The organism is Alkalidesulfovibrio alkalitolerans DSM 16529 (assembly GCF_000422245.1).
Classification (GTDB): domain Bacteria; phylum Desulfobacterota; class Desulfovibrionia; order Desulfovibrionales; family Desulfovibrionaceae; genus Alkalidesulfovibrio; species Alkalidesulfovibrio alkalitolerans.
Genome location: NZ_ATHI01000005.1, coordinates 223,809 through 280,534, shown reverse-complemented (window position 1 = coordinate 280,534; position 56,726 = coordinate 223,809). Strand labels below are relative to the sequence as shown.

Annotated in this window: 49 protein-coding genes and 1 tRNA gene (2 of these 50 cut by a window edge); 27 read left to right on the top strand and 23 right to left on the bottom strand. The window is 65.7% G+C overall.

Features of this window, described 5'->3' with window-relative positions; translation table 11 throughout:
• Positions 1-245 carry the final stretch of an RDD family protein gene (locus tag DSAT_RS04275; protein WP_020886362.1) on the top strand. The gene continues 247 nt to the left of window position 1, outside the view, so the window shows 245 of its 492 coding nt (coding positions 248-492); its start codon lies off the left edge, out of view; the stop codon is at positions 243-245.
• A 273-nt stretch (positions 246-518) separates the two neighbouring features.
• On the opposite strand, the gene DSAT_RS04270 is transcribed toward DSAT_RS04275, so the two are convergent.
• The 3 genes from DSAT_RS04270 to DSAT_RS04260 all read right to left on the bottom strand — a co-directional run bounded on the left by DSAT_RS04270 (position 519) and on the right by DSAT_RS04260 (position 2,441).
• Positions 519-818 (bottom strand): hypothetical protein, encoded by a 300-nt coding sequence (locus DSAT_RS04270; protein WP_020886361.1) that lies wholly within the window; start codon positions 816-818, stop codon positions 519-521.
• Positions 819-828: 10 nt separating this feature from the next.
• A complete protein-coding gene (locus DSAT_RS04265) occupies positions 829-2,154 on the bottom strand; it encodes a radical SAM/SPASM domain-containing protein (RefSeq protein WP_020886360.1) in 1,326 nt (441 codons plus the stop codon).
• Positions 2,155-2,364: 210 nt separating this feature from the next.
• Positions 2,365-2,441: transfer RNA gene (locus tag DSAT_RS04260), tRNA-Arg, on the bottom strand.
• A gap of 421 nt (positions 2,442-2,862) precedes the next feature.
• On the opposite strand from DSAT_RS04260, the gene DSAT_RS04255 reads away from it, so the two are divergent.
• The 7 genes from DSAT_RS04255 (at position 2,863) to DSAT_RS14790 (ending at position 11,528) form a co-directional block, all read left to right on the top strand.
• The gene (locus tag DSAT_RS04255) at positions 2,863-3,369 is read left to right on the top strand and encodes a Fur family transcriptional regulator (RefSeq protein WP_020886359.1); all 507 of its coding nucleotides are present in this window, start codon (positions 2,863-2,865) and stop codon (positions 3,367-3,369) included.
• A 12-nt stretch (positions 3,370-3,381) separates the two neighbouring features.
• The gene (gene rbr, locus DSAT_RS04250; protein WP_020886358.1) at positions 3,382-3,957 is read left to right on the top strand and encodes a rubrerythrin; all 576 of its coding nucleotides are present in this window, start codon (positions 3,382-3,384) and stop codon (positions 3,955-3,957) included.
• A 102-nt stretch (positions 3,958-4,059) separates the two neighbouring features.
• On the top strand, positions 4,060-5,331 hold the full coding sequence (locus DSAT_RS04245) for a bifunctional folylpolyglutamate synthase/dihydrofolate synthase (RefSeq protein ID WP_020886357.1): 1,272 nt from the start codon (positions 4,060-4,062) through the stop codon (positions 5,329-5,331).
• Between the two features lie 15 nt (positions 5,332-5,346).
• On the top strand, positions 5,347-6,777 hold the full coding sequence (selA, locus tag DSAT_RS04240) for an L-seryl-tRNA(Sec) selenium transferase (protein WP_020886356.1): 1,431 nt from the start codon (positions 5,347-5,349) through the stop codon (positions 6,775-6,777).
• A gap of 14 nt (positions 6,778-6,791) precedes the next feature.
• Positions 6,792-8,186 (top strand): aminopeptidase, encoded by a 1,395-nt coding sequence (locus DSAT_RS04235; protein WP_020886355.1) that lies wholly within the window; start codon positions 6,792-6,794, stop codon positions 8,184-8,186.
• Positions 8,187-8,376: 190 nt separating this feature from the next.
• On the top strand, positions 8,377-9,504 hold the full coding sequence (locus DSAT_RS04230) for an FIST signal transduction protein (protein WP_020886354.1): 1,128 nt from the start codon (positions 8,377-8,379) through the stop codon (positions 9,502-9,504).
• Entirely contained in the window at positions 9,504-11,528 is a 2,025-nt protein-coding gene (locus DSAT_RS14790; protein WP_020886353.1) for a response regulator, read from the top strand. Before DSAT_RS04230 ends, DSAT_RS14790 begins: the two co-directional genes overlap by 1 nt.
• Positions 11,529-11,563: 35 nt before the next feature.
• Here the strand turns inward: DSAT_RS14790 and rnhA are convergent, their stop codons facing one another.
• From rnhA to fba, 4 genes are all read right to left on the bottom strand, one after another.
• Positions 11,564-12,040: a ribonuclease HI gene (rnhA, locus tag DSAT_RS04220; RefSeq protein WP_020886352.1), complete on the bottom strand. Its 477-nt coding sequence runs from the start codon at positions 12,038-12,040 to the stop codon at positions 11,564-11,566.
• Positions 12,037-12,552 (bottom strand): hypothetical protein, encoded by a 516-nt coding sequence (locus tag DSAT_RS04215; RefSeq protein ID WP_020886351.1) that lies wholly within the window; start codon positions 12,550-12,552, stop codon positions 12,037-12,039. Before DSAT_RS04215 ends, rnhA begins: the two co-directional genes overlap by 4 nt.
• Positions 12,553-12,642: 90 nt before the next feature.
• Positions 12,643-13,635 carry a type I glyceraldehyde-3-phosphate dehydrogenase gene (gene gap / locus DSAT_RS04210; RefSeq protein ID WP_020886350.1) on the bottom strand — a complete coding sequence of 331 codons (993 nt, stop codon included), beginning with the start codon at positions 13,633-13,635 and terminating at the stop codon, positions 12,643-12,645.
• Positions 13,636-13,694: 59 nt separating this feature from the next.
• Positions 13,695-14,618: a class II fructose-1,6-bisphosphate aldolase gene (gene fba / locus DSAT_RS04205; RefSeq protein ID WP_020886349.1), complete on the bottom strand. Its 924-nt coding sequence runs from the start codon at positions 14,616-14,618 to the stop codon at positions 13,695-13,697.
• A gap of 224 nt (positions 14,619-14,842) precedes the next feature.
• Between fba and DSAT_RS04200 the strand changes: the two genes are divergently transcribed.
• Together DSAT_RS04200 and DSAT_RS04195 are read left to right on the top strand one after the other, a co-directional pair.
• Entirely contained in the window at positions 14,843-16,138 is a 1,296-nt protein-coding gene (locus DSAT_RS04200) for a hypothetical protein (protein WP_020886348.1), read from the top strand.
• Positions 16,138-19,305 carry a beta-phosphoglucomutase family hydrolase gene (locus DSAT_RS04195; protein ID WP_020886347.1) on the top strand — a complete coding sequence of 1,056 codons (3,168 nt, stop codon included), beginning with the start codon at positions 16,138-16,140 and terminating at the stop codon, positions 19,303-19,305. Before DSAT_RS04200 ends, DSAT_RS04195 begins: the two co-directional genes overlap by 1 nt.
• 294 nt (positions 19,306-19,599) lie before the next feature.
• Here the strand turns inward: DSAT_RS04195 and DSAT_RS04190 are convergent, their stop codons facing one another.
• From DSAT_RS04190 to DSAT_RS04180, 3 genes are read right to left on the bottom strand one after another with little or no spacing between them, the layout of a single operon-like run.
• Positions 19,600-20,154 (bottom strand): epoxyqueuosine reductase QueH, encoded by a 555-nt coding sequence (locus DSAT_RS04190; RefSeq protein WP_020886346.1) that lies wholly within the window; start codon positions 20,152-20,154, stop codon positions 19,600-19,602.
• A gap of 18 nt (positions 20,155-20,172) precedes the next feature.
• Entirely contained in the window at positions 20,173-21,642 is a 1,470-nt protein-coding gene (locus DSAT_RS04185) for an Rne/Rng family ribonuclease (RefSeq protein ID WP_020886345.1), read from the bottom strand.
• Between the two features lie 51 nt (positions 21,643-21,693).
• Positions 21,694-22,650: a radical SAM protein gene (locus DSAT_RS04180; protein ID WP_020886344.1), complete on the bottom strand. Its 957-nt coding sequence runs from the start codon at positions 22,648-22,650 to the stop codon at positions 21,694-21,696.
• Between the two features lie 69 nt (positions 22,651-22,719).
• Between DSAT_RS04180 and DSAT_RS04175 the strand changes: the two genes are divergently transcribed.
• From DSAT_RS04175 to DSAT_RS04150, 6 genes are all read left to right on the top strand, one after another.
• Complete coding sequence (locus tag DSAT_RS04175; protein WP_020886343.1) at positions 22,720-23,718, top strand: tRNA (adenine-N1)-methyltransferase; 999 nt, start codon at positions 22,720-22,722, stop codon at positions 23,716-23,718.
• An 11-nt stretch (positions 23,719-23,729) separates the two neighbouring features.
• Positions 23,730-24,926 (top strand): MFS transporter, encoded by a 1,197-nt coding sequence (locus DSAT_RS04170; protein WP_020886342.1) that lies wholly within the window; start codon positions 23,730-23,732, stop codon positions 24,924-24,926.
• Positions 24,927-25,022: 96 nt separating this feature from the next.
• On the top strand, positions 25,023-25,367 hold the full coding sequence (locus tag DSAT_RS04165) for a hypothetical protein (protein WP_020886341.1): 345 nt from the start codon (positions 25,023-25,025) through the stop codon (positions 25,365-25,367).
• A 121-nt stretch (positions 25,368-25,488) separates the two neighbouring features.
• On the top strand, positions 25,489-28,122 hold the full coding sequence (locus DSAT_RS04160; RefSeq protein WP_020886340.1) for a TIGR03960 family B12-binding radical SAM protein: 2,634 nt from the start codon (positions 25,489-25,491) through the stop codon (positions 28,120-28,122).
• Positions 28,123-28,200: 78 nt separating this feature from the next.
• On the top strand, positions 28,201-28,470 hold the full coding sequence (locus tag DSAT_RS04155; protein WP_020886339.1) for a hypothetical protein: 270 nt from the start codon (positions 28,201-28,203) through the stop codon (positions 28,468-28,470).
• A 191-nt stretch (positions 28,471-28,661) separates the two neighbouring features.
• Positions 28,662-31,364: a M16 family metallopeptidase gene (locus tag DSAT_RS04150; protein ID WP_235695917.1), complete on the top strand. Its 2,703-nt coding sequence runs from the start codon at positions 28,662-28,664 to the stop codon at positions 31,362-31,364.
• Between the two features lie 245 nt (positions 31,365-31,609).
• Here the strand turns inward: DSAT_RS04150 and DSAT_RS04145 are convergent, their stop codons facing one another.
• The 3 genes from DSAT_RS04145 to DSAT_RS04135 all read right to left on the bottom strand — a co-directional run bounded on the left by DSAT_RS04145 (position 31,610) and on the right by DSAT_RS04135 (position 33,738).
• Positions 31,610-31,864 (bottom strand): hypothetical protein, encoded by a 255-nt coding sequence (locus tag DSAT_RS04145; protein WP_020886337.1) that lies wholly within the window; start codon positions 31,862-31,864, stop codon positions 31,610-31,612.
• 73 nt (positions 31,865-31,937) lie between these two features.
• Complete coding sequence (locus tag DSAT_RS04140; protein WP_020886336.1) at positions 31,938-32,378, bottom strand: protein-export chaperone SecB; 441 nt, start codon at positions 32,376-32,378, stop codon at positions 31,938-31,940.
• Positions 32,379-32,775: 397 nt separating this feature from the next.
• Complete coding sequence (locus tag DSAT_RS04135) at positions 32,776-33,738, bottom strand: omptin family outer membrane protease (RefSeq protein WP_020886335.1); 963 nt, start codon at positions 33,736-33,738, stop codon at positions 32,776-32,778.
• A 262-nt stretch (positions 33,739-34,000) separates the two neighbouring features.
• On the opposite strand from DSAT_RS04135, the gene DSAT_RS04130 reads away from it, so the two are divergent.
• Positions 34,001-34,777 carry an SDR family oxidoreductase gene (locus DSAT_RS04130; protein WP_020886334.1) on the top strand — a complete coding sequence of 259 codons (777 nt, stop codon included), beginning with the start codon at positions 34,001-34,003 and terminating at the stop codon, positions 34,775-34,777.
• Positions 34,778-34,780: 3 nt separating this feature from the next.
• Here DSAT_RS04130 and DSAT_RS14785 read toward each other — a convergent pair whose 3' ends face one another.
• Positions 34,781-35,908, bottom strand: a complete 1,128-nt coding sequence (locus DSAT_RS14785) for a GGDEF domain-containing protein (RefSeq protein WP_020886333.1) — start codon at positions 35,906-35,908, stop codon at positions 34,781-34,783.
• A gap of 186 nt (positions 35,909-36,094) precedes the next feature.
• On the opposite strand from DSAT_RS14785, the gene DSAT_RS04120 reads away from it, so the two are divergent.
• The 3 genes from DSAT_RS04120 to DSAT_RS04110 all read left to right on the top strand — a co-directional run bounded on the left by DSAT_RS04120 (position 36,095) and on the right by DSAT_RS04110 (position 37,831).
• Positions 36,095-36,628: a hypothetical protein gene (locus DSAT_RS04120; RefSeq protein WP_020886332.1), complete on the top strand. Its 534-nt coding sequence runs from the start codon at positions 36,095-36,097 to the stop codon at positions 36,626-36,628.
• 23 nt (positions 36,629-36,651) lie between these two features.
• Entirely contained in the window at positions 36,652-36,876 is a 225-nt protein-coding gene (locus tag DSAT_RS04115) for a hypothetical protein (RefSeq protein WP_020886331.1), read from the top strand.
• A gap of 118 nt (positions 36,877-36,994) precedes the next feature.
• Positions 36,995-37,831, top strand: coding sequence for a hypothetical protein (locus DSAT_RS04110; protein ID WP_020886330.1), 837 nt, complete (start codon positions 36,995-36,997; stop codon positions 37,829-37,831).
• 57 nt (positions 37,832-37,888) lie between these two features.
• Here DSAT_RS04110 and DSAT_RS04105 read toward each other — a convergent pair whose 3' ends face one another.
• From DSAT_RS04105 to DSAT_RS04095, 3 genes are read right to left on the bottom strand one after another with little or no spacing between them, the layout of a single operon-like run.
• Positions 37,889-40,099, bottom strand: coding sequence for a PP2C family protein-serine/threonine phosphatase (locus DSAT_RS04105; protein WP_020886329.1), 2,211 nt, complete (start codon positions 40,097-40,099; stop codon positions 37,889-37,891).
• Positions 40,100-40,152: 53 nt separating this feature from the next.
• Positions 40,153-42,669 (bottom strand): ABC transporter permease, encoded by a 2,517-nt coding sequence (locus DSAT_RS04100; RefSeq protein ID WP_020886328.1) that lies wholly within the window; start codon positions 42,667-42,669, stop codon positions 40,153-40,155.
• A complete protein-coding gene (locus DSAT_RS04095) occupies positions 42,666-43,364 on the bottom strand; it encodes an ABC transporter ATP-binding protein (protein ID WP_020886327.1) in 699 nt (232 codons plus the stop codon). The genes DSAT_RS04100 and DSAT_RS04095 overlap by 4 nt, the downstream gene beginning before the upstream one ends.
• Positions 43,365-43,479: 115 nt before the next feature.
• Between DSAT_RS04095 and DSAT_RS04090 the strand changes: the two genes are divergently transcribed.
• The 6 genes from DSAT_RS04090 (at position 43,480) to phoU (ending at position 49,890) form a co-directional block, all read left to right on the top strand.
• Complete coding sequence (locus tag DSAT_RS04090; RefSeq protein WP_235695916.1) at positions 43,480-44,040, top strand: arylesterase; 561 nt, start codon at positions 43,480-43,482, stop codon at positions 44,038-44,040.
• Between the two features lie 113 nt (positions 44,041-44,153).
• Positions 44,154-45,773 carry a DNA repair protein RecN gene (locus DSAT_RS04085; protein WP_020886325.1) on the top strand — a complete coding sequence of 540 codons (1,620 nt, stop codon included), beginning with the start codon at positions 44,154-44,156 and terminating at the stop codon, positions 45,771-45,773.
• A gap of 157 nt (positions 45,774-45,930) precedes the next feature.
• Positions 45,931-46,614 carry a response regulator gene (locus DSAT_RS04080; RefSeq protein ID WP_020886324.1) on the top strand — a complete coding sequence of 228 codons (684 nt, stop codon included), beginning with the start codon at positions 45,931-45,933 and terminating at the stop codon, positions 46,612-46,614.
• 2 nt (positions 46,615-46,616) lie between these two features.
• Positions 46,617-48,380, top strand: a complete 1,764-nt coding sequence (locus tag DSAT_RS04075; protein ID WP_020886323.1) for a sensor histidine kinase — start codon at positions 46,617-46,619, stop codon at positions 48,378-48,380.
• Between the two features lie 66 nt (positions 48,381-48,446).
• Positions 48,447-49,208, top strand: a complete 762-nt coding sequence (pstB, locus tag DSAT_RS04070) for a phosphate ABC transporter ATP-binding protein PstB (protein ID WP_020886322.1) — start codon at positions 48,447-48,449, stop codon at positions 49,206-49,208.
• Positions 49,209-49,224: 16 nt separating this feature from the next.
• Positions 49,225-49,890, top strand: a complete 666-nt coding sequence (phoU, locus tag DSAT_RS04065; protein ID WP_020886321.1) for a phosphate signaling complex protein PhoU — start codon at positions 49,225-49,227, stop codon at positions 49,888-49,890.
• Between the two features lie 186 nt (positions 49,891-50,076).
• Here phoU and DSAT_RS04060 read toward each other — a convergent pair whose 3' ends face one another.
• Positions 50,077-51,123, bottom strand: coding sequence for a TOBE domain-containing protein (locus DSAT_RS04060; RefSeq protein WP_020886320.1), 1,047 nt, complete (start codon positions 51,121-51,123; stop codon positions 50,077-50,079).
• A gap of 236 nt (positions 51,124-51,359) precedes the next feature.
• On the opposite strand from DSAT_RS04060, the gene DSAT_RS04055 reads away from it, so the two are divergent.
• Positions 51,360-52,301, top strand: coding sequence for a sulfite exporter TauE/SafE family protein (locus DSAT_RS04055; RefSeq protein ID WP_020886319.1), 942 nt, complete (start codon positions 51,360-51,362; stop codon positions 52,299-52,301).
• A gap of 30 nt (positions 52,302-52,331) precedes the next feature.
• On the opposite strand, the gene DSAT_RS04050 is transcribed toward DSAT_RS04055, so the two are convergent.
• From DSAT_RS04050 to DSAT_RS04030, 5 genes are all read right to left on the bottom strand, one after another.
• Positions 52,332-53,576 carry an HD domain-containing phosphohydrolase gene (locus DSAT_RS04050; protein ID WP_020886318.1) on the bottom strand — a complete coding sequence of 415 codons (1,245 nt, stop codon included), beginning with the start codon at positions 53,574-53,576 and terminating at the stop codon, positions 52,332-52,334.
• Positions 53,577-53,777: 201 nt separating this feature from the next.
• Positions 53,778-54,737 carry a hypothetical protein gene (locus DSAT_RS15575; protein ID WP_020886317.1) on the bottom strand — a complete coding sequence of 320 codons (960 nt, stop codon included), beginning with the start codon at positions 54,735-54,737 and terminating at the stop codon, positions 53,778-53,780.
• Between the two features lie 17 nt (positions 54,738-54,754).
• A complete protein-coding gene (locus tag DSAT_RS04040) occupies positions 54,755-55,714 on the bottom strand; it encodes a tetratricopeptide repeat protein (protein ID WP_020886316.1) in 960 nt (319 codons plus the stop codon).
• 42 nt (positions 55,715-55,756) lie between these two features.
• On the bottom strand, positions 55,757-56,488 hold the full coding sequence (locus DSAT_RS04035) for a hypothetical protein (RefSeq protein WP_020886315.1): 732 nt from the start codon (positions 56,486-56,488) through the stop codon (positions 55,757-55,759).
• A protein-coding gene (locus DSAT_RS04030) for an early set domain-containing protein (protein WP_020886314.1) crosses the window boundary here: on the bottom strand, positions 56,472-56,726 show its end. It continues 336 nt past the right edge of the window; only the last 255 of its 591 coding nucleotides appear in the window; its start codon lies beyond the right edge, outside the window — the gene reads right to left on this strand; the stop codon is at positions 56,472-56,474. Before DSAT_RS04030 ends, DSAT_RS04035 begins: the two co-directional genes overlap by 17 nt.

The following is a 56,726-nucleotide window of genomic DNA, read 5'->3' as shown; positions in this document are numbered from 1 at the left end:
GGTACTATGCCCTGCAGGAGTCGTCGGCCCACCAGGCCACCTTCGGCAAGCGGATGATGGGCATCGTGGTCACGGACATGGACGGGCGGCGGCTGAGCTTTGGCCGCGCCACGCTGCGCTACTTCGGCAAGCTGCTTTCCGGCCTCATTTTCCTGCTGGGCTACCTCATGGCCGCCTTCACGCCCAGAAAGCAGGCCCTGCACGACTACATCGCCGGGACCCTGGTGGTGCGCAGGCCCGACTAGCAGACCGCTGCACACGCGCCACACGCATCAAGGCGGGACATGAGCCCGCGAGTGCCGCCCAGGCGCGAAATCCCAGGCGCGAAATCCCAGGCGCGAAATCTCTGGAGAGAAAACACACGGCCGCCCCGGAGTAATCCAGGGCGGCCGTTTTTTCACACCGCGTTCCTGGTTCGCCCGTGTGGGCGCAAAAATATGGCGCGTGGACCGCGCAACAGGTTCGCGGACGCTTCGCTCCCGGCAGAACATGGGCTGTCGGATGTCGTGGGGATTGCGCTAAAGATTGACCTCTACGCCGCGCTCCTTGAAAAACTTGATGATCGGTTCCTTGTTGGAGAGAATGAATTCCTGCAGAACGTCGAACCGGCCCGATGTGAGTTCGTCGAGCTTGCCGAGGTTCTTTTGCCCACAGCATCCTTTGTCGTTGCAACACCCTTGGTCGCGACAACATCCCTGGTCGTAGAAGCATCCGCAGTCCGATGCCAGGCCGCCCGGCACGCCTGTCAGCGAGTTGCGCAGGCGCGTGAACTCCTCGCGAATGATGTCGCGAACCGCCATTTCCATTCTTGCGTCCATCTTGTCCTCCTCATGCATGGTGAAAGAATTTTTGCAGCCATTCCTCATTGCCAAGACAGCCCCCAGCGCAGACCTGACTGTATTCGCAGCAATCGAGTCTGGAACGCAAGGATTGCATTGGTTTGCTGTGCCACAGATCAAGCAAGGGGGATTCGCGAACGTCGCCGAGGTCGATGCCGGTGCAATGGCAAGGCTTGGCGCGGCCTTGCGCGTCTATGTAGAGCAGGTTTCTTCCCGCCGGGCAGCCGTAGAACGCGGCTGTCTTCGATATGCCGTCGTAGGGCGGGAAACCGCCCGCGCTTATGTCCACGCAGTTGCCGAAGGCCACGCGCAAGCCGCCAAGCTGATCGGCGATTTCCCGTTTTTCGTCCTCGCCCCAGGTCGAAAGGTTCAGGGCCCTACCCTCGGGGGTGAGCACCAGGAAGCGCAGTTCGGTTATGCCCAGATCCTTGGCCAGTTCGACCATGGCCGAAATCTCGGTCGCGTTTTGTCGCATGACCGAGAAGGAGATGTTCAGCGAGGCCACGCCCTCGTCGCGCAACAGCGAAAGCGCGCGCACCGCGCGCTCGAATGCGCCTTTGCGACCGACAATGGCGTCGTGCGTCGCGCTTTTCGCGCCGTGCAGGCTGACCTGGACCGATCCGAAAAGACGGGCCATCTTGTGCGCCAGCGCGGCGTCGACCAGCCAGCCGTTCGTGCTCGTCGAAAGGCTCTTGACCCCGGCCACTCGCGCGATCAGGGCCAGTTCGATGAATTCGGGATGGGTGGTGGGTTCTCCTCCCATGACCGTCAAGTTCGGTACGCCGATTTCCGCAGCTTGTTCGATAATCCGGATGTAGTCCTCAAGCGTCATGCTTCCCTGCCTTGCCTCCGGAGACGCCTCCCGGGAGCAATGAATGCATCGCAGGTTGCACTTTGTGGTGATATCCATCTCGATCTTCTGCGGAATGTAGGAGAACCACGTCAGGTTCCGATTCTCATACAACCGTGAAAACTCGTTCCCAGCCTCATGGGTGATCAATTTTCCGCTGCCACCGTTTCCGGTTCTGATGACGCCGTATCTATGGAGGTGTTCGAGCTCTGTGAGGTCGTCTGGGGATCGTGCGATTTCATGCGCGCTTTTTCCAGAACTTGCTTCCCGGAGCAGACGCAAAGACGAAACGCAGAAGACACCCTGGCTTCCTTCGACGAGAAATCCCGAGTGTAATTCATATGCATCCATATCGTCTGTAAGATGGAGCGGGGCGTGGACATCGGCAAATGGGAGTCTCTCGCGGACTTCTATGAGTTCTTGAAGTGTGCATGGTAGAAATTGTTCATGGCTGAATGGGAACATGATTTTCTCCCATATAAAGCATGATGAACATGCTTTATGGTGCGTATATAGGCACTATTATTGTAAGATATTATACATTAATAACTGTCTTCGTCAAAGAAATTTGAGGAACGTGATGTATTCTTCTGGTAATGAAGCTGCCCATTTGGCAGCGTAAAAAATAAATGCAGGCGTTTCCGTGTTCACAGAAACGCCTGCATTGTGATGGCGTGGCGCGCCCGGGAGGATTCGAACCCCCGACCAAGAGCTTAGAAGGCTCCTGCTCTATCCACCTGAGCTACGGGCGCGTATGGTTTGGCGCGGCGGCATTCCCGACCGGAGCGGCCTGGGGTGCCATTTTGCCGCCTCGGGAAGGCCGATGGGGCATGCTACACCGATTCCGCCCCAGGGCGAAAGCGGGGAAAATCCATAAACCGGGCGGGGGAGGGCGGTCAAGGCGGGAATGCCGCGCGCCTCGTCACCAATATGCACGGACGAGCCTTTACCCAGGACCACGACCGATCCTCCAAGGAAGCACCTCCATCGTTCGCGGGACGAGCCGCCTTTTTTCGACCTTTCTCACTTTTTTGGATGTGCGGAAATTTATTCATAAATTGCGCGATGATGCCTTGCCTAAAACGCTCCGGAAGAAAAAAGCCGCTCTTTTTTCAAAAAGTTGTTGACAAGAATCATTCTTATTTTAGAATGAATCCAACAAATGAGCACGACATGAACCAGACCACGCACGAAAACACCACTCAGGGCCGGGCAGGCCGGATGATCGAGTGCATGCGGCGAAGCGGGCTTCGCGTCACGCCGCAGCGAGAGGCCATCGTGCGCCTCCTGGCCGATGACTCCTCGCATCCGAGCGCCGAATCGGTGCATGCCCGCGCGGCCCTGGAACTGCCCTGGATGAGCAAGGCCACGGTCTACAACACCCTGAACAGCCTGATCCAGGCCGGGGTGATCCAGGAACTCGACCTCGGCCACGAGCGCCGCTTCGACGGCCGCACGGACGAGCCGCACGCGCACCTCGTGTGCCGCGTCTGCGGCCGCATCGAGGATGTCGATCTGCCCGAGGGGTTCGACATCGCGGGCCTGGCCGACGCGGGCACAGGCTTTCGCGCCGAGCACGTCCAAGTCAAGCTCACCGGGACATGCCGCGCCTGCGCCGCAGGACCCGAAGCCAGCCCCTCCCCGTGCCGCCGCGCCGGGGGACACATACAACCACGCTAAAGGAGAGCACACATGAAATCCCTGAAGAACACCCGCACCGAACGCAACCTTCTGACCGCCTTCGCGGGCGAGTCCCAGGCGCGCAACCGCTACACCTTCTTCGGCAGCAAGGCCAAGGGAGAAGGTTTCGTGCAGATCGCTGACATCTTCGTCGAGACGGCCGAGCAGGAGAAGGAGCACGCCAAGCGCCTCTTCAAGTTCCTGGAGGGCGGCGAAGTTGAGATCAGCGGCGCGTTTCCGGCCGGAATCATCGCCGACACGCGCTCCAACCTCATCGCTTCGGCCGAGGGCGAGCATCACGAGTATTCAGAGATGTACCCCGGCTTCGCAAAGATCGCCCAGGAGGAAGGCTTCGACGAAATCGCCAAGGTTTTCATGAACATCGCCGTGGCTGAGAAGTTCCACGAGCGCCGCTTCCTCGATTTCGCCGCGAACATCAAGGAAGGCCGCGTCTTCAAGCGCGAGGTCGCGACCACGTGGCGCTGCCGCAACTGCGGCTTCGTTCACGACGGTCCCGAGGCCCCGGATCTGTGTCCGGCCTGCATCCATCCGCGCGCCCACTTCGAGCTTTTGGCCACCAACTGGTAGAACACGCCTCCAAGCGCCTCACGCCTCCACCCGCCCGGCCCGCCACAGGCCGGGCGGGCCTTGCTTCCGCCCTCGCCCGCATGTAGAGCGCCCAAAGACGCCATGCCAAAGCGCTTCGCCACATACGACGCACTGCTGTCCCATCTGGACGCCCTGGGCCTGTTCCACATGGATCTTTCGCTCGGCCGCATGGAGCGTTTTCTCGAACGGACGGGCCTCTCGCGGCCGCCGTTTTACGCCTTGCACGTGGTCGGCACCAACGGCAAGGGTTCCACCTGCGCCTTTCTCGACGCACTCTTGCGCGCCCACGGCGTCGAGACCGGGCTTTACGCCTCGCCGCACTTTTGCGACGTGCGCGAGCGCGTCAAGCGCGACGGCCGTCCCCTCCCGGAGGATGCGTTCCTCGCGGCCGCCAACCGCATCGCCGAACCGGCCGGGGAGCTTGGCCTCACATATTTCGAATTCCTGACCGCCCTGGCGCTTTCCGCCTTCGCCGCCGCTCCCGCCGCTCCCGCCACTCCGGACGACCCCGGCAGCGAGCCGGTGCGCGCGGCCGTGCTGGAGGCGGGCCTGGGCGGCCGCTTCGACGCGGTCACGGCGCTTTCACGCGATCTGCTCGTCTTCACTTCCATCGGCCTGGACCACATGAAGGTGCTCGGGCCCGACATCGCGAGCATCGCCCGCGACAAGGCCGGGGCCATGCGGCCGGGCCTGCCGGTGCTCTGCGCGCGGCAAGAGCCCGAGGCCATGCGCGAACTCGAAAACCAAGCGCGGCTCCTCGGCTGTCCTTTGGAGGTCGTCGAGCCATTGCCGCCGGGCACGCCGCTTGGCCTTGACGGGCCGCACCAGCGCCAGAACGTGGCCCTGGCCCTGGCCGCCTTCCGCCGCGCGGCCGGGCCCTTGGGCGTTTTGTCCGACCCTAAGGCCGAGGCCCGCGCCCTGGCCACGGCCTTTTTGCCGGGCCGCATGCAGCGCGTGCCCGCTGGCGAGGGACATGCGGCCCTCATCCTCGACGGCGCGCACAACGCGCCGGGACTCGCGGCCCTGGGCGCGGCCCTTGAAGAGTCGGGCCAGCGGCCAGGGGCCGTGGTCTTCGCCTGCTTCGCGGACAAGGACGTGCAAGGCCTCGCGCCGTTGGTGCTCGCGCTCAGCGAGGGGCCGGTCGTGGTGCCGCGCCTGAACGTTTCCGGCCGCGAGAGCGACCACGCGGCCGTGGCCCGGATCATCGGGCCGCGCGCCGTGCCCGTGGCCTCGCTGGACACGGCCCTGGCCCTGACCGCCGAACACGGGCTGGTGCTGGTCTGCGGCTCCTTGTATTTGCTGGGGGAGTTCTTTACAAAACACCCTCGGCTGTTGCTTCCCCCGCACGACTGAGCCAAAGGAGCCTGCGTGTCCGCGCTCTTCCGACACCTGCCGTCCATGGACCGCCTTTTGCGCCACCTCGCGGACGATCCCGAGTTGTCCGCCCTGCCGCGCGCCCTGGTGCGCGACTTGGCCGACGCCTTTCTCGACCTCTTGCGCGAGGAGATCAGGGCCGGGGCGGTGCGCGACGAATCCGACCTGTCTATGGAGCGCCTTTTGCCGCGTCTGCTCGCCTTCGTGCGCAGGGGGGCGAGGCCGCATTTTCGCCGCGTGCTGAACGCCACGGGCGTGGTCATCCACACCAACCTCGGCCGCTCCTGCCTGGCCGAGGCCGCGACGCGGGCCGTGACGGACGCCTGCCGCAACTACTCGAACCTGGAGTTCGACCTTTCCACGGGCGCGCGCGGCAGCCGCTACGCGCACGTGGAGAAGCTCATCTGCCGCATCACCGGGGCCGAGGCCGCCCTGGTGGTCAACAACAACGCCGCGGCCGTGCTCATCGTCCTGGACACCCTGGCCAAGGGCCGCGAGGTCGTGGTCTCGCGCGGGCAGCTCGTGGAGATCGGCGGCTCCTTCCGCATCCCGGACGTGATGCGCCGCTCCGGGGCCGAACTGGTCGAGGTGGGAGCCACCAACCGCACCCACCTGCGCGATTACGAGCAGGCCATCACCGAGAACACGGGCATGCTGCTCAAGGTGCATTGCTCGAATTTCCGCATCATCGGCTTCACCAAGGAGGTTCCGCTGGAGGACCTCGTGTCGCTCGGCCGCGCGCGCGGCATCCCCGTGGTCGAGGACCTGGGCAGCGGCAGCTTCTTCGATTTCCGCCAGGCCGCGGGCCTGTCCCTGGAGGAGCCCACGGTGCAGCGGACCGTGGCCTCGGGCGCGGACATCGTGACGTTTTCGGGCGACAAGGTTCTGGGCGGGCCGCAGGCCGGAATCATCGTGGGCCGGGCGGAATGGATCGACAAGATCAAGAAGAACCCACTCAACCGTGCCCTGCGCATCGACAAGATGACCCTGGCCGCGCTGGAGGCCACGCTGCGCCTTTACCTCGATCCCGAGCGCGCCCGGGCCGAGATACCGACCCTGGCCATGATCACGGCCGCGCCAAACGAACTGCGCGCCAAGGCCCGCGCCCTGGCCGCGCGGCTGCGCACGGCGCTTGCCGGGCTGGCCGGGGTGCGCGTCGCGCCGGGCGTCTCGCGCGTGGGCGGCGGCTCGTTCCCCGAGTTCGACCTGCCCACGAGCCTGGTGGAGCTGACCCCGGCCGCGCCCGTGCGCGCGGAGAACCTGCGTCAGGCGCTCCTGGCCACGGACCCGCCGCTCGTGGGTCGCGTGGAGCGCGGCGCGCTCATGCTCGATCCCAGAACCCTTCGCCGCGACGAATTTCCCCTGGTCGCCGAAGCCCTTGCCCAGGGCTTCGCCGCCGCGACCCCTAATCCGGACAATCCCTAAGGAGCGAACGCCGCATGGCCGCCAAGAAAAAGACCCCCGAACTCGAATCCAAGCCCCGCTCGGCGTGGGACGTGTATGCAACCCCCAAGCACCGCAAGGCCATGGACAAGCTGGCCGACGACTACATGACCTTCCTCACGGCCTGCAAGACCGAGCGCGAGACCGTGGACTACGCCCGCGCCCTGGCCGAAAAGAACGGCTTCTCCGAGGACGCCGCGAGCGGCCGGTGGTTTCGCGTCATGCGCGGCAAGACCATCCTCCTGGCCCGCCGGGGCAAGCGGCCCCTGTCCGAGGGCTTCCGCCTCGCGGGCGCGCACTGCGACACCCCGCGCATCGACCTCAAGCAGCACCCGCTCTTCGAGGAGGTGCAGGTGGGGCTGGCCAAGACCCACTACTACGGCGGTATCCGCAAGTACCAGTGGCTGGCGCGGCCGCTGGCCCTGCACGGTGTGGTGGCCCTGAAGGACGGCCGGGTGGTGGAGGTGGTGCTGGGCGAGGACCCGCGCGATCCCGTCTTCACCATCGCAGACCTCCTGCCGCATCTGGCCCGCAAGCAGGCCGAGCAGAAGCTCTCCGAGGCCTTCGACGCCGAAAAGCTGTCCATCGTGCTCGGCCACATGCCCGCCCCGGCCGAGAAGAAGGACGACGAGAACGGCAAGGGCCGCGTCAAGAAGACCGTGCTCACGCTTCTCAACGAGCGCTTCGGCATCGTGGAGGACGACTTCTACAGCGCCGAGTTGCAGGCCGTGCCCGCCGGGCCCGCGCGGCTCGTGGGGCTGGACGGATCGCTCATCGGCGGCTACGGCCACGACGACCGCATAAGCTGCTTCGCCTCCCTGCGCGCCCTGATGGACGCCAAAACCCCCGAGCACACGCAGATCGTCATTCTCTGGGACAAGGAGGAGATCGGCTCGGACGGCTCCACCGGCGCCAAGTCCATGTTCTTCGAATACTGCCTCGACGAGCTCATCGAGGCCTGGGAGCCCAAGACCAAGGCCCGCACCGCGCTCATGAACGCCAAGGCCATCTCGGCCGACGTGCACGCGGCCGTGGACCCGGAGTACCAGGAGCTGCACGAGCGGCTGAACGCCTCGCTGCTGGGCTACGGCCCCACCTTCTGCAAGTTCACGGGTCACGGCGGCAAGTACATGGCCAACGACGCCCACGCCGAATACGTGGGCTGGCTGCGCAACCTTCTGGACGGCGCGGGTATCCCCTGGCAGATGGCCGAACTGGGCAAGGTGGACCAGGGCGGCGGCGGCACCGTGGCCAAGTATCTGGCTGCCTACGGCATGGACATCATCGACTTCGGCCCGCCCATCCTGTCCATGCACGCGCCCTTCGAACTGGCCTCCAAGGCCGATTTGTACGCGACCACCCTGGCCCTGACCGCGTTTTTGAAGTCGTAGGGCTTTCTTCTCAACGAGGCGCGGGTTTTCCCGCGCCTCCCTGCCGAGCCTTGCGCTCTGCGTGTTCCTGTCGCAATTGCAGGGGCTTGCGTTTCGGGCTATCCAGAAGCAGACCACGGCGTCGTCGCGGGATGATCGAAGGAGTCGGACCTTTTCGCTCGCCGACCGCGTCGTTTGACGGGAGGAAGCCATGAAAGCGGGCGCGTCGTTCAGCGGGCACGAGGAGTCCCTTGCCGCAGGCCGTGAGGCCGCAAAATGCGCCGTGGCGGCTTGCGGCCCACCGGTCCTGACTCTCGTCTTCATCACGGACGCTTATGACCCGGAGCAGGTTCTCGCCGGGGTCCGGGCCGTCGTGGGTTCCTCGCGCATCGCGGGGTTTTGCTGCGGCGGTGTGATCACCGCCGCAGGACTTCACTCCCAGGGCGTGGGCGTTTTGGCCCTGAACGGTGATTTTGAGGCCGTGACCACCCTGCAGAACGATCTTGGCCGCGATCCCTACGGCATCGGGCAGAAAGCGGGGCGCGCGGCCCGCGAAAGCGGGCTTTCGAGCGGCACCGCAATCGTCATGCCCGACGGGTTCCAGGCCAATCTGCCGAAGATGCTGCGCGGCCTCTACAGCCAGCTCGGACCGGATTTCCAGTACATCGGCGGCGGCGCGGGCGACAACCTCAAGTTTTTCCAGACCCACCAGTTCACGGAACAAGGCGTGTCCCGCGACGCCCTGGCCGTGACTCTTGTGCACGGGCTTGAGGTCGGCGTGGGCATCGGGCACGGCTGGACCCCCATGGGAGACCCCTTGGCCATCAGTCGGTCCGAGGACAAGCGGGTGTACGAGATCAACGGAGCGCCCGCGTTTCAGGAGTATGCCCGGCGTCTGGGCTTGGGCCAAAGGGATCGGTTCGCCTACGCGGCCATGGAACATCCGCTTGGATTTCCGAACATTTCCGGTCAGTTCGTCATCCGAGACCCGCTACGGGTCAACGACGACGACAGCATCGACTTCATTACGGAGATACCCTCGCAGGCCGTGGGCTACGTGATGGAATGCAGCATAGAAGGGCTCATCGACACAGCTAGGAAGGCCGCTCGGGCCGCCATCCTTCCCGGCGGGAAGCCGATGTTCATGCTGCTTTTCGACTGTATTTCCAGAGCGATGCTCATGGGAGACAGGTTCGACGAGGAGATACGCGCCCTGTGCGAGACGGTCGGGCCTGACCTTCCCATTCTCGGCGCGCTGACCTTCGGAGAAATCGGGAGTCATGACAACGTGCCGTTGTTTCACAACAAAACGACAGTGGTGGCGGTGGGAAGCACCTGATGAACATGATTTTTCCGCATGACGAAGACGCCCCTGGACGGGAGCCGGGCGCGCAGACGCAGGCCTTGCTGCTGGCCGAGCTTTCCGCGTTGCACGAGCTTTCCGGGTTGGCCTTCACCGAATCCGAGGAGCAGCTTGCCGCGGAGGCGGTCGAGAAGGTGACGCGACTTTTCGGGGCCCGCTGTTTCGGGATGATTTCCGGCAGCGGTCGTGCCCGGCGTCTGACCGCCGCCTGGGGAGTCGCCACGCTCGATCAGGCGCAAGCCAGGCTTGACGGCGTCGTGGACGAGTCCCGGCTGCTCAGGCTGGTCTTCAACGAGGGGGGCGAGGACGAGGTCGTCGTCTTCTTCGAGCAGGCCAGGCCCATGGATGACCGGGACCGCAGACTCTACAAGGTCTTCGCGCGCAGGCTGGCGGACAAGATGGCCGCGTTCAGGCTCCAGGCTGAAAACCGTCGGGCCATGGAAGCCCTGCGCGAAAGCGAGAAGATGTTGCGCGAGTCCCAGGAGGCGGCGCGGATCGGCAGCTATGTCGTCGATTTCGCGGACAGTTCCTTCGGGGGCTCGGCCGTGTTCAACGATCTGTTGGGCATTCCCCGGAAGGAGCGGCATTCTCTGGATGTCTGGCCGTCGTTGATCCACCCTCAATGGCGGGACGAGGTTGTGCGGCTGCACGGTCTGGGTCAGCATGAAGGCGGGCGCTTCGACAAGGAATACAAGATCATACGGATGAACGACGGGCAGGAGCGATGGGTGCACGACGTGGGCACGTTCCAGTCCGACGGGCGAGGACAGGCCGTGCGGAAGATCGGCACGATCCGGGACATCACCTCGCGGAAGCTGGGCGAACAGGCCCTGGTCGAGGCCAAGAAGGCGGCCGAGACCGCCAACAAGGCCAAGTCGGAGTTCCTGGCCAACATGAGCCACGAACTGCGCACCCCGTTGAGCGGCATTCTGGGCATGATGGAGCTTTTGGAGATGACGCCGCTGGACGTCAACCAACGGCAGTACGTGCAGATGGCGCTGCGCTCCTCGGACCGTCTCGCCCAGCTTTTGAACGACCTTTTGGACCTCTCGCGCATCGAGGCCGGAAAGATCCATATCCTTCAGGGAGAGTTCTGCACCTCGGACGTTTGCGTTTCGGTCCTCGAACTTTTCTCCTCCACGGCGAGGGAAAAAGGCGTCGCGCTGGAGTGCGTCATCGATCCCGCCATGCCGCAAAAGCTCGTGGGCGACGAAATTCGGCTGCGACAGGTGCTGTTCAACCTTGTGGGCAACGCCTTGAAGTTTACGGATAAGGGCTCGGTCAGCATGGAAATGTCGGTGGTTTCGCCTCGGCGGGGCAAGAGCCTCCGGGTGCTCTTCTCCATATCCGACACCGGCATCGGCATCCCCGAGGAGAGGCTGCGGGACCTGTTCGATCCCTTCGTCCAGGTGGACGGCAACTACGCCAGGGAATACCAGGGCGCGGGGCTTGGGCTGGCCATCGTGCGCAGGCTCGTGGGGCTGATGGGCGGCAACATCTTCGTGGACAGCGTGCTCGGCGAGGGAACCGTCGTGCATGTGGCCCTGCCGTTCGATATCCCCGCACAGGCGCCGCTTGAACCGGAGTCCCAGGAACGGCGTCCGGCTCCGGCGTCGGGCCTTCGCATCCTGCTGGCCGAGGACGACGTGACCAACCAAGTCTCGCTGCAATTGCTTCTGGAGAAGAGCGGGCACAACGTGACCCTGGCCGAAAACGGTCGCCGGGCGCTCGAACTGTTCGCGGAGCGTGACTTCGATTGCATCCTGATGGACGTGCAGATGCCGACCATGAGCGGCGTGGAGGCCACAAAAGCCATCCGGGAGTCCACGCTTCCCGAGGGGAAGAGGAGTATCCCAATCATCGCCCTGACCGCGCATGCCATGGCCGACGACCGGGAGAGGTTTTTGGCCGCGGGCATGGACGACTACCTGGCCAAGCCGGTCAGGGTGGAAAGCCTGATGGAGGCCTTGGAGCGGGCGGTCGCGGCCAAGACGAAGTGATTGGCCAAAGGCGTCTGGCGAGGGCTGGCGTGGAATCACGCCCCGGCGGAAAATCCCTCGTCATCGCGCATGGAGCCGTTGCCCCCGGAGGCGGCCTGACGCGCGAGGCTGTCGCACAATTCGTTGTCCGCGTGGCCCGCATGGCCGCGCGTCCAGTGGAAGGTCACCTGGTGCCGGGCGAGCAGCGGGATGAGTTGACGCCACAGGTCCTGGTTCTTGACCGGCTTCTTGTCGGCCGTGCGCCAGCCGTTCTTCTGCCAGCCCTTGAGCCAGCCCTTGGTGATGGCGTTGCGCACGTACTGCGAGTCCGTGGTCAGATCCACGCGGCACGCCTCGGTGAGGGCTTCGAGCGCGTCGATGACCGCGCGCAGTTCCATGCGATTGTTCGTGGTCAGGCGGTAGCCCTTGGAGAGGATCTTTTCGCTCTCGCCGAAGCGCAGTACGGCGCAGGATCCGCCCGGGCCGGGGTTGCCCAGGCAGGAGCCGTCCGTGAAGACGGTGACGTGTTTCATGAATCGCCTTTGTGGCCGTGAATGGTGTCGAGCCGTTCCCAGATGGCGGCCAGCACGAGCAGGAGCCGCGACTGCCAGTCGGGATCGTCCCAGAAGGTGTCCAGATGGTTGGCCCGAAGGTCGGCCAGGAACTCCTGGCCCAGGGCCGAGGAAAGCAGCGGCGGCAGGCGCAGCACGAGCTCTCCGCGCTGTGGAGCGAGCCCCATGACCACGGTCTTGGCGTCGCTCTCGGGCAGGTCAAGGGGGCGGTCATCCACGATTCGCAGATGGAATTCCATGCCGTAGCGGCTTTTCAGCGCGTCGCGGAATCCCTTGACGAAGCTGCGCTGCTCGTCGTTCAGGTAGCCGCCGAGGTCGGCCACGGACTGACGTTCCTCCATGCGCGAGATGATCCGCTCGTTCTGTTTCCAGAAGGCCCATATCACGGCCGCGAAGACCAGCATCAGGGCCAGCAGGCGCAGGAGGCGCTCGCCGGAGGAGAATCGTTCGCCGTCGGGGAGAAATCGTGACATGGAAAGGTCCGCGTGATTCCGTTACGCCGCAGTTGTGACGAAAAGGGGGGAAGGGAGCGTCCCTTCCCCCGAAACGTCGCGTCGCGTCGTCTACATCGTGGCGGCGACCGTCTTGATGAGGCGAAGGAGCTGGTGGGTGAAGCCCGCCTCGTTGTCATACCAGATCAGAACCTTGGCCTGGGTTCCGTTCATGACCCTGGTGCACAGGCCGTCCACCACGCCGCCGTGAGTGTCGCCGATGAAGTCGGAGGAGACCAGCGGCTCCTCGGTGTAGCCCATGTTCTCGTTGGCCGCGGCTTTGAAGGCAGCGTTCAGTTCATCGGGAGTGGTGGGTTTTTTCAGTTCGCAGATCAGATCCACCATGGAGACGTCGGCCGTGGGCACGCGCACGGCCATGCCGTCGAGCTTGCCGGCCAGGCCGGGCAACACGAGGCCCACGGCCTTGGCCGCGCCGGTGGTCGTGGGCACCATGTTCACGGCTGCGGCGCGGGCGCGGCGCAGGTCCTTGTGTGAGCCGTCCTGGAGGCGCTGATCCATGGTGTAAGAGTGCACCGTGGTCATCTGGCCGTACTGGATGCCGAAGTTGTCGTCGATCACCTTGGCGGCCGGAGCCAGGCAGTTGGTGGTGCAGGAAGCGGCCGAGAGCACGATGTGCTTGGCCGGGTCGTACACGGATTCGTTCACGCCCATGACGATCGTCGCGTCCGCGCCCTTGCACGGCGCGCTCATGATGACCTTCTTCGCGCCGCTGGCCAGGTGACGGGCGTTGGCGTCGCGGTCCTTGAGCGTGCCCGTGGTCTCGATGACCAGATCCACGCCCAGCTTCTCCCAACTCCACTCGCCGGGCGCGTTGCGGGTGACCGTGATCTTCTTCCCGTTGATGACGATGCCGTCGTCATGGGCTCCAGCCTCGCCCGCGAAACGGCCGTGCACTGAGTCGTACTTGAAGAGGTGGGCCAGGTCGGCGTTGCCCGCGCGGGCGTTGACGACCGAAAGGTCCAGGGCGAAGCCGTCGGCGGCCATCAGGCGCGCCAAGTAGCGGCTGATGCGGCCCCAGCCGTTGAAACCGATCTTGATGGACATGGTGTCGCTCCTTTGTGGTCAAGTAATACCTGTCCCGGCGCTTGGCCAGGGTTCGAGGGCTACGCCGCGCCCGAGCAGCCCAGGACGTGGCGGATCTTGTGCCGCACCATGCCGCGTACCGCGTCGCGGGCCGGGGAGAGGTACTGGCGCGGATCGAAGTCGCCGGGCTTTTCGGCGAAATGCTTGCGGATCACGGCGGTCATGGCCAGCCGGATGTCGGTGTCGATGTTGATCTTGCACACGCCGTGGGTCGCGGCCTTTCGCAGCAGGTGTTCGGGGACGCCGCAGGCCCCGGCGATCTGCCCGCCGTAGGCGTTGGCCATCTCCACGAACTCGGGGAGCACCGAGGAGGCGCCGTGCAGCACCAAAGGATAGCCGGGCAGAAGGTTGGTTATCTTCTCCAGCCGCTCGAAGTCGAGTTTGGGCTCACACTTGAACTTATAGGCTCCGTGGCTGGTGCCGATGGCAATGGCCAGCGAGTCGCAGCCCGTGCGTTCCACGAACTCCACGGCCTGATCTGGGTCGGTGTAGATGTTCTCCTCGGCGCTGACCTCGTCTTCCACGCCCGCGAGCACGCCGAGTTCGGCTTCCACCCACACACCGCGCTCGTGCGCGTATTCCACGACCTCGCGGGTCACGCGGATGTTCTCCTCGAAGGAGTGGTGCGAACCGTCGATCATCACCGAGGTGAAACCGCCGTCGATGACCTGCTTGCAGATGTCGAGGTCCTGGCCGTGGTCCAGGTGCAGCACCACGGGCAGGTCGGTCTCCATGAGCGCGGCTTCCATGAGCTTCATGATGTAGTTCTGGCCCGCGTATTTGCGTGCCCCGGCGGAGACCTGAAGGATGAGCGGCGAGCGCTCCTCGGCTCCGGCGGTCATGATGCCCTGGATGATCTCCATGTTGTTCACGTTGAAGGCGCCCACGGCGTATTTGCCCGCGTAGGCCTTGGCGAACATCTCCTTGGGGGAAACGAGCGGCATGCTGTCCTCCGGTTCTGGTCAATGGGTCGAAAAAAACGGGAGCGGGGTGGATACCTCCGATTGTATAGGCAAGCTCCCTGACTGTTGTCAACGAAGCCCCGCCGTCCCCCGCAGCCGTTTTGCCTTGCCATTTTTCCCGCTGTTTGGCTACATGTCACATTGGACAGACAGGGACCGGAAGGTTCCGTTCGTCGCGGCGAGACATCCGGCAACGAGGAGGACACATGCCGAGAAACGTCCCGGAGCGCATTACGACGCTCGCCGAGTTCTACGATCTCATGGACCTGACGGCCGCTGCCCGGCGAGACGCCGTGTGCGCCGTGCTCTCGAACGAGACCCCGCCCGACCTGGCGTTCGATTCCCTGATCCGTGCGCGCGAATGTCTTTTGCGCCTGCCGGGCGAGGGGGCGCGCCGCTCGCTGCTCGTCGAGGAGGGCCTGACCATCGAGGCCGACCTCGCCTACGAATTCGACGAGCTTGATAAGGATCTGATTTTTTTGCGCCACGGCGAGGAGGCCTTGCTCGCGCACTTGGCCGCCATCCATCCCGGCTTCGTCGCGGAAACGGAGGCGCTCGCGGAATTCCTGGCCGGGCACGGCCCCAAAGGCCCCTGGCGGGCCATGCTCACGGACCGCGACGGCACGGTGAACAACTACTGCGGCCGCTACCGTTCGAGCGTGCAGCCCGCCTACAATGCCGTGTTCCTGTGCAGGTTCGCGGCGCAAAAGGCCAGGGACGCCCTGATCCTGACCTCCGCGCCCCTGCGCGGGCCCGGCCTTATCGATGTCTCGGTCATGCCCGTGGGCCATTTCCACCTCGCGGCCTCCAAGGGGCGCGAGTGCCTGGACCGCCAGGGAAAGCGCCACGCCAAGGCCGTGCCCGTGCGCCAGCAGGCCCTTTTGGACAAACTAGCTCACGGTTTGCACGACCTGATCGAAAAGCCGGAGAACGCCAAGTTCGGGCTCATAGGCTCGGGCTTTCAGGTCAAGTACGGCCAACTCACCGTGGCCCGCCAGGACGTCACGAAATCCGTGTCCGGCGCCGAATCCAGGGCGTTTCTGGCCGAGGTGGAGAAGCTTGCGCGCGAGCTCGACCCCGAGGGCCGCGATCTGGTCATCGAGGACACCGGGCTTGACGTGGAGATCGTCCTGACCGTGGAAGGCACGGACAAGGACTTCGACAAGGGGGAGGCCGCGCGCTTCCTCGACCGCGAACTCGGCCTGGGTTGTGCCGAAGGCCCGGTCCTGGTCTGTGGCGACACCTCCTCCGACCTGCCCATGATCCGCGCCGTGGCCGAACTTTCGCCCGCGCCCGCAGCCGTGCTGGTGACGAAGAACCCCGATCTGGCGGCGCGGCTGCCCGAGGTCTGCGGCACGGGCTTCGTCGTTTCCGAACCCGACGTGTTGGTAACGGCCCTGGCCGTGTCGGCAGGCGGGCTGAAAACGAACCTTACCGGACTTTCCGGCTCGAAGGCCGGACGTGCATCCGGCATTTCACACGATAACGGGAGGAACGCGTGATGCACCCTGAACCGCGCGGTGCGGTCTTCGACCTCGACGGCGTCATCACGGCCACGGCCACGGTCCACGCCCTGGCCTGGGAAAAGATGTTCAACGACTTTCTGGAAGGCTACGCAGCCAAGAACAAGACGCCGTTCCTGCCCTTCGACCGCTTCGACGACTACTCACGTTACGTGGACGGCAAGCCGCGCTACGCCGGGGTCAAGTCGTTCCTGGAGGCGCGCGGCGTGAAGCTGCCCTACGGCGACCCTTCCGACTCGCCGGACGAGGAGACGGTCTGCGGCCTGGGGAACAGGAAGAACGATCTGTTCCAGGCCTTCCTGCGCGAGAAAGGGCCGGAGGTCTTTCCCTCCTCCGTGGCCTTCGTGGCGGAACTCAGGGCCGCCGGACTGCCTGTGGCCGTGGCCTCGTCCTCCAAGAACGCCGGGCTCGTGCTCGAGTTGGCCGGGATCGCCGATCTCTTCGACGCCGTGGTGGACGGCGTGGTTTCGGCGGAGCTGGGGCTCGAAGGCAAACCAGATCCGGACATCTTCCTCGAAGCCGCGCAACGCATCGGTGTGACGCCGCCCGAATGCCTGGTGGTGGAGGACGCGGTCTCCGGCGCGCAGGCGGGCGAGGCAGGCAACTTCGGACTCGTGATCGGCGTGGCCAGGACGGGCGAGGCCGGTCTCTTGCGCCGTTTTGGCGCGGACCTTGTGGTCCAGGACCTCTCCGAGACCTGCCTGGAGGATATCCGGCACTGGTTTCGCGAGGGCATAGCCAAAAATGCCTGGCACATCGACTGGCACGGTTTCGATCCGGGCGACGAGAAACTGCGCGAGGCGCTGACCGCCACGGGCAACGGCCATTTCGTCACCCGCGGCGCGGCCGAATCAGAGAAGGCCTCCTTCAATTTTTATCCCGGCACCTACGTGGCAGGGCTCTTCAACACCATGCCGAGCGAGGTGCACGGCCGCACGGTCTACAACAACGACCTGGTGAACTGCCCCAATTGGCTGCCCATCGAGATCAAGATCGGCAACAGCGACTTCAAGAGCCCCCTGTCCATGGAACTGCTCACCTATTGCCATTCCCTGCACATGAAGAAGGGCATGATGCGGCGGACCATCATCTGCCGCGACGGCCTGGGCAGGCTCACGCGCATCCACTCCAAGCGACTCGTCTCCATGGCCGAACCGCACTTGGGCGGCATCCAGTACAGCCTCACGCCGCTCAACTACTCCGAGACCGTGACCATCCGTTCAAGCCTCGACGGCACGGTCATCAACGACAACGTGGCCCGCTACCGGGAGCTGACGCGCACCCACCTCGAACCGGTCTCGGGCGGCGCGGCACAGGACGGGCTCGAACTTCACGTGCGCACCATCACCTCGGGCCACAACATTTACATGCGCGCCAGAACGCGGGCCTTCGTGGGGCGCGAGGAACTGGCCCTGGCCCGGCATGCGTCCTACGAGGAAGGGCTGGCCAGCGAGACCTTCGCCGTGTTTTTGCGTGAGTCGTGCACCGTGGTCGTGGAGAAGATCGTGGCCGTGCACACGAGCCTGCACGACGGCGCAAGCGCCGATCTGCGGGCGCTGGCCGAAAAGAGCCTGGCCAAGGCCCCGACATTCGGGCGTTTGCGTGCGCCGCACGAGCGGGCTTGGAAAAGGCTGTGGAAGGCGGCGGACGTGGAGGTCTTCCACGATCGCTTCGCCCAAAAGGTGCTGCGCCTGCACATCTATCACCTGCTGACCACGGCCGGGCCGCACAACGTGCGCCTTGACGTGGGCATGCCCGCGCGCGGCTGGCACGGCGAGGCCTATCGCGGCCACATCTTTTGGGACGAGCTTTACATCATGCCTTTTTACGAGCTCAATTTGCCGCGCGTGGCCCGCGCGCTGCTCATGTACCGCGTGCGCAGGCTGGACGCGGCCAGAAAACTCGCCCGCGAGTTGGGGCTCGAGGGAGCTTGCTATCCCTGGCAGGCCGCGGACAACGGCGGCGAGGAGACCCAGGAGGTGCACTACAACCCCGACTCCGGCACCTGGGGGCCGGACCTCTCGCGCAATCAGCGCCACGTCTCCATCGCGGTCTTCTACAACCTCTGGCGGCACGCGGCCGTGTCCGGCGACTGGGGCTTCGTGCGCCAGGAGGCCGCCGAGGTCATGCTCGAAATCGCCCGATTCTGGTCCACCATCGCCAAAAAGGGCAAGGACGGCCGCTATCACATCGAGGGCGTCATGGGGCCGGACGAGTTCCACGAAAAACTGCCCGGCGCGAAGAAGGCCGGTCTGCCCGACAACGCCTACACCAACGTCATGGTCGTGTGGCTGTTGGAGCGAGTGCTGAACATGTGGGAGCGGCTGCCTCCGGCGGCGCGCAGGCGTCTGGGCCAGGGCGGGGGGTGCACGCCCGAAGAGGTCGAACTGTGGCGCGACATGACGCGCAAAATGTACGTGCCCGTGACAAAAGAGGGCGTGATCAGCCAGTTCGAAGGCTACATGAAGCTCAAGGAACTGGACTGGGAGCGCTACCGCAAGCGCTACTACAGTATCGGTCGCATGGACCGTATCCTCAAGGCCGAGGGCGACTCGCCTGACAACTACAAGGTGGCCAAACAGGCCGACACCTTGATGCTGTGGTACGTGCACGGACCCGAGGAAGTGCACCGCATCCTGACGCAGCTTGGCTACGACGTGCCGCCGCCCCTCGATCTTTTGCGCATCAACTACGAGTATTACGAGCCACGCACGAGCCACGGCTCCACGCTCTCCAAGGTGGTGCACGCCGTGGTCTCGTCGTCCATCGAAAAGGATGGGGTCTCGTGGAACTGGTTCCAGGAAGCCCTGGAGTCGGACATCAAGGACACCCAGGGCGGAACCACGCCCGAGGGTATCCACACCGGCGTCATGGCCGGAACGCTGCAGATCGTGATGCGCCATTTCGCCGGGCTCGACCTTTCGGGCGAGCACCCGAGGGTCACGCCGCACCTGCCCGAGCGCTGGACCGGGTTGTCGTTCAGCTTCACGCACCGGGGGCTTTGGTACAGGCTTTGGGTCACGCAGGAGCGCGTGACCGTGCGCCTGCTCACGACCTCCAGGCGGCAGGCCGTGGTGATCGTCAACGACGAGCCCTACGCCATTCCGCCGGAGGAGGATTTGGTAATCGATTCGCCGACCGCGTAAGGTGAGGCTGCTGAAAAACCCCCATCTGCGGCGTTGCCGCGAAAAGTTCAAACCCTCGCGTATTGGTAATACGCGTCGGCCTTGAACTTTTCTTGCGCCTTGCATCTAGCGCTTTTTGAGCAGCCTGGGGACTGAAAAAGCCCCATCTGCGGCGTTGCCACGGAAAATCCAGTCCCTCGCGTATTGGTAATACGCGTCGGGCCTGGATTTCCCTTACGCCTAGCATCTGGCGTTTTTTGAGCAGCCTGGAAAGGGACCTTTTGCCACGCATGGACCCGGGAAAACGGGTCGCGCTTAACCTTGCAGGAGTTCCTTGCGCCGTTCGAGATCGCTGAAGAGGCAGCCGCAGTAGTCCTGGCGGTACATCTTAAGGCGCTTGGACTCCTCGATGCCCTCGGCCCAGCCCGCGCGGAAGTCGCGATACAGGAAGCGGCTCTTCATCTCCTCGCCGCCGAGGTCGCGGCCGATGGCCGCGATCGTCTCGTGCTTCTGGCGGCGGGAGTAGAGCAGGGTGCTCGTGAAGTGCGAGAAACCGCCCGCGCGCGCGATGAAGGATGTCTCCTCCAGGCGCATGTGCAGGCAGTGGAAGCAGCGGTTGTCCTCGCGAAAGGACACGCGGCGAAACCACGCGGCCGGGTCGTAGCCCTTGTCCTTGACGATCAAGGGCAGGCCGAGCGTTTTGGCGTATGCGGCCATGGCGTCGCGGCGGCGGGCGTATTCGGCCACCGGGTGGATGTTCGGGTTGTAGAAGAGCGCCGTGACCGCGAAGCCCTCCGCCATGAGCGCCCTGACCGGAACGATGGCGCAGGGCGCGCAGCAGACGTGGACGAGGACGCGGGGGGCGCTCATCTCAACTCATGCTCCCGGTCACGACACCTGGGCCGCGATGGTGATGTGCCGCCCGTGTTTTTGTTCCAACTCCACGAGCTTTTGGCGCTTGGAGTTGAGCAGGTACGAGGCCAGTTCCGGGGTCGTGCGGTAGACGAACGTCTCGTCGCCCTTCATGCCGCGCAGGCCGCGATGGATTTCCTTGAGCGCCAGCAGCGACTGCCATTCCATGTTGCGGCGCAAGCCCCGGCCCTGGCAGCAGGGGCAGGTCTCCATGTTCGAGGAGATGGCCGAGGAGCCCATGCGCTGGCGCACCAGTTCCATCAGGCCGAAGCGCGAGATGCGACCCACGTCGGTGCGGGCGCGGTCGCCTTTCATGGCCGCGCGCATGACCTTCTCCACCTCGGCCACGTGCTTTTTGTCCTTCATTTCGATGAAGTCCACCACCACCTGGCCGCCGAGATCGCGCAGGCGAAGCTGCCGGGCGATCTCCTCGGCCGCCTCGACGTTGTTCTTCAGCGCCATGTCCTTGAAATTCTTCTTGCCGCCGATCTTGCCGGAGTTGATGTCGATGGCGGTCAGGGCCTCGGCCTGGTCGATGACGATCTGGCCGCCCGAGGGCAGGGTCACGGTGCGGCCGTAGATCTCCTCGATCTGGCGCGCCAGGCCGAAACGCTCCCAGAGCGTCTTTTCCGGGTCGTCGTGGACCTTGACCATGGCCTTCTTGCGCGGGAAGGCCAGGTTCACAAGCTGGCCGATCTGCTTGGCGGTTTCCTTGTCGTCCACCCAGACCTCGGAGACGTCCGGGGTCAGGTAGTCGCGCACGGCCCTGGCAGGCAGGTCGAGGTCGCGGTAGATGAGCGCCGGGGCCTTCTCGGTGGTGGCCTTCTTGCGTACCTCCTTCCAGGCGCGCTTGAGGTAGCCGATGTCCTTCTTCAGCCCTTCCTGGGTCTGGTCCGCGCTCACGGTGCGCACGATGAGCCCGAGCCCTTCGCCCGGATCGAGCTTTTGCACCATCTCCTTCAGGCGCGCGCGCTCCTCCTCGTCCTCGATCTTGCGCGAGACCCCGAGTTGTTCGCGGCCCGGCGTGAGCACGAAATAGCGTCCCGCGAGCGAGAGATAGGTAGTGACAAAGGCCCCCTTGGTGCCCGTGGGTTCCTTGACCACCTGCACCAGCATCTCCTGGCCGGGCTTCAGCACGTCCTGGATGAGCGGGTAGCGGCCTCCTTTCGGGATGGTGGACGAACCCTGGTAGTATTCGGGGTGGACCTCGTCGATCTGCAAAAAGCCGTTCTTTTCGGCCCCGAAGTTGATGAACGCCGCCTGTAGCGACGAGTCTATGTTGTGGATGTAGCCCTTGTAGATGTTGCCCCTCATCTTGGCCTGGTGCAGCATTTCGACGTAATACTCCTGCACCTTGCCTTCCTCGGAGAGGACAAGCTCGACCAATTCGCCCGGAAGCACGGAAAGAAACATCTTCCGCCGGGACTTCTTTCCCTCGGATGTCATGCAAACCTCGAAAAAAGTATGTGGTCCGGCCCCGCGGCCGGAACCGTTCGTTTAATCTCTGGCGAGCGCGTAGAAAGTATCGTCGCAGGTAACGGCGCCCTCGCTCTCCAGCCTGTGGAGAAGCGCGCGCACGCGCTCTTCATCGACGCCCAGCGCGTCGGAAATCTGCCCCGGCGTCTGCGGGCGACGCCTAAGGGAAGACAAGACTATTTCCCGAAACGCCTCGTCCGTCAATGGGGACGAAGAGGCGGTTTCGGCTTTGGATGCGCGTCCGGCCTCGATCTGGCGGTCGGCAGCCCTGGGTTTCGCGCCGAGCCGTCCGGCGAAGCGGGCCAGGGTTTCGGTGTCCGCCGCCGTGGCCTCGGCGTAGGCTCCGGGCCGCGAGAGCGTGACCACGTCCACCCGGTCGGGCGAAATGCGGCCCACGTAGTCCGCCAGCATTTCCAGGTTGGCTTGGCTGTCGTTCAGCCCTTTGCACAGCAGCACTTCCAGGAAGATGCGCCCGGCGAACAATTCGCGAAACTCCATGATCCCCCGCGCACAGGCGGCCGCCGTGATGCCGGCCGCGGGCCTGTTCACGGCCGCGAACTCGTCCTCCACGAGCGAATCGAGCGAGGGCAGGACGATGTCCGCGCCCATGAGCTCGGCCCGCACCGTGGCGTCCGTGAGCAGGGTGGCGTTGGTCAGCACGGCCACGGGCAGGCCGGGGTGGATTTTTTTCGCCCCTTCGATGATCATGCCCATGTCCAGGTTCAGGCAGGGCTCGCCGAGCCCTCCGAGCGTCACGACCTCGGGCGCGCGGTTCTCGCGGCTGTAGGCCGAAAGCTCGGCGAGCACCGTCTCGCCCCGGACCCAGCGCCGCCGCTCGCGCGTCAGCGTGCGGGTTTTGCCCACCTCGCAATAGAGGCAATCCATGGAGCAGATGGGCGCGCCAAGAAGATCGAGCCCGAGCGAGAGCCCGAGCCTGCTTGAGCGAACCGGACCGAAAATGCTGCGGTACGTGGTCATGGATTTCCGCCGGAACAATGCCTTGACAGAACGTGGCCGTCGGGTAACTCACCCGGATTCGGAGGACACATGATACGAGACGGCGAATTGGTACTGTGCATCAGCCCTAAGGGCAAGCGATATCTGCGGCGGCTGGACCCCAAACAACCCCTGCACACCCACGACGGCAGGCTCGAGGCCGAGGCCGTGCGCCAGGCGGGTTTCGGCGGCACGGCCCTGACGCACCTGGGCCGCCCCTATCTGGTGCTCAAGCCCACCCTGCACGACCTGTGCAAGAACCTCAAGCGTCAGACCCAGATCATCTACCCCAAGGACATCGGCTACATCCTGATGCGCCTTTCCGTGGGCCCCGGCGCGACCGTGGTCGAGGCGGGTTCGGGCTCGGGCTCCATGACCCTGGCCCTGGCTTGGTTCGTCGGTCCCACCGGCACAGTGCACACCTTCGAGCGGCGCGAGGAGTTCCGCAAGCTGTGCGGCCGCAACCTGGTCTGGGCCGGGCTCGACGACGGCCGGGTCAAGCAGTACGACCGCGACATCGCCGAAGGCTTCGACGTCACGGACGCGGACGCGCTCTTCCTGGACGTGCGCACGCCCTGGGAATACCTGGATCAGGCCGTCGCGGCGGTCAAGCCGGGCGCGCCCATGGCCTTTCTGGTGCCCACGGTGAACCAGATCAGCGATCTCTTGCGCGGGCTCGAAAAAGGGCCGTTCATGGACGTGGAGGTCTTGGAGATCCTCGTTCGGCGCTACAAGCCCGTGCCCGACAGGCTTCGGCCCGCCGACCGCATGGTGGCGCACACCTGCTTCCTGATTTTCTGCCGCGCGGCGGTGCCGCCCGCGAGCGGGGAAGAATGCGGTTGCGCCCTGCTCGGTGAAGATGGCGGCGCGGCTGCGGACGACATCGCCCCTGGCGTCGAAATCCCGTTGCACGACGAGAAGCCGCGCGGCCAGGCGCTCGACGACGAGCCCGCGCTCGAAGACGGGGCGCCCGCCCAAGCCCCGGACGACGCGCAGCAGGCCGAGGGGCCGCCCGAGCGCCGCCTGGGCGCGGACGCGGACGGAGAGTAGCCGCGTCGCATATGAGCCAGACAGTCGTCAATTCCAGGCAGGGGCTGCCGTTTCGCGCGGCCCTGCCCATGCTCTGCTTCCTGACCCTGGCCTTCTGGCTCGGATTTTTGGCCCGCATCCTCATGGGGCCGCTCATGGTGCCCATCACCCGCGATCTGGCCGCGTCCAACACTGAGGCGGGGGGCTTCGTGCTCCTGGTGGGGCTTGGGGCCACCGTGGGGCTGCTTTCGAGCGGCTTCATCTCGCGTTTTTTGACGCACCGCCTGACCATCTCCCTGGCGCTTCTGGGCATGGGCGTTGGCGCGCTCCTCTCCGGCACGGCCGACACACTTTTCGCGTTCCAGGCGTCGTTGTTCGCCATGGGCGCGGGTGCGGGTTTGTATCTGCCTTCGGCCATCTCGGTCATCACCTCGTTGACCCGTCGCGCCGACTGGGGCAAGGCGCTTTCGGTGCACGAGGCCGCCCCCAACGTGGCCTTCATCGTCGCGCCGCTGTTCGCGGAGTTCATGGTCGAGACGCACGACTGGCGCTCGGCCTTCACGGTGCTCGGCGCGGCGAGCCTCGTGGCGGGGGCGCTCTTCGCCCTGCGCGGCCCCGGCAAGGGCGAGCGGGGCGAGGCCCCAAGCCCCAGCCTGCTTGCGGACATCGTCAGACGACCGGTGTTTTGGATCATGTCGCTGCTCTTCGGCATCGCCGTGGGGGCTACACTTGGCCCCTACACCATGCTTCCGCTGTACTTGGTGGAAGAACGGGGCATGAGCCGCGAGGCGGCCAACATGCTGCTCGCCGTGTCGCGCGTCTCGGGCGTGTTCATGTCCTTTGTGGGCGGCATGTGCGCGGATCGCTTCGGTCCGCGCCGGACCATAGTGGTCTATCTGGCGCTCGCGGGGCTGTTCACCATGCTGCTGGGGTTGACCGAGGGAGTCTGGCTCACGGCGGCCGTGCTTTTGCAGCCGCTCGTCTCCACGACCTTCTTCCCGGCCGGGTTTTCAATGATCTCGCGCGGCATGCCGTTTCAGGCGCGCGGCGTGGCCGTGGGCTTCATCACGCCCATGGGCGCGCTCATCGGCTCGGGCGCGATACCGCTCGGCCTTGGCTGGTGCGGCGACCACATCGGCTTCGGCGCGGGCTTCGTGATGCAGGGCGCGCTCATGCTCGTCTGCCTGCTCGCGGCCTGGCGGCTGCCTCGCAGGGACGTCGAGGAGTAGGGCGCTCAAGCCGCGAATGGCGGCAAAAGGCCGCCTTGACACTGCTGGTCCGCGTGCCTACGTTGGCCGCGCACCGAAAATACCAAGGAGACATTCATGGCATATGACATTCGCATGGCCAAGCTCATCAACGGCGACACCGTGATGGGCAAGTGGGACGCCGAGGGCACCAAGCTGACCGACGTGGCCGTGATCCAGACCGTTCCCACGCAGCAGGGCGTGCAGATGATGCTCCTGCCCTTCGGCTATCCCTTCGAGAACGAGTTCGGAGGCGAGATCAAGGGCGAGCACATCATCTACGAATACAAGAAGTTCCCCGAGGAACTGAAGACCAAGTACCTGGAGGCCACCTCCAACCTGACCCTCTCCGCTCCCGGCGGACTCGGCGGCCTGAAGAATCTGGCCGGCGCGGGCGGCGGGCTCGGGCTGATCAAGAAGTAGGAACCTTGCCTACGAAGCGCACGGAAGAAGCGGGCCGAGGGCGTCCGCGCGGTTTCTTCCGGGCACCCGGCGCGGCCAGTTCGGACCCGCGCCGGGTTCGCGCGTCTTCGCGGCCACGCATATGAAGCACCTCCTCCCCCTCCTGCCGCGCCCAAGCCGCTATGCCGGAAACGAGTGGGGCGCGGTGCGCCGCGACCCTGCGACCGTCTCCGCGCACATCGCCCTGGCCTTTCCCGACCTCTACGAGGTGGGCATGTCCTACCTCGGCCAGCGCATCCTCTACTCCCTGGTCAACGCCGAGCCGACGTGGCTTGCCGAGCGCGTCTTCGCGCCCTGCCCCGAAACGGCCAGGATACTGGCCGCGAACGACGCGCCGCTGTGCACGCTGGAGAGCGACACGCCCCTTGCGCGGCTTAACGCCGTGGCCTTCCACCTGACGCACGAGATGGCCGCGCCCTCCATCCTCTGGATGCTCGACCTTGCGCGCATTCCCCGCCGCACGGCCGAGCGCGGCGAGGAGCACCCGCTCGTGCTCGTGGGCGGCGGCTGTACCGGCGCGGCGGAGTATCTGGCCCCCTTTGCCGACGCCATGGTGCTCGGCGACGGCGAGGCCGTGCTGCCCGAGATCATGCGCCGCCTGGAGCGCTTTCGCGCCGAGTCCGCGCCGCGCGCGCAAAAGCTTCGCGCCCTGGCCGAGATTTCCGGGGTCTACGTGCCCTCGCTCTACGCGGACGACGGATCGGGCCGCATGCGGCCGCTGCCCGGCTCGGGCGCGCCCGAGGTCGTGCGCCGCGCCGTGCTGGCCGATCTCGATGCCGCGCCCTGCCCTGACAGGCTGGTGCTGCCCTGGAGTCAGGCCGTGCACGACCGCCTGGCCCTGGAGATCGCGCGCGGCTGCACGCGCGGCTGCCGCTTCTGCCACGCGGGCATGGCCTATCGCCCCGCGCGCGAGCGCACTCCGGCCAACCTTTTGTCCTGCCTCGAAAAGTCCCTGGACGATGCGGGCTACGAGGAGGTCTCGTTCCTGTCGCTCTCCACGGGCGACTACTCGGCCCTGGAAGGGCTTTTCGCGGGCAGCTTCGACGCCTGCGCGGCCGAGCAGGTGGCCTTTTCCCTGCCTTCCTTGCGCGTGGGCTCGCTCTCGCCCGCGATCATGGACCGCATGGCCCGCATCCGGCGCACGGGCATCACCATCGCGCCCGAGGCAGGCAGCCAGCGCCTGCGCGACGTCATCAACAAGGGCGTGGACGAGGAGGGGCTCCTGGCCCACGTCTCGGCCCTGTTCGCACGCGGCTGGAGCCAGGTGAAGCTCTATTTCATGTGCGGGTTGCCCACCGAGACCAAGGATGACCTGCAGGCCATCTTCGAGCTTTGCCGCAAGGTGGCGAACGCCGCGCCGCGCGGCGCCAAGCGCCTCCAGGTCACGGCGGCTGTGGCCCCGTTCGTGCCCAAGCCGCACACGCCGTTCCAGTGGGAACGCCAGATATCCCTCGACGAGTGCCGGGAGCGCATCGATTTCCTGCGCGACCTTTTCAGGACCGACAAGCGCCTCAAGCTCAAGTGGCACGACCCGCGCACGAGCTTCGTGGAAGGGCTGATCTCGCGCTCAGGGCGCGAGGCCGCGCCGTTGGTGGAGGCCCTGGTGGAGCGCGGACAGGTGCTGCCCGCCTGGGACGAGTATTTCGACTTCGAGGCCTTCATGGCCGCCGTGGGCGAGGCCGGGATCGACCCCGAGGTCTCGTTGCGCGCCCGCGACCCGGAGGAACCGCTGCCCTGGGACCACCTGGACGTGGGCGTGTCCAGGCGCTTTTTGCTGGCCGAACGGGGCCGGGCGCTTTCGGGCAAGATCACCGAGGACTGCCGTTACGGCGCCTGCCGCATGTGCGGCGCGTGCGACGTGGAGGCGGGCGGCTTCGCGCCCGAGGGCGTGAGGCCGCGCACTGTCCTGGCCAGGCGCGACCAGGCCGCGCCCGAGGCGGCTGCCGCCGCTTCGCCTGAAGCTTCCCCCGACGCTTCACCCGGCGCTCCGGCCGAGTCAGTGGCTGGCGACCGGCCCCAGACGTCTCGCGGCCCGCAGCGACCGCCCGAGATCCGCGAGGACCTGACGCGGCGCGAGGGACATTTCCGGGTCTGGTTCGCCAAGACCGGCCCGGCAGCCTGGCTCTCGACCCTGGAGTTGCAGCGCACCCTGGAGCGGGCCTTGCGCCGCGCCGCGATCAAGCCTTCGTTCTCCAAGGGATTTCATCCCATGCCGCAGATATCCTTCGGCCGCGCCCTGCCCGTGGGCGTGGAGAGTGTCGCCGAGTGGTTCGACGTCTTCACCCGCGAACCGTACGCTCTCGACGAGGTGGCCGGGCGGCTTGCGCCGCAAATGCCCGAAGGGCTTACGCTTTCGCGCGTTCAGGAACTCTCCATGGGCCGCCGCCAGCCCCAGGCTGTGGCCGAGGATTTCGTACTCACGCTTGGCGGCGACGAGGAGCGCGCGGCCAAGGTCCGCCAAGCGCTCGAAGCCTTCGCGGCCTCGGCCTCGTTTCCCTTCACTCGCGAGACGCGACACGGTGTGCGCGAACTGGACGCCAGGGCCTTCGTGGCCGCCGTGGAATTCGCCTCGCCGCGCGAGGCGCGCCTGCGCTTCGACTGGCGGCAGGGCTACGTGAGCCCGCTGGCCATCGTGCGCGCCGTGTTGCCCGCGCTTTCGCCGCTCGAATTCCATCTGACCAAGACCGCGCAGCATTTCGAAGAGTCCGCCCCATGATCCCTTCGCCTTGCGCCGGGACGCGCCTCCTGCTACACGGGGTAATGGAGAATCCCCGCACAGCCAAAGGAGACGACCATGAGTGTGACGCCCGAAGCATTGCTGGCAAAGGTCAAGGAAATGTACCCCGAGATCGCGAAATACAAACTCAAGGCCGACATGCGCTACGACGAGGCCAAAAAGACCTGGGTACTGGAGCTGGTGAAGAACGGGCATGTGCTGGTGACCCACATCGAGGCCGAGGACGCGGAAAAATGTCTGGGCGGCGTCGAGTGCGTCTATCTCACCCATCAAGTGGGGCAGTTCATCCGGGTCTATTGCGAGGGCGGAGACTCCTGCAAGGTGTAAGCCTTTTCGCACCGGTGTCTTTCTTCGCGCGAGCTTGTTGGAGAACCCCTTTTTCGGCAGTCTGAAAAAGGGGTTCGTTCCGCTTTTTTCGTTGGCCGCGCGGATTGCGCGGCCCGTTTCGGAGGATTCGCATGCGCCTGATCGTCTGGACGCTTTTGGCTTCTTTGTTCCTTTTTGGAGGCTGTGACTATATGGGAACCATTGAAAGGATGGATCGCGAGCAACGCGCTGCGGAACGCTCGGCCGAGCGCACGCCCGCGCCGACTCCTCCGGCGGACGGCTTCGTCCGCGATGGAGCCGACGAAGCCGCCTCCGTTGCGGGTGACGCGATTGCCGACGGCGACGCGGCGCAGCCGCGCATCACCATACTGGAGAACGGCATGACCGTGCTCACCCAGGCCGACGGTCGCTTCCCCCTGGCCTCGATCCGACTTTACGTGCGCGCCGGGTCCGGCTGGGAGGAGGAGCGCGAGGCGGGCATCTCGCATTTCCTCGAACACATGGCCTTCAAGGGCACCGACCGGCGCGCGCCGGGCCAGGTGGCGGGCGAGATCGAGGGCGCGGGCGGCAGCATGAACGCGGGCACGAGCTTCGACTACACCGTCTACTACGTGGACGTGCCCAAGGATGCCTGGCGGCTCGGGATCGACATCCTGCACGACATGACCGTCAACCCGTCCCTGGACCCGGACGAATTCGAGAGCGAGCGTCAGGTCGTCGTCTCGGAGATCGAGATGGGCGAGGACACGCCCGGCCGCCGTCAGTTCAAGGCGCTGCAGGAGATGGTCTGGCCCGAAACGTCCTACGGCCGCCCGATCATCGGCTTTCGCGAAACCCTGGCCGAGATGACTCCCGAGGACATGCGCGCCTATCTGCGCCGCCTCTACCAGCCGCGCTCCATGCTGCTCGTGGCCGTGGGCGACATCGACCACGCCGAGGTGCTGCAAAAGACCCGCACCTTGTTCGGCCCCCTGCGCAACCAGGGGCCCTTGACCCGTCCCGTGGAGCTTCCCCTGCCGCTCTTTTCCGGGCCCGTGGTCCGCGTGGAGCACGGCAACTGGAACAAGGCCTACCTGAGCCTGGCCTTTCCCGTGTCCGGCCTGAAACGGCAGGAGGCCGTCGGACTCGAACTTCTGGCGCAGCTTCTGGGCGGAGGCCAGAGCGCGCGTCTGCCCAGGAAGTTCAGGTACGAGCAGCAAATGGTGGACCAGGTTTCCGCCTTCTCCATGACCCTTGAGCGGGGCGGCATGTTCGTCATCCAGGCCGTGTGCGACGCGGACAAGGCCGAGACCTTCGTGCGCGCCCTGGCCGAGGAGATGGCCGGTCTCTCGCCCCACGATTTCGGGCCGGACGAGATGGCGCGGGCCAAACTGCAACTGGAAGACGCGCTCTACCGCTCCAAGGAGACGCTCTCCGGGCTGGCGGGCAAGCTTGGCTACTTCACCTTTTTCGAGGACGGCCAAGTCTCCGAGGACAACTATCTCTTCTCCCTGCGCACGGCCGACGCGGAAACGCTCGGCGGGGTCATGGACGAATACCTGCGTTCCGACAGGCTGGCCTCCGTGCTGCTGCTGCCGGAGGGAACCGAGTTGTCCGGCGACGCGCTCGCGGAAGGAGTACGCGAAATCTGGGCGTCTCCGGCCGAGACTGCCGCCCGTCACGAGACGGGCGCGCGCGGCGAGGTGGAGGTCGTGGAACTCGACGGCGGCGTGAGTGTGGTGCTCATGCCCGACGCCACGCTGCCCTATGCGGCCATGGACATCGTCTGGCCCGGCGGCGGCGTCCTCGAACCGCAGGGAGCCGAAGGGCTCGCCGCTTTCACCTCAAATTATCTGGGCAAGGGCGCGGGCGGCCGCACCACCACGCAGCTTCAGGACTATCTGGCCGACCGCGCGGCCTCGGTCGGGGCCTCGGCCAGACGCGACGCCTTCTCGGTTTCGGCGCGCTACCCGGCCCGCTTTGCGGCCGAGGTGCTGCCCATAGTGCGCGACATGATCCTCGATCCCGCCTTCAGCGGCGACGAACTGGGCCGCGTGCGCCAGGAACAGCTCGCAGCCATCAAGCAGCGCGAGGACCAGCCGCTCGGCCTTGCCTTCAGGCGCATCTTCCCCTTCCTTTTCGAGGGGCCGGGGTACGGCACCCACCATCTGGGCATCCCGGAAAGCGTGAGCGCATTTCAGCCCGACGACGCCAAGGCCTTCTTCGAGCGCCAGCGTTCGGCTCCCTTCGTGCTCTCGGCCTGCGGTGTGTTCGAGCGCGAGGCGGTCCTGGAATTGGCCCGCGATCTGGCGGCGCGCACCGGTCCGCGCCGGTCCGTCGAGATCGCGCCGCCCGTCTGGAAGGACGAGCGGCAGGCCACGGCGCATCTGCCGGGGCGCAACCAGACGCACCTGGTCAAGATATTCCCCGCGCCCGGCCTGAACAGCCCTGACGCGCCCGCGCTGGCGCTGCTCAAGGAGGCCCTGGCCGGGCAAAGCGGCATCCTCTTCCGCGAGCTTCGCGACCGCCAGGGCCTTGGCTACTCGGTCACGGCGATGCTCTGGCAGACGCCGGACTCCGGGTTCCTGGCCTTTTACATCGGCACGGACCCGGACAAGGCCGAACAGGCGTTGGCGGGCTTCGAGGAGACAGTGGAGAGCCTTTCGCGCGAGCCGCTGCCCGTTGCCGAGGTAGAGCGCGCGCAGAACTTGATGCGCGGCGACTATTGGCGCGACCGCCAGACCCTGGGCAGCCGCTCGGGCGAGGCCGCCGGGCTCAAGGCGCGGGGGCTGCCGCTCGACTTCAACGAGACGCTGCTCGACAAGGCGGGCAAGGCCACCCCCGAGGATGTCGCGGCCGTGGCCTCGCGCATCCTGCGTCTCGACAAGGCCTATCTCTTCACCGTCACCCCTTAGGGGCGAGGCGTGAAAAATCCGCTCTGGCGGCGTTGCTTCAAGCCGGGCAAACCCTCGCGTATGTGGAATACGCGTCGGTCTTGCCCGGCTCTCGCGCCTTGCTTTCGCGTTTTTTGACGCCTCGCCTGGCGGGTCGCTGAAAAATCCGCGCTGGCGGCTGCGGGGCTCTGTCCAGCGCCCCCGCGTGGGAAGATATTTTTCGGCACAACATGTGACCGATCGGTCACATGTTGGCGCGGGGCGGGTCAGGCCTTGAGGATCTGGCGGGCGATGTCGATGTCGTAGAAGCTCAGGGGATTGAAGGGCTTGTCCTTGCCGTCGTACATGGCGATGGCTTTTTGCAGCGCGCCCCAGGGCACCCAGCCGTGATCCTCCCAGAGTTTGGGGTCGTCCTGGTTCCAGAGGCGGAACCAGACGGTTCCCTCCTCCTCCTTGACGTACATGCGCACCCGTTTCTTGGCCGGGTTGGGGTAGTAGTAGCGTCCGCGTTCGTCCTTCATGTGGGTGCTCCAGAATGATTTCTGTCCGCGTCTTGCCCGCTGGCAAGGGGGCGTGTCAAGGCGGGGTCGGCGGTCAGGCCGTTCCCGAGGGCATGCCGCCGGGCAGGACGTAGCGTCCTTGATTCCAGTCGGCTTCGGGCTCCCCGAGGACGAGGGGCAGGTACACGGGCGGCATGCCAGATCTGGCCATCAGGTTCGAGACCGCCTCCCTGGCGTAAGGGAGCAGGATATGCTTGGCGTAGGTGTCCAGGAACGTGCGCATCTCTTCTTTTTCCGGCGCGCGCAGGAAGGCGAAGTAGCCGCTCACGGCGACGTCGAGGGAGAAGGGGAATCCCTCGCCCACGGTGTGCACACGCATGGTGACCCTGACCTGCCGCCCGTCACCCTCGCGGGGCGCGGCCTTCAGGTCGATGGAGAAGCCGCCCCGGTGGACTTCCTGGGGAGGGGATTCGTCGTCGAGCCGAAAATTGATCTCGCGCAGCTTGATCGCCTGCAATTCGAACTGATTCTTCATGGACGGGTTCACCTCCTCGGGGCGGGAGAGACTGTAGTCCGGTTGCGTCGAAGCATCAATGCGCGTGTGCCGGGCGGAGCGATTTTGCGGGCGGCGCGCGGGGGACGGCGTCCGGTACGCAGGGTGCGGCTCCGGGCGGGAGCCCCGGCGCGGGAAAAAAGGACAGCGCCGATGTCGCACCGGCGCTGAGATTGTTGACAAACCCCTTTTCCCAGGCTGTTCAAAAAGGCCCAGATGCAAGGCGCAAGAAAAGCTCAAGGCCGACGCGTATTTGCAATACACGAGGATTTGAGCTTTTCGCGGCAACGCAGCAGATGGGACTTTTTCAACAGCCTGAGCGCCGATGTCGCACCGGCGCTGTCCGCGGGTTCCAGGGAAACGTCCGCTCGCGCGGGGATCAGAACAGGTAGCTCAGGGAGACGGAGAACATGTTGGAGTGGTGGTCGACTCCGCCGCCCTTGTGTTCGTACGACCGGTCGCCGGCGGTGCGGTCGTTGATGCGCACGTCGCCCTTCGTGGTCAGGAATTTCTGGTAATCGTAGGCGAGGGCCAGGGAGAATCTGTCCGTGAAGGCGTACCCGGCTTTGACCCCCAGGCCGTAATAGCGCATGTGGGTAAATTTGCCCTTGAAGATTGTGCTGCGCAGGATATGGTTGTCGCGATCCTCGGCCCAGGCGTAGATCGTGCCCCTGGCGTAGGCGTCCAGGGTGAAACCCTCGTAATTCGCCGAGGCGCTCAGGCCGATGTAGGGCACATAGTACCACTGCTCGTAGTCGATGACCTTGCCGTTGAAGGTCACAGGCGTGTCGTGCCAGCCGTTGACGGAATAGATGCCGCTGCCGTCGCGGGCGGTCCATTTCCAGTTGTCGAACTTGAAACCGACCATGGGCACGACGCTGAAATGGTCGTTCAGGTGCAGGGGGGTCTGGACGTTGGTGTCGAGCATGAAGCCGCGTTCGAGCTTGGCGGTGTGGATCGAACGGTCGGTCCACATCAGCTCGTTTTCCTGCGTCCAGTCGTAATCGGTCATCCTGCCCGCGTGATCGTTGACCGCCATCCAGCCGCCGACGTTGACGACAAGCCAGTCGGTCGCGCCGACCGAGACGTTCGCTCCGACCATGTAGATATCGCGAAGCTGCCATTCGAGTTGACTGAGCTTGTGGCTGCCCTCGTAAACGTACTCCCGCGACTCGCCCGTGAGGTATCCCCCGGAAATTTCCAGGGCGACGGGCACGAGGCTGTCGGAGAGCCTGAAGTTCTCGGTGAAGCCTCCGGCGCGCATGGCCTCGGCCCGGACGGGAAGAACCACGCAGACCGCAATGGCGAGGCACCACATCACAATCGTCTTGGACAGCCGCATTCGTTCATCTCCTCACAGGAAAGGCCGTGGCTTTGGCGCTGGCCGCCGCGTCGGCGGGGTTGCGAAAATCCGCGACGTGCGGAAGAAAATCATCAAAAATAATTCGGTCTATATGCGCACGCGCCAAAAATCGCAAGGAGGAATATCGCGTGGTCCGGGCGCTTTCCGAAAGGCGCGCATGACGCAGGGCTTTGCCTGGCTCGATTCCAGGGGTAAAAAGGCGAACGGGCTGCGCGGCAGCAGCCTTTCGAAGGAGGGTGAAATGAGCGGGACGGGAGGCGAATGGTCGGGCAAGGGGGTGGTAGTCACAGGTGGAGCGCAGGGAATCGGGCACGCCGTGACCCGGGCGTTCTGCCAGGCTGGAGCCTTTGTTGCCCTGTGGGACGCCGACGAGACGGCTCTTGCCTGGGCCGGGGAGGAGCTTTCGGTTGTCGGCCGCGTCTTGCCCGTGCGCTGCGACGTATCGAGCGAGGAAGAGATTTCGCGCGCCGCGTGTAAGACGCTCGACGCTTTCGGTAACGTGGCCGCGCTCGTCTGCAATGCGGGTATCATGCAGCGTTCGCCCATCGGCGAGACGAGCCTCACGCAATGGAATCGGGTCATCGGCGTGAATCTGACCGGCGCGTGGCTGTGCGTGCGCGCTCTTGTCGAGCCCTTGCGCGCCGCGAGCGGGGCGGTCGTGACCATCGCTTCAACCAGGGCTTTTCAGTCCGAGCCCGACACCGAGGCTTACGCCGCCTCCAAGGGAGGCCTCACGGCGCTCACGCACTCGCTGGCCGTGAGTCTTGGACCCGAGGTGCGCGTCAATTGCATCGCGCCGGGCTGGGTCGACGTCAGCCGCCTAGGGAAGCCGGGCGGCCGCGTCCCGGAAACGCTACGGCCCGAGGACCACGCGCAGCATCCCGCAGGCCGCGTGGGCAGGCCCGAGGACGTGGCGGAGCTGGCGCTGTTCCTATGCTCGGGCAAGGCGGGATTTATGACCGGTGAAACGGTCGTCCTGGACGGGGGCATGACCCGCCGCATGCTCTATCTGGAGTGAAACTCAGCCTGCGGCCACACGGTTCATGCCTTTTTCCCTGGCCGTGCGCACGGCGGCGTTGAGGCGGGCGAGAAAAGCCTCCATGTCTTCGTCGGCGCGGCATTCGGCCACGCCGAGACTGATGGTCAGACGCGTCTTGTGGGGGAAGACGTGTCCGGCTACGAGGCGTCGGAGCTTTTCGGCCAGCACGGCCGCCTGCTTGAGGCCAACGTGAGGGGCGAGGATCACGAATTTCTCGCCGCTGAAGCGGTACAGGGCGTCCGCCTTGGTAAGCTTGCCCTGAAGAAGCTCCGCCAAACTCTTCAGCACCTCGTTGCCGCCAAGCTGCCCCAAGGCGGAGTTGACCTCCTTGAAATGGTCCACATCCAGGCAGACGGCCGAAAGCTTTGTGCCGTAGCTCTGCACGTAAACTATCTCACGGCTGAGCGCCTCCTCCAGGCGCAGTCTGTTGAACAGGCCGGTCAGATCGTCGTGTCCCACGCAGGCGTCGAGCCGCTCGCGGGCCTGATTCAGGGCGGCGAGGGTCTTCTCGGCCTGCAGTGAGAGGGGACGCACGATCACGAAGAATTGATAGAGCAGGATGGCGGCCACAGCGAGAAAGAAGGCGTATTGCAGTTGCAACAGCCGACGCTGCTCCTCCTTGTTGGCGTCCACGGCCACAAGGGCCAAACGGCCGAAGCCTTCGGCCAGTTCGTCCACGGCCTTGTCCACCAACGCATCTATGCGCGGCGAGGGGCGGCCCCAGGCGTCGTCCGAGGCGGCGATCGCGCGGACGGCGTCGGCGAAGCGCCGGGTACGCTCGTCGAGCGCGAAGGGGTTTTCCGCGAGGAGTTTTCGGGCCCGGTCCAGGTCAGGCAGCGAAAGACTGTCGGGATGTCCCGACGTGAGGGCGTCCTGGGCCTCCAGCAGGCGGCGCGTTTCCACGAGCGTCTGGGAACGGGAGGGATCGTCTGCGCGCTGTACGAGAGCGGCGAGCATGAGCACCCGCTGTTGCTGCTCCATGGCCATGGATTGCGTGCGTTCGGCCCGGGATGCGTGGAGCATGGATTTGTAGCAGGTGGCGAAGCCCAAGAGCACGGCCACGAAGAGCAGGGCGGCCGTGGCTGCGTAGTGAAGCCTCTGGGCGGTCATGGCGGGTCATTTCTCCTTTTCGAGATTTTCTAGCGCGTCGGGGACGCGCGGGCAACCTCGGAGTGCTTTGGTGTCAGGGCCTGACGGACCTCGTCCGTGAAAAGGACGATCTCGGCTTTACGGGTAGAGGCCGGAAAGCGTATAGGGTGAGGCGGCCGCCGAGGTGGCCGGATCGAGGAGGATGCAATGACCGACTTTTCGTTGACCGAGCGCGAAAGCGCGCTTCTCGGGCAGGAGTTCCTGACCTGGCTGTGGTACGCCAGCGAGGCCCGCGGCGGGCTGTTCAAGACCGCGGACGGCGCGCATTTCACCTGCTTCATGGAGCAGCGCGTGGCCGTGCAGGGCGGAGAGGGCGACTCCAGGGAGACCGCCGTGGTCACGGGCGCTCACGCGCGTCTTTCCGAGGCCAAGGCTGGAATTAGGCGCGGCAAGAAGGTCAACAAGGCGCTGCTCAAATTTGACCAGGACGGCGAGAGTTGGACCGTGCAGATCAAGGCCGAGGACTTTGCGCTCGGCTCGCTCAAGCCGCCCAAAACCGAGAAGGCGGGCGAGGACGAGGACCCCGACGGCGCGTTTCTGGAGAAGATGTACCTCCACGAGAAGTGCCTCGCCTTTTTCGACGCCATTTATCGGGAGTTCCTGGGCGTCCGGCTCTCCGCGACGCGCTGGCCCGAGGAACTTAAGGCATTTGGCGTGTGGCTGGCCAAGGAAGACGAATAGTGCCAGGGCGCGAAGGAAGCACCGTGCGCCGTGCGCGTATGATGGCCGCCCTGGGCGGGGTGCTCGTGCTCGTGGGCGTCTACTTGTGGCTGACGGCCTCCTGGTGGCTCGGAGCATTCCACGTTTTCCTGGGCGTTAACCGGCTGGCGCGGCCCTGGTACTCGGCCAACACGGTGCGCAGGCTGCGCTATGCCGAGTGGGGCGCAGCCTTGATGGTCACGGCGGCGGTGGTGGCCTTCCACGTTTAGTGGGCGTGGTCCTGCGCGCCTGACCACGGCGGTTTTTCCATTCCTAATCCGCCGTTCCCCAGGATGGCGCGACCACCTCGCGGAACGGAGTCGCAACGGGCGAAAGGTGACGATCGGCATGGCGTCGAGCGAAAAACGAGGTTTTTTTGTCTGGTGGGGAGTGGCCGTCCTGTCCTTCGTCCTGTTTTCGACCAACGCCTATCATCGGGTCGTCCCATTCGATCTCAGGGCCGAATTCTCGCCTCCTCCGATTCCTTATCGCGACGCCCTGCGAAGGCTCGATGCCTTGCAGCCTCTTCTCTCCGCACAGGAATTCGCAATTCAGGCTACGCAAATCTACCATTCGGCCATCAGGTACGATTGGCCAGACGGTCTTTCACGGATCGATTTCCGCGACAACTGGATACTTTTTCTGGCGAGCGGTCTTGATCCGCTTCTCGCGGCCTTGAAACTGCAGCGGCAGGAAACGAGAATTTTCACGAATTTCGAGTCCTTCAAATACCAGCGCGCTCTGGGACGAGGCTTTGGAATCTGCTCGCAAAACGCTTTGGGGCTGGCGGATCTTCTTCACAGGCGATATGGGGTGCAGACGCGGGTTGTCGGCCTTGATGGTCACGTCGTGCTACAGATCGAACTGGACGACGGCGGGTCCATGATCAGCGATCCCTCCCTGGGTTTGACGCTTCCCTTCGGGATCGACGATGCGCCAGGAGAAATCGGATATGTCCGGCGCGTCTATGGAGAGGCGGGGCACGCCGGGCTTGGAGAGCGCTACGACGAACAGGGCAACCTGCTCGGTCCCGAAGTCGGCGCGGGGCCGTATGCCCCCCCGTTCTACCGGCAGAAGGCCGTTCAGTGGTTCGAGCGGACCGCAGACGTGGCGTCTTGGCTGCTGTCGTTTTGCACGTTCCTGTTTGCGGTCGGGAAAATCAGGCGATCGCGCGCGCGACGATGAGCCGCCTCCTGTTCTTGGGGATGCACTTTCCTCGCGGCGTGATCCTGTTCGCGCAGGCTACGACCGCCCGGCAGTCCTGACGAGCACGGCCAGGGTCACGTCGTCCTCCTGGGGCTGGTCCCCCCTGAAGGCCGCGAGGTCGTCGAGCACGGCCGCGACGACCTCCTCGGCGGAGGCGTGGCCGTTTCGCGCGAGAACCGCACGCAGCCGCTCCTTCCCGTACATCTCTCCGCCGGGTCCTCTGGTCTCCCATATCCCATCCGTGCCGATACATAACACTTGTCCCGATTCGAGTCGGCGCGTTCCAGGGGTGTAGGACGCCTCTGCGTCGAGCCCGATGGCTGGGCCGCCTCCGTTGAGTTCCTCGAACCGGCCGTTGGCCGGATCGTAGAGCAGGGCGGGGTCATGACCTGCCCTGATCCAGGTCGCCACGCCCGATTCCGTGTCCAGTTCGAGGTAGAAAAGCGTCAGGAAATGGCCGGTGGCTGCCGTGTCGCGCGCCACCAGACGATTCACGGCAGAGACCGCCTCCCCGGCTTTGCCGGGATAGGTGAGGTGCGCGCGAAGCGCCGCGCGGGCCGAGGCCATGAGCAGCGCTGCGGGCACGCCGTGGCCGGAGACGTCGCCCACTGCCACGCCGATCACCGGCAGGGCCTCGGGGAAGCGCACGAAGTCGTAGAAATCTCCGCCTGTCTCGTCGCAGTAGATGGCCGTGCCCGCAAGGTCCAGGCCGGGCAGCTTGGGCGGTGCGCCAGGCAGGAGATTATGTTGGATTTCCTGGGCAAGATCCACGGCCTTCTTCAATTTCAGGCGTTCTTCAAGTGCCGGGATGGTCTGGTCGATGGTCCGGCCGAGTTCGGCAATCTCGTCGCGGCCCCTGATAGCGGCCCGGACACTGAAGTCTCCGGCGGCCAGACGGCGCGCCGCCATGCTCAGGATGGCGATGTTGCGGGTGAAAGAACGCGAGAGGACGTAGGACGTGAGCACCACCAGAGCAAAGAGCACGGTCAGGCCTATGCCGGTTAGCCGGACCTGACGTTCGATGCGTCGCTCCACGTCGTCGCGTGCGGTGTCTGCCTGCCGGGTGAGGTCGGTTTTGGGCACGATCAGCAAAAGCGAGATGTTGCGTTCCCGGTTGATGGGCGAGAAGGCCCAGAAGCTTTCCCGGCCTTCGTGGCGCATGGTCAGGACGCTCGACGAACCGCTTGCCAGGGCGCGCGAGAAATAGAGGAATTCGTCGCTGTCCTCGGGCCTCAGCCGCTCAGGCGCGGCGGCCGTGGTCCACTGCGGACGGCGCATTCCCATACGCATGCCTGGACCATGGCCGGGTTGCTCGCCGACGCCTGCCACTTCTTGTTGGTTGGTGCGCTCGCGAGCGACGACGCGAACGCTGAAGGGATCGTCGTCGGGTTGTACGAGCATCGAGACCACGTCGTCCGAGAGGGAGCGCACGTGCTGGTTTTCGTGCAGCACGGCGTGAACGGGGAGGACCAGCGAGGCGACGCCCGCGGGTTTGCCTGTGGTCGGGTCGCGATAGGCCAGGGAGACGAAAAAGACCAGGCGGCCGGTGACGGGGTCGGGCGCGGGCAGGCTCCAGACGGGAACTCCTTGGGCGCAGGCCTCGGCCGAGAGGATGAAGGGGCCGAAGCGTGGCTGCTCGCCGGGCAGGGTCGCGAAGGGGTAGGCCAGCGTCGGTCCGTCAACCGGAGTTATGAGTTGCCACAGGAACAGGCCGGGGTATGCCGCGGCCAGCGATGTGAAGAGCGGTGGCAGGCGGTTCAGGGGCAGGGATGCCGATTCCCCGCCGGGCAGCACGGACCGTCCTGGGAAAACGCCTGGGGCGCTGAAGTCCGGCGTTAATTCGGCGCATTCGTCGGGCCAGGCCTCGCAAAAAAGTTCCTCGGCCTGTGCGGCCTGTAGCGAATCGGGGGGGGCCATGGACCAGGCGTCGGGAGCGCCTTCCCTGGGCAGGGGACAGATGAGCGGCGTCAGCACCTTGTCGGGTGAGCCCAGGAGTTCCTCGATTTCGGCGACGCGCACACGCAGGATCGTTTCCACGAGCTGGCGCTCGCGCTTGAGGACGCGTGCGTGGTCCTCCACGAGGCGGCGCAATTCATTCTCGGCGTTGTCGAGGAGCGTGAGCGAGATCGTGCGGGAGAGGTCGTGTCCGAGCTCGGTCATGGCTTCCTGGCCGGTATAGCGCATCGCGGCCATGGGCACGAGGGTCACTCCCAGGAGCACGATGAAAAGTTTGGTCTTGATGCGCATGTTCTTCCGTTACCCGCTTTCGGGCGCACAATGCAACATGTCGTGAACGTCATTCACTCGTTGCGCAGATAGGCGGCGGGCTTTTGCCCCAGAATCCTGCGCACACCCAAAAGCCCCAGGAAAAGGGTCAGGGTCACGCTGAAAAAGACAGTCAAGGCGACGCTTCTCGGCAGGAAGGTCCATTCCAGATTCAGGACCTCGGTGACCACGGCAAAGCCCAGCGCCGTGCCCAGGACCGCGGCCGTCAGCCCGGCCGCAAGGCCGAGCAGGGCGTATTCCAGGGCCAAGGCGGTCAGGATGTCCGCCCTCGTCGCGCCCACGACCTTCAGCACCACGGCCTCGTAGATGCGACGGTCGGCCGAGGCGCGCAGGCTGGCCGCGAGCACCAAGAGGCCCGTCACCACGGCCACGGCGGCCACAAGGTTTCCGGCCAGCCCGATGCCCTGCATCAGGTCGCCGACGCGGGCCAGGACCTCCTTCACGCGGATGCCCGAGACGTTGGGAAATTCGCGGCCCAGGACGTTCAGTACCCTCGCCTCTGTAGCGTCGTCGCCGTTCATGTAGACCGTGGCGATGTGGCTCTGCGGAGCTTCTTCGAGCACGCCGGGCGGATAGATGAGGGCGAAATTCATGGCCAGGCTGGCCCACTCCACGCGCCGGAAGTTGGCGATGCGAGCCGTGATTTCCTGCCCGAGCAGGTTCACGGTCAGGGTGTCGCCCACGCTCAGGCCCAGGGCTTGGCCGATATCCTGGGTCATGGAGACCAGGGGCTCGCCCGCGTAGTTCTCCGGCCACCACGCCCCGGCCGTGAGGGGATTGTGCTCGGGCTGGCGGGCCATGTAGGTCACGCCCCGGTCGTTGCTCACGGTCCAGCGGAATTCCCTGGGGATAGTTTCAGGGTCCACTGGCTGGCCCTTGAGGCGCACGATGCGTGCCCTAAGCATGGGTTGGCGCGTGACCTTGACGACGCCTGGAAGGGAGGCGGCCAGGGTGTCGAATTCGTGCGCCTGGTCGGGCTGGATGTCGATGAAGAAATAGCTCGGCGCCTGCTCCGGGATGGTCGAGGCGATGCGCTCGCCGAAGTTGCCGCTCATGAGGTTCACGGCCACGAGCACGGTCAGACCCAGGCCCAGGGCGAAGATCACCGATTCCGTGGCGTTTCCCGGCCGGTGCAGGGCAGTGGCCGCGAGGCGCAGGCGCGGGGCGTTTCGAGGCCGGATGCGCGCGGCCAGGCGGCGCACGCAAAGGGCCGTGACGGCGAAGACCCCGAAGGCGGCCAGGGCCGAGGCAGCGAAAAACAGCGCCAGCTTTGTGTCTTCGGTCACGGCCACGGCGTAGCCCGCGAGCGCGAGGCCGCCCAGCGCGGCGACGAGCCTGTGCCGTCTGGTCAGCCGCTCGGGCTCCAAGTAGCCCCTGAAGAGCCCGGCCGCGCGGATGCTGCCTGCAAGGAGCAGCGGGCGCAGGCTGAAGGCCAGAGCCGTGAACAGGCCGAAACCCGAGGCTTTGAGGAGCGGCGAGGCGTAGATGCCAGTGGCCAGGGGCACGGGCAGAAGCCGCTCCAGGACTCCGGAAAGCGTGAAGGGCAGACCCGCGCCCAGGGCGATGCCCGCGAGCGTGCCCACCAGGGCCAGGGTCATGACTTGCAGGAGATAGGCCGAAAGGATGAGCCCAGGCGTCGCGCCCACACACTTCATGATCGCGATGGAACGGCGCTTGTCCGCGAGGAAGGCGGACACGGCGTTGCCCATGCCCAAGCCGCCCACGAGGATGGCCGCAAGGCCGACGAACGTCAGGTAGAGGTGCAGGTTGTCGATGGCCCGCTGTACGCGCGGCCCGGCCGAGGTGTAGTCCCTCACCCGGAAGGGCGCGTCGGGAAAGCGGGTCTCCAGTTCGCGGGCGAAGGCGCGGGCGTCGCGGGGCGGGAAAAGGCGCACCCGGTATTCGCGGGTGATGAGCGAACCGGGCAGCACGAGGCCGGTCGCGTCCAGGGCCTCGGCCGTGATCATCAAGCGGGGTCCAAGGGTGAACACGGACACGGCCCGGTCCGGCTCGCGCGCGATGACCGCCCTGATCTCGAAGACGGCCTCGCCGACCTCCACTTCGTCGCCCACGGAAAGTCCCAGGCGGGCGAGCAGGCCTTCCTCGGCGACGGCGCCGTAAAGGCCGTTTTGCATGGCCAGGGCGTCCGCGAGCGGCATGGCGGGCGAAAGCGTGATCTCGCCATACAGCGGATAGGCCTCGTCCACGGCCTTGAGTTCGCTCAAAAGGCGTTCCTCGCCATCCGTTGTAGCGGCCATGACCCGCATGGAGGCGATTTCGGAGACGTCGCCCGCCGCGCGAAGGGCAGCCAGGACCTCCCCGGGGGGCGGGGCGAAAGATTGGCTGACCTCCACGTCGCCGCCCATGATGGCTTTGGCGTCGCGCCGCACGCCCTCCTGCACCGAGGCGGCCAGCGAGCCCACGAGCGCGATGCAGGCCACGCCAAGGGCGAGGCAGGCAAGGAAGACGGAGAAGCGCGTCAGTCCCTGGCGCAGTTCGCGCCGGGCGATGCGAAGAGCCATCGGGGTCATGCGAAGGCCTCGCCGTTCTCGGCGAGAAGGCCGTCGCGCATGGTCATGCGGCGGCCGCAGCGCCCCGCAAGGGAACGGTCGTGCGTTACCAGGACGAGCGTGGCCCCTCGTTCGGCGCAGAGGTTGAAGAGCAGGTCCATGACCTTCGCGCCGGTGGCCATGTCCAGGTTGCCCGTGGGTTCATCGGCCAAAATAAGGTCCGGGGCCGAGGCGAAGGCGCGGGCCAGGGCCACTCGCTGCTGCTCGCCGCCGGAGAGTTGGGCTGGGAAGTGGTCCAGGCGGTGCGATAGCCCCACGGCCAGAAGGCTCTCCCTGGCCTTGGCGAAAGCCTCGCGCACCCCGGCAAGTTCCAGGGGCAGGGCCACGTTCTCCAGGGCGGTCATGGCCGGGACGAGGTGGAAGCCCTGAAAGACGATGCCAAGCGTGGCTCCCCGGAAACGGGCCAGGGCGTCCTCGTCCATGGCCCCCACGTCGCGCCCGGCCACGCGCACCGAGCCGGAAGTGGCCCGCTCCAGGCCCGAGAGGACCATCAGCAGAGAGGTCTTGCCCGCGCCCGAAGCCCCCATGATGCCGACGGATTCGCCTCTGCCCACGGCCAGGTCCACGCCGCGCAGAATGTTGACGGGTCCGGCGCTGCCCTGTAGGGTCAGGGATACTTCGCGAAGTTCAATGATCGGGTCGCGTGACGTGTCCAAAGCGGCTCCTGGTGCGGAAGGTGACGTGAAACGTTTTCTCAAAGTTCTAGTTGTAGCAATGTCGGTCCTTTTTGCAACAGGCGGCGATCCCCGCGAGGCGCATGGCAGGCATTTCGTGCTGACGTGTCTGGGCGACAGCCTCACCGCGGGCTTCGGGCTTCGGCCCGGGCAGGCGTATCCCGACGTGCTGGAGCGGCTCTTGCGCGAGGAGGGCTACGACGTGCGCGTCATCAACGCGGGCGTGTCCGGCGACACGAGCGCGGGCGGCCTCTCCCGTCTGGGCTGGGCGCTTCGCGAACAGCCAGACGCCATGATCGTGGCGCTCGGGGCCAACGACGGCCTGCGCGGTTTGTCCACGCGCCTTCTCGAGTCCAATCTCGACGCCATCCTGAGCCGTTTGGCGAGCGAACAGATTCCCGTCCTGCTGGCGGGCATGAAGGCTCCGCGCAACCTGGGTGCGGGCTACGCCGATTCCTTCGAGGCGGTCTACCGGCGGCTGGCCGAGCGACGCAACGTCCTCTTCCTGCCCTTCCTGCTCGAAGGCGTGGCCGCGGACCCGTCCCTGAACCTAGCCGACGGTATCCACCCCAACGCGCGCGGCGCGGAGGTCATCGCACAAAATCTGCTGCCCCTGGTGCGCGAACTCCTGGCCCAGGCCGAGGCGCGCGATCCATGAGGCCAGGCGGCTCGGCTCGCGGATTTTCCCGCTCCCCACGGCGCGACGCCCTGCCGGATCGCTGCGACCGGACCGCTTGAGGCGCGGGCGCGAAGAGATTATGGCATAGGGCCATGCTGTGCTACCTTCGCATCCAGAATCTGGCGCTCATCGCCGACGCCGAGCTTGAATTCGCGCCAGGGCTCAATGCCCTCACGGGCGAGACCGGCGCGGGCAAATCCTTCATCCTCAAGGCCCTGGACTTCCTCACGGGCGGCCGCATGGAGGCCGCGAGCGTGCGTCCCGGCGCCGAGCGCGCCGTGGTCGAGGCCATTTTCGAGCACGACGGCAGAGAGATGGCCGTGCGGCGCGAACTCTCGGCCGAGACGGGCCGAAGCCGCCTGTTCTGCGACGACTCTCTGGCGAGTCTGGAGCGTATGGCAGAACTTCGGCCCCGGCTGTTCCTGCTGACCTCGCAGCATGCCCAGGCGCGGCTTTTGTCCGCCGCGCACCAAGCCGAGCTGCTCGACGCCTTTACCACGGCCTCGGAGCTGTTCGCCCGGCGCGCCGAACTGCTCGGCTCGCTGCGCGAGACGGCCCGCGAACTGGCACGCTGCCGCGAAAAGGCGCTCAGGTTGGCGGACAAGCGTGAATTTTTGGAATTCCAGGCCCGGGAGATCGCCAAGGTCGCACCCAAGGCGGGCGAGGAGGACGAACTCATGGCCCGGCGCGAGGCGCTCAAGGGCGCGGCCGAGGCTGGCGAGGCCTGCGGCCGGGCGCTCGCCCTGCTGCACGGCCAGGGCGAAGGGCTGCTCGAAGGGGCCGACATGCTGGCCCGCGAGTTGAAGAGGCTGGCCCAGGCGGACGAAGGCTTCGCCGAGGATGCCGAGGCGGTGGAGGATTTCCGGCACCGGCTGCGCGATCTGGCGGCGCGACTTCGGGTGGGCCCGGCCCAGGCGGACGAAGCCGAGGTCGAGACCGTGGAGAAGCGGTTGTGGGAGCTTGCCCAGCTCAAGCGCAGGCTCAAGCGCGAACTCGACGACATCGTGGCGCTCTCGCGCGAGATCGAGGAGAACCTTTCCTTTCTGGACGCCTGCGGCCTGGACGAGGCGCGGCTCTCCCGTGAGGAGGCCCGTCTCGCGGCCGAGCTTTCCCAGGTCCTCGCGCGGCTGGACGAGGCGCGGCAGAGAGGCGCGAGCGAATTGTGCGCCCGGCTCGAGGAGTCCCTGCGCGAGCTTGGCTTCGCCGAGCAGGTGCGCGTGCTGGCCGAGTTCTCGCCCCAGGAGGTCCATCCGGGCGTGAGCGAGCTTCGCGGCCGCATCCTGTGGGCGCCCAACCCCGGCCAGCCGCCGCAATCGCTGGAGCGCATCGCCTCGGGCGGCGAGCTGTCGCGCTTTCTCCTGGCCCTGGCCGGGCTGTCCGCGGATTCCGACTCGCCGTGCCTGATCTTCGACGAGGTGGACGCGGGCGTGGGCGGCATGACCCTGCACAAGGTGGCCGAGCGCCTGGAGCGCCTGGCCGCCTCCCGCCAGGTGCTGGTCATAAGCCACTGGCCGCAGCTCGCGGCGCGCGCCAGGCGTCATTTCCAGGTCAGCAAGGAGATCATCGAGGGGCAGACCACCACCCGCTGCCGTGCCTTGGCGGCCGCCGAGGTGGAGGCCGAATTGGCCCGCATGGCTGGGGGCGGCGAGCAGGGGCTTCGTCTGGCGCGCGATCTTCTGGCGCGACCCGCCCCTGTCCTTGCAGGGGGCTGAGACGTTCCTCCCGTGCCCTGTCGCGGAATCGTCACCCGATCTGGCCGCTCATCCGGCCGCGTTGCCCTTTGCCTTCCCGCGCTGTAACATGTTTGTCATGATCCCTTCGTGAAACCGTCATGGCGCTGGTGCATTGACACCGTTCATGGAGCAGGCAATGCCAAAAGATACGATCCTGGTGGTCGAGGACGACGAGGACATTCTCCATCTCCTCCAGTTCAACCTTGAATCGTCCGGATACGAAGTGGTAACGGCCATGGATGGAGCGCAGGCCCTGGCCAAGGCGCGCCGTCACCATCCCGAGCTGGTTCTGCTCGACCTGATGCTGCCCGGAATGGACGGCTTCGAGGTCTGCAAGGAACTGAAAAAGCTCCCCGAAACAGCCAAGACGCCCATCATCATGCTCACCGCGCGCGGCGAGGAAGTAGACCGCATCGTCGGTCTCGAACTCGGCGCGGACGACTACGTGGTCAAGCCTTTTTCCCCGCGCGAGATCATCTTGCGAGTCAAGGCCATCCTGCGCCGGGGCAAGCCCGAGAAGCCGTCGCGCCAGATGTGGAAGCGCGACGGGCTGGCCGTGGACATGGACGCCCACCGCGTGGAGGTGGACGACGAAGAGATCCAACTCACGGCTACGGAATTCAAACTGCTCGCCGAACTCATCCGCAGCCAGGGCCGGGTCCAGACCCGCGACCAGTTGCTGAATTCGGTCTGGGGTTATGAATTCGACGGCTATGCGCGCACCGTGGACACCCACGTGCGCAGGCTGCGCCAGAAGCTCGGCGCTCACGCCGGGCTGGTCGAAACGGTGAGGGGCGTGGGCTACCGCTTCAAAGAGTAGCCGTGCGTTCCGCCGCCTCCTTCCAGTCGCGTCTGGCCGCGCTTTTTCTGGTCGTCGTCCTGGCCGCCTTGCTGCTTCCCGTTCTTTCCACTCGCCTCATCCTCGACCGTGGCATCGAGCACGACGCGCGCGAGGAAGCGGCACGCCGGGTGCTGCTCGCCTCGGCCCTGCTCGAAGGGGCGGCGGGCGCGGGAGACCGCGAATCCCTGGAGGCCGCGCTTTCGAGCGTGCGCGAACGTATCGGCGTGGACATGGTCTTTATTCCGGCCGACGAGGCGAGAGGGCGCGCCGACCTAGTCGGAGCCGCTCTTGCGGGGGGGGCGGCCGAAAGCGATCGCCAGGACGGGAGGGGCGGGCGCGAGACGGTGCGGGCCGCAAAGGCCGTACGCCTGGAAGTTGGGCCGGGCGTGCTTTTGCTTGCCGAGTCCGTGACCGCTCCGGCGGACCGCTCGAACCGCATGTGGGGCAACATCGTGCTCGCCGTGCTGGGCAGCTTTCTGGTGGCCACGCCGCTGTGCCTGTACCTGACGCGCCACCTGACCCGCTCCATCGAATCCATGGCCTCTGTGGCCGAAGCCATAGGCCGGGGCGAGTGGGAGCGGCGCATCCGGGTCACGCCGGGTCGCGAGTTCGACGCCCTGGTCGAGGCCATCAACCGCATGGCCGCCAACGCCCAGGCGCAACTGGCCACCATCGGCACGCAGAAGAGCCAGCTCGAAGCCGTGCTGGACAGCATGCGCGAAGGGGTCATGGTCCTGGACGAGGAGGGGCGCATCGTTTCGGTCAACAGGGCGCTCGGCGACATCTTTCCCGGGATTGGTCGCCAGATGGGAAAGAAGCCCATCGAGGCGATCATGGATTCGGGCCTGCAACGTGCCTGCGACAAGGCGCTGCACGGCGAGGGCGGTACCACCGTGCTGCAGATCGAGCCGGACCGCGATCACGTCTACGACGTGAGCGTGGTCTCGCCGACCGAGCGCGGACACGGACTTGGCGCGGTGGTGGTTTTTCACGACATCAGCCGTCTGACGCAGCTTGAACGGGTCCGGCGCGACTTCGTGGCCAACGTCAGCCACGAACTGCGCACGCCGCTGACGTCCATCAAGGGCTACGCCGAGACGCTTTTGCACCAGGGTGGGAAGGCCGACCCGCCGACCACGGCCCGATTTCTGGAGATCATCCTCAAGAACGCCAACCACATGGGCAAGATCGTGGGTGATCTGCTCTCTCTCTCGCGCCTGGAGGCCGGGCAGCAGGCCATGAATTTCGCCGAAGTCGACGCGGCGTCGGCGCTCGCCGGGGCGCAGCGCGAATGCGCCGCCCTGGCTGAAGCGCGCTCCGTGCGTCTCACAAGCTTGCTGCCCCGCGAAGGGGTGCTCGTGGTCGCTGACTACGACCGGCTGACCCAGGTTTTCCGCAACCTGATCGAGAACGCCGTCCGCTTCAGTCCTTCCGGAGAGGACGTCACGGCCACGTTCCACATGGACGGCGACTTGGCGGTTTTCGGCATCGCCGACAAGGGCCCCGGCGTGCCCAAGGAAGATCAGAAGCGCATTTTCGAGCGTTTTTTCAGGGTGGAGCGACACCACGCCAAGTCGCCGGGGTCGTCGGGGCTCGGGCTCGCCATCTCCAAGCACATCGTGGAGAGGCACGGCGGCAGGATATGGGTGAACAGTCCCGTCCCGGGCGAGGACCGCGGTTCACTCTTCTATTTCGGCATCCCGCTATCCAGGCGCAACGAGATTGTAACAATCGACGGGGTATGACCCATTGATGATTGCGCCGCGCGCCCTTGCGGGCGACGAGCGGCAAGAGACGCCACAGGAGATCGCATGGCTCAAAGCACCAAGATGGAAGCCAGGAACCTGAACTTCTACTACGGCTCCTTCATGGCCCTGGACGACATCACCTTGAAGTTCCAGGACAACAACGTGACTTCGCTCATTGGCCCCTCGGGCTGCGGCAAGAGCACGTTCATTCGTTGCCTGAACCGCATGAACGACCTCATCCCCGGCACCCGGGTCGAGGGCTCGCTGACCATGGACGGCGTGGAGGTCTACGACCCCAAGGTGGACGTGGTCGAACTGCGGCGGCGGGTGGGCATGGTCTTTCAAAAGCCCAATCCGTTTCCAAAATCGGTTTTCGAGAACGTGGCCTACGGACTGCGCGTGAATGGCGTGAAGGACAAGAACTTCATCGTCGAGCGCGTGGAATCGAGCCTGCGCAACGCGGCGCTGTGGGACGAGGTCAAGGACCGCATCCACGATTCGGCCCTGGGCCTTTCAGGCGGGCAGCAACAACGGCTGTGCATCGCCCGGGCCATGGCCGTGGAGCCGGAGATCCTGCTCATGGACGAGCCGTGCTCCGCGCTCGATCCCATCGCCACCCAGAAGATCGAGGAACTCATCTTCGAACTGAAGAAGAAATACACGATCATCATCGTCACCCACTCCATGCAGCAGGCGGCCCGCGTCTCGGACATGACGGCCTTTTTCTACATGGGCAGGCTGATCGAGACGGACAAGACCGAGACACTGTTCACCCGGCCGAAAAACAAGCAGACAGAAGACTACATCACCGGCCGCTTCGGCTGATTGGGAGTATCGCGATATGGAACGCACGCATCTGGAAAAGGAACTCGACAGCCTCAGGCTGCATGTCCTGGAAATGGCCTCTCTGGCCGAGAAGGCGCTCGATCTGGGCCTCAAAGCGGCCGCCGAGCGGGATTCCGACCTCGCCGAGCAAGTCATCGAAGGTGACGTGGAGATCAACCGCCTGCACTGCATTGTGGACGAAATCACCCTTTCCATCCTCGCCCGCGAGCAGCCAGTGGCGCGCGACCTGCGCTTCGTCCTAGGCAGCGCCAACACGGCCGCGAACCTCGAGCGCGTCGGGGATCAGGCCGTGAACATCGCCGAGCGGGCTGTGCTTCTCAGTCAGCGCCCCGTGTTGCCGCATAACCCCCTCATGGAGGAACTGGCCGCCAAGGTGCGCGAGATGCTGCACATGGCCATCCAAGCCTACAACACCAACGACACAGAACTGGCGCTCCGGGTCTGTGAGATGGATTCCGGCGCGGACACGTTGAACATGAAGATCCTCAAGCATTACCTGGATTTCATGATCCAGGAGAGCCGCTCCGTGGAGCGCGCCGTGCACAAGATCATCAAGGCCCGCTGCCTCGAACGCGTGGGCGATCTGGCCACGAACATCGCCGAGAGTGTGATTTTCATCGTCAAGGGAGTGGACATCAGGCAGACGTGCCGTCCGTACTGACGGAATTCCGCCGTATTTCGGAAAGTAATGGGGGATGGCCGCCAAGCCGTCCCCCGTTTTTTGCTGCTGGGAGCGCAATGTAAATGGCTTTGCACTCCCTCGGCTTCGCCGCCGAGGCCGCCGAAGACGGGCCGTACTGGCAACCAGGCGCACGAAAATAATGCCTGATTTCTGCTCCGGGCAATATCACTCCGCGTTGAGGATCACGGAAAAGGCGCTGCACCAGACCGTGGCCGACGCACCTGTCTTCAGGCCCAGACTGTCCGCGCTTCGTGTGGTCACGACCGCGCATATGGCGGTCCCGTCCGGCAGTTCGACCACGACCTCGGTGGTTACCGCGCCGCGCGTCAGGTCGCGGACCACGCCCAGAAAGCAATTGTCGGCCGAGGTGGCCGCATCTGTCACATCTGCCTCGCCGGGCGTGCCGGGCGCGACGAGCACCCAGGGAGCCTTGACCTCGGCCGTGACCATGCTCCCTTCGCGAAGTCCAAGCGCGCTGAGGCTGCCCATGGTGATGACGGCGCTGATGATCTGGCCGCCCAGTGCCTCGACCGTGACCAGGGCCTGCACATCACCAGGTTCGATGCGCGTGATGCGGCCGTAGAAGGCGTTGCGCGCGCTCGATCGGCGGCGCTCCTTGGCCAGGAAACGTTCCACGTGCCGCTTGGCGTCGTCTTCCGGATAGTCGTGCCAGGCGGCGGTCAGGCTCGGGCTCGACTGTCCCAGGGTCTTTTGTACCACGGACAGCGGCACGCCGCCGCCGAGCATCTCTACGGCCCTGGAGCGGCGAAGCACCGTGGGGCTCGCCAGGGAACGGGGCAGCCCGGCCTCGGCGGCGCGCGCGGCAAATGTGCGCCGCACCTGACCCTGATCGAGCTGCAAGAGTCGTCCGGCCAGTTCGCTCGCTCCCGGCAGGGCCGCAATTCCGCTCAGTTCGGCGCAGACTTCGGGTGGCAGGGGAATCTGCCGCCGCCCAAGGCGCACGACCCCAGCCACACAGTCCACGTCACTACGCTCGTTAAGCGCAAGCACTTCGCCCAGCCGCGCGCCCGTGGCCCGCAGCAGCAGGAACACGGCCAGCATCCGTCGTCGCGACAAAGACGCCCGGCCTGGCGCGGCCTGGCCTGCCCAAGTCCTGAAGGCTGCCTCGAAGGCCGCAAGCCCCACTGTGTCCAGGCTGCGCGCGCCGTTCTCGCCGTCCTCGTCCGCCGGTTTCGTGCCGGTACTGGTCATCGGTGCCTCTGTGCGTCGGATACGGGAAAAATTTCACGTGACTTTTCACGGCCAATGCCGTACATCTTCGTTGTCACGAAAATAGGTGTTTTCGTGACTTTTGGCAACGGGTCCGCGCTGCGCGTCAGAGCGGCAGTCCGGACTCCAGCGCCTCACCTTCCCGCCGCCATGCTGTCTGTCGGACCGCTGCGGGCGGGGTCCGGCCCGCAGCCGGGCAATGTCGAACGGAGGACGCCATGCACTTTGCCGTCGCGGGTATCGAGGTCTCGCCGTGGCTGCCGCCCCTGGTGGCTTTCGGCATCTCTTTCTTCACCTCCATGGGCGGCGTGTCCGGGGCGTTCCTGCTCCTGCCGTTCCAGGTGTCGGTCCTGGGCTACACCAATCCCTCGGTCAGCGCCACCAACCAGTTGTTCAACATCGTGGCCATCCCCTCGGGGGTCTACCGCTACATACGCGAGGGCCGCATGGTCTGGCCGCTGACCTGGGTGGTGGTGCTGGGCACCCTGCCCGGCGTCTTCGCCGGAGCGATCATCCGCGTGCAGTGGCTGCCGAACCCGAGCCACTTCAAGCTCTTCGCCGGGTGCGTGCTCCTGTACATCGGCGTGCGCATGGTCCGGGACCTTCTTAATCCCAAGCCCGGCAGCAAGGCCGAGGCCGAGAAGCGTTTCCAGGCGCTCGTGACCGCGCACCGCAAGAAGGCGGCGCAAAGCCGCGAGCCTTTGCCGGCCGTGCGCGTGCTCGGCTGGAACCTCTCCCGCGTTTCCTACGAATTCTATGGTGAGCGTTTTGACGTCTCGGCGCCGGGCATATTCGCCCTGAGCCTCGTGGTCGGGATCGTCGGCGGTGTCTACGGCATCGGCGGCGGGGCTATCATCGCGCCGTTCTTCGTCTCGGTCTTCGGCCTGCCGATCTACACCGTGGCCGGTGCGGCGCTCATGGGCACCTTCGTCACCTCGGTCTTCGGCGTGGCCTTTTATCAAATCATCGCGCCGTTTTATCCGGCCCAGTCCGTGGCCCCGGACTGGATGCTCGGACTCTTGTTCGGCGTGGGCGGCATGGTCGGCATGTACCTCGGCGCGCGTTGCCAGAAGTTCGTGCCCGCCAAGGTCATCAAGTGGGGACTGGCTGGCGTCATCGTCTACACGGCCGGAAGTTACGTGATCGGATTCTTCCTGTAGCTTGACCGGTCAGCGCCCCAAGGGCTCGATTCAGTCCATGGGGTCGGGATAGCGCGCCCGGATGGCGCGGATGATGTCCTGGATGGCGAAGAAGGCTTCCACCACCTCTGGATCGAAGTGGCGGCCCGATTCACGGCGGATGAGATCGAGCACGCGATCCTCGGGCCAGGGGTTCTTGTAGGTCCGGCGCGAGGAGAGGGCGTCGTAGACGTCGGCCAGGGCAGTGATGCGTGCTGCGAGCGGGATCGCCTCGCCGGTCAGCGCCTCGCCGAGCCGTACACCGTCGGGAGGGTCCTCCCCACGATCGTCGATCTGTCCAGGATAGCCTCCGCCCGCCCACCGTTCGTGGTGGCGAAGCGCGATGTCGCGGCACAATTCGTCCAGGTCGCCCAGCGAGGTGTCGAAAAGCCGCGCGCCATACACCGTATGCCACTGCATGGTCGCGAATTCGTCGCCCGTGAGGCGCTCGGGCTTTTTGAGAATTGCGTCCGAAACGCCGACCTTGCCCACGTCGTGCAGCATGGCGGCGATGCGCAGGAGGTCCTTCTGGCGCTTGATGGTCTTCAGGGGCACTTTTCGCTTCAGCGCCCAACTGTGGTATATTTCGGCAGCATAGGCTCCCACGCGCTGAACGTGCGCCCCGGTTTCGGAGGGGTCGCGCAGTTCGGCCATGCGCACCATGCGCAGCACGAGTTCGCGGGTCATGCGTCCGCGTTCGATGGCCGCGGCCGCGTGCTGGGCGAAGATGGGCAGATAGGCCGCCAGGCTGGGTGCAAAGGGGGCGGGCAGCCCGTCCGGGCCGCGCGCGTTGATGAGTTGCATCACGCCCATGAGGTGGCCGTCGATCGATTTGATGGGCAGGGTCAGGAGCGAGCGCGTCCGGTAGCCGGTCTGCTCGTCGAAGCTCTTGTTGAAGCGGTAGGGGAGATCGGGCGAGAGGGCGTAGGCATCGTCGATGAGCAGCGGCTGTCCGGTGAGCGCCACGTGGCCGACCAAGGAAGTGCCGTCCAGGGGAAGCGTGTAGCTCTGGTAGACTTCGGGGCTCACGCTGCCGTCGCGGCCCTCCGGAAAGAGGGTGTCGTTGTTGACGTAGCCGAAGGCGAGACGGCCGTCGCGCACGACGAAGATCGTGCCCGCGTCGGCGCCGGTCAGTTTGCGCGCTTCCAGAAGGATCGCCTCGAGGATCGCGTCTACATCCTTCAGGCCGTTCAGTTCGTCCACGGTACGCAGGATGTCGGTCAGGATCGCATCCCCGCAGCCTTCCCCTCTGGTCATGCCCGTCTGTCTCGCTTTGGCCCGTGCCGGCCGTGGTTTGCGCACGCATTGTTTCTTGCGTGATAATATCAAGATATCCACAGGTTGCAATGATTTCGTGAACCACGTCCGCCATGGGCGACAACCTGTGGATGACGGCGCGAAAGAAGGGGCCGGTGCTTATCGCCCGGCCCCAAGATTTGCGGAGATGATGCGCTGTGGCTAGTTTCTGCCGCCACCCTGGCCGCCGCCCTGGCCGCCACCCTGGCCGCCACCCTGGCCACCGCCAGGACCACCGCCACGGCCTCCACCTGGGCCTCCGCCTTTGCCGCTGGCTCCGCCGCCAACCCCGCCTCCAATCCCGCCTCCAATCCCGCCGCCGACGCCTGCCACGCCTCCTCCGACAGCCTTGCCCGAGGCTTGGGACATGCCCATGGAGGCGCCCCGCGACGAACTCGAAGATGCGCCGCGCGCGCCGGGCGTATCGGATTTGCCCGTGGTCGTGTTGCGGCTCGTCGGCCCCATGGCGGCTTCGCGGCCGCGTGCGGTTTCACGGCTCCGCGCGGCTTCGCTCACGCTCCTGCCGAAGGCCGCCCCATGTGCCGCCGCCTCGGAGGCTCGCGCCAATCCAGGAGCGCTCGCGGCCCGTTCCTTGGCGATGCCAAGGCCGATGACGCTCGGGTGCACGCCCAGTTCGTGGGCGATTTGCCCCCAGCCCATGCCTGCCTCGCGCATGGCCGCGATGTCGGCCGTGGTCACGCCGGTGGCCGATGACACGGCGCTATCGTATGCTTCCTGGGCGGCCGCAAGCTCTGCCTCGGCCGCCGCAATGGCGTCTGGATCCCCGGATGCCAGGGCCTCGGCGTAGGCTTCCTGGGCTGCTTCGAGGTCGCTTGTGGCCTCGGCGACGGCCTCGTCGGTCTCTTCGGCTGCGGCCGCCGCGAGATTCGCGGCGATGGCCGCCTGCGTGGGGTTGCTGAAGGCGGGGGAGGTTTCGCCCTGGTCTGCCTCGCCCGTCTCGCTTCCGGCGTCGGTATCGGCGTCGGTACCCGTGTCCGTGCCGGTGTCGGCCTCGCTTTCGGTTTCAGCGCCTGTCTGGTCCGTGTCCTGAGCCAGGGCGGGAAGACCCGCGACGGCGAGCAGCACGAGACAGGCCAGGAGAAGGCGTAGTATGATAGACATGATGTGCCCTCCCATGATCATTCGACCTTGGTGAAGATGGCGACGGAGTGGCCCTTGGTGAAGGACCGGCCGTCAACGGTTATGGTCTCGGCTTCACCGAACCAACTCGGCGTGAGCCGCTCCGGAGCGACTTTGGGGTGCATGCGGGCGACATAGTCCCGGACCGCCAAGGCGCGTTGCCGGGCAAGGGCGGGGTCGCCCTCGGCGAACGCGACCACATGCAGGCGCAGGTCCTGCTTGACGGACATTATGGAGCCGACCACGGCCAGAGAGGCGCGCGAGTCCTCGGTGAGCGTGGCGCTGTTGGGGCTGAATTCGATTGCCCTGAGCGTGACGGTTCTAAGACCCAGCAGGTGGTTGCGCCAGGTGAAGTCTCCCAGGCGGTTCAGCATCCGCGTTCCCTGACGGGCCATGGCCCCGTCCGGATACCATTCAAGATAGCGCAGCATCACCGCGCGCATCTCCTCGTCGCGGTCCAGCCTCTCAAGAGCCACGGCTTTGTTGAACAGGGCCTGCGGCTCATACGGATCGAGGCGCAGCACGCGGTCGTACAGTTCGAGCGCGGCAGCGTTTTCGCCACGATCGAGCATGTTGTGTCCCAGATAGAGCGAAGCGGGCAGATGGCGTGAATCGAGCGCCAGAGCTTTCTCGTAGGCGGCTCGTTCCTTGTCCGGCTCCATCAGTGCCCACCAGGTCACACCCTCCCAGAAACGATACTCTGCGTTGCCCGGCGCGAGGCGCACGGCCTTTTCGATGAAGGGCAGCGCAGCCTCCGGCTTGTCCTCGGCCAACTCGAAACGCGCCATGTAATAGTTCAGGCCGGGATCGTCGGGTTCTTCGGCCAGCCGCGTGGCAAAGGCCGCACGGCCGTCGTCGTAGCGCTTGGTATTTAGATAGTATTGCCCCTCGACCATGGCGCAGCCCGAAAGTGCCAGGAGCAGCGGGAACAAGAGGAGCAAGGGGGCGTGGATTCTCATTGTGCCTCCATATACGTTTCGCAGGGGCTGTTCGGTCACGGATCAATTTTCGGGGCGGCCCGGAAGCTGGCGCATGTCGCGGCTGGTCAGCCCGAGGTCGTGCAGCATCTCGCCGGGCCCGCCTCCCTCGGCCAGGGTCCGGACGGCCGCCTTTGCCACGGCGGCGTCGCTCGCGCCCGTATCGCGGGCGCGTTGCACGGCCTTGAAGAGATGGATCCAGGCAGGGGTCAAAGTGCCTGACTCAAGTCCCTGGCTCAGGATGTGGGTCGAGAGGTCGGACGGGAAGCCGATACCGTTCAGGAAGGCGCGCGCGCGTGCGGCCGTGGCCAGCATGGTCGGCGATGCGCCAAACGCCTGCTGTGCAAGTTCGGCCAGCTCCTCGCGGGAGAGGCCGAGCCGCAGACTGTCGCCCGCCAGGACCACGTCGTCGGGCGTCGGCGCGAACGCGCCGCCACGGGCAAGGGCACCCCGGGCGAAGGCATAGTCGTCGCGCATGGCGTCCACGGCGCGGACGATGGCCTGTCCCGGCACGCGCTTGGCCAGGCCCTCCGCGACCTTGGCCGCCAGCGGGCCTTCGGGCAGTCCCTGGGCGCGCGCCTGCTCGATGAGGGCGGCTATGGCCCGTGCGTCGTCCCGGCTCAGGCGGCCGTTCTCCACGGCCGCATCGAGGCTGCCATGGCCGGACGCGCAAAGCACCGGAGCGGCCGCCAGGAGGAGCCATGCCGTCACGAGCCACAGGGCCGAGACAACAAGAATGCTAGAGCGTCGCGCCATTGCCGGTCCTCACCAAAAGCACGGAATTGCGGCTGCCGAAACCATCGTCGGCGCTGATGGCTGCGGTGGGATCGGGCAGGGTCACAGCCCCGTCGAGCAGAAAGACGTATTCGTGGCTGCCTGGGGGCAGGGCGGCGGTCAGGGTCCAAAGCCCCGTGGCCGCGTCGTGGCGCATGGTCCAGCCGGCCGCATTCCAGCCGTTGAAGCTGCCGATCACGGCCACCTCGCGCGCGCCGGG

Excerpts from the sequence above, each read along its gene's own strand:
- DSAT_RS04270 (WP_020886361.1), bottom strand. The coding sequence starts at position 818 with ATGGACGCAAGAATGGAAATGGCGGTTCGCGACATCATTCGCGAGGAG.
- DSAT_RS04265 (WP_020886360.1), bottom strand. The coding sequence starts at position 2,154 with ATGTTCCCATTCAGCCATGAACAATTTCTACCATGCACACTTCAAGAA.
- DSAT_RS04255 (WP_020886359.1), top strand. The coding sequence starts at position 2,863 with ATGAACCAGACCACGCACGAAAACACCACTCAGGGCCGGGCAGGCCGG.
- rbr (WP_020886358.1), top strand. The coding sequence starts at position 3,382 with ATGAAATCCCTGAAGAACACCCGCACCGAACGCAACCTTCTGACCGCC.
- DSAT_RS04245 (WP_020886357.1), top strand. The coding sequence starts at position 4,060 with ATGCCAAAGCGCTTCGCCACATACGACGCACTGCTGTCCCATCTGGAC.
- DSAT_RS04235 (WP_020886355.1), top strand. The coding sequence starts at position 6,792 with ATGGCCGCCAAGAAAAAGACCCCCGAACTCGAATCCAAGCCCCGCTCG.
- DSAT_RS04230 (WP_020886354.1), top strand. The coding sequence starts at position 8,377 with ATGAAAGCGGGCGCGTCGTTCAGCGGGCACGAGGAGTCCCTTGCCGCA.
- DSAT_RS14790 (WP_020886353.1), top strand. The coding sequence starts at position 9,504 with ATGAACATGATTTTTCCGCATGACGAAGACGCCCCTGGACGGGAGCCG.
- rnhA (WP_020886352.1), bottom strand. The coding sequence starts at position 12,040 with ATGAAACACGTCACCGTCTTCACGGACGGCTCCTGCCTGGGCAACCCC.
- DSAT_RS04215 (WP_020886351.1), bottom strand. The coding sequence starts at position 12,552 with ATGTCACGATTTCTCCCCGACGGCGAACGATTCTCCTCCGGCGAGCGC.
- gap (WP_020886350.1), bottom strand. The coding sequence starts at position 13,635 with ATGTCCATCAAGATCGGTTTCAACGGCTGGGGCCGCATCAGCCGCTAC.
- fba (WP_020886349.1), bottom strand. The coding sequence starts at position 14,618 with ATGCCGCTCGTTTCCCCCAAGGAGATGTTCGCCAAGGCCTACGCGGGC.
- DSAT_RS04200 (WP_020886348.1), top strand. The coding sequence starts at position 14,843 with ATGCCGAGAAACGTCCCGGAGCGCATTACGACGCTCGCCGAGTTCTAC.
- DSAT_RS04195 (WP_020886347.1), top strand. The coding sequence starts at position 16,138 with ATGCACCCTGAACCGCGCGGTGCGGTCTTCGACCTCGACGGCGTCATC.
- DSAT_RS04190 (WP_020886346.1), bottom strand. The coding sequence starts at position 20,154 with ATGAGCGCCCCCCGCGTCCTCGTCCACGTCTGCTGCGCGCCCTGCGCC.
- DSAT_RS04185 (WP_020886345.1), bottom strand. The coding sequence starts at position 21,642 with ATGACATCCGAGGGAAAGAAGTCCCGGCGGAAGATGTTTCTTTCCGTG.
- DSAT_RS04180 (WP_020886344.1), bottom strand. The coding sequence starts at position 22,650 with ATGACCACGTACCGCAGCATTTTCGGTCCGGTTCGCTCAAGCAGGCTC.
- DSAT_RS04175 (WP_020886343.1), top strand. The coding sequence starts at position 22,720 with ATGATACGAGACGGCGAATTGGTACTGTGCATCAGCCCTAAGGGCAAG.
- DSAT_RS04170 (WP_020886342.1), top strand. The coding sequence starts at position 23,730 with ATGAGCCAGACAGTCGTCAATTCCAGGCAGGGGCTGCCGTTTCGCGCG.
- DSAT_RS04165 (WP_020886341.1), top strand. The coding sequence starts at position 25,023 with ATGGCATATGACATTCGCATGGCCAAGCTCATCAACGGCGACACCGTG.
- DSAT_RS04160 (WP_020886340.1), top strand. The coding sequence starts at position 25,489 with ATGAAGCACCTCCTCCCCCTCCTGCCGCGCCCAAGCCGCTATGCCGGA.
- DSAT_RS04155 (WP_020886339.1), top strand. The coding sequence starts at position 28,201 with ATGAGTGTGACGCCCGAAGCATTGCTGGCAAAGGTCAAGGAAATGTAC.
- DSAT_RS04150 (WP_235695917.1), top strand. The coding sequence starts at position 28,662 with ATGGGAACCATTGAAAGGATGGATCGCGAGCAACGCGCTGCGGAACGC.
- DSAT_RS04145 (WP_020886337.1), bottom strand. The coding sequence starts at position 31,864 with ATGAAGGACGAACGCGGACGCTACTACTACCCCAACCCGGCCAAGAAA.
- DSAT_RS04140 (WP_020886336.1), bottom strand. The coding sequence starts at position 32,378 with ATGAAGAATCAGTTCGAATTGCAGGCGATCAAGCTGCGCGAGATCAAT.
- DSAT_RS04135 (WP_020886335.1), bottom strand. The coding sequence starts at position 33,738 with ATGCGGCTGTCCAAGACGATTGTGATGTGGTGCCTCGCCATTGCGGTC.
- DSAT_RS04130 (WP_020886334.1), top strand. The coding sequence starts at position 34,001 with ATGAGCGGGACGGGAGGCGAATGGTCGGGCAAGGGGGTGGTAGTCACA.
- DSAT_RS14785 (WP_020886333.1), bottom strand. The coding sequence starts at position 35,908 with ATGACCGCCCAGAGGCTTCACTACGCAGCCACGGCCGCCCTGCTCTTC.
- DSAT_RS04120 (WP_020886332.1), top strand. The coding sequence starts at position 36,095 with ATGACCGACTTTTCGTTGACCGAGCGCGAAAGCGCGCTTCTCGGGCAG.
- DSAT_RS04110 (WP_020886330.1), top strand. The coding sequence starts at position 36,995 with ATGGCGTCGAGCGAAAAACGAGGTTTTTTTGTCTGGTGGGGAGTGGCC.
- DSAT_RS04105 (WP_020886329.1), bottom strand. The coding sequence starts at position 40,099 with ATGCGCATCAAGACCAAACTTTTCATCGTGCTCCTGGGAGTGACCCTC.
- DSAT_RS04100 (WP_020886328.1), bottom strand. The coding sequence starts at position 42,669 with ATGACCCCGATGGCTCTTCGCATCGCCCGGCGCGAACTGCGCCAGGGA.
- DSAT_RS04085 (WP_020886325.1), top strand. The coding sequence starts at position 44,154 with ATGCTGTGCTACCTTCGCATCCAGAATCTGGCGCTCATCGCCGACGCC.
- DSAT_RS04080 (WP_020886324.1), top strand. The coding sequence starts at position 45,931 with ATGCCAAAAGATACGATCCTGGTGGTCGAGGACGACGAGGACATTCTC.
- pstB (WP_020886322.1), top strand. The coding sequence starts at position 48,447 with ATGGCTCAAAGCACCAAGATGGAAGCCAGGAACCTGAACTTCTACTAC.
- phoU (WP_020886321.1), top strand. The coding sequence starts at position 49,225 with ATGGAACGCACGCATCTGGAAAAGGAACTCGACAGCCTCAGGCTGCAT.
- DSAT_RS04060 (WP_020886320.1), bottom strand. The coding sequence starts at position 51,123 with ATGACCAGTACCGGCACGAAACCGGCGGACGAGGACGGCGAGAACGGC.
- DSAT_RS04055 (WP_020886319.1), top strand. The coding sequence starts at position 51,360 with ATGCACTTTGCCGTCGCGGGTATCGAGGTCTCGCCGTGGCTGCCGCCC.
- DSAT_RS04050 (WP_020886318.1), bottom strand. The coding sequence starts at position 53,576 with ATGACCAGAGGGGAAGGCTGCGGGGATGCGATCCTGACCGACATCCTG.
- DSAT_RS15575 (WP_020886317.1), bottom strand. The coding sequence starts at position 54,737 with ATGTCTATCATACTACGCCTTCTCCTGGCCTGTCTCGTGCTGCTCGCC.
- DSAT_RS04040 (WP_020886316.1), bottom strand. The coding sequence starts at position 55,714 with ATGAGAATCCACGCCCCCTTGCTCCTCTTGTTCCCGCTGCTCCTGGCA.
- DSAT_RS04035 (WP_020886315.1), bottom strand. The coding sequence starts at position 56,488 with ATGGCGCGACGCTCTAGCATTCTTGTTGTCTCGGCCCTGTGGCTCGTG.